Here is a 46,203-nt window from a genome sequence, read left to right as displayed (position 1 = left end):
GTCCTGCCGGGCCCACCACGGACACATCGACTCCCGGTCGGGGAGTAGCGCAGCCTGGTAGCGCATCTGGTTTGGGACCAGAGGGTCGCAGGTTCGAATCCTGTCTCCCCGACCAAGTCGAGTTTGGCTCACGCGCCGTTCACTCGCGACAATCCAATACATTTTGCGGCAAGACCGGCGGCGCCAAGCTGTGCACACCGGCAGCACGTTGAGTCGGCTAAGAGAGGCGCATAGCGATGGGCGATGTCAGCATGGCAATGAACCGCTTTGGCCTGGGGCTTCGCCAGGGCGAAGCCGTACCGGCTGACCCGCGGCGCTGGCTGCTTGATCAGTTTGCCCGATACGATCCGCGCCCTGCCGCCATCGCGGCAGTGCCCGATAGCGCTGCGCAGGTAATCAGGCTGCGCGCTTCGCGCGAAGCTCAGCAGGACTACAAAGCAGAAGCAGAGCGGCTGAAGAATACGCCCGAGGCCAATTCTCTGTCCAAGCCGTTCCGCGGCATCCGCGACGACTATGTCGCCGGTAGCGGAGCCCGCACCAATGCTGCCCTGACAACGTCCACACCTTTTGTCGAGCGGCTGGTTCATTTCTGGTCGAATCACTTTGCCGTTTCGGTCGACAAGCTGGTTACCCTTGGCTTGGCCGCACCGTTTGAGTTCGAAGCGATCAGGCCGCACGTGCTCGGCAGCTTTTCCGACATGCTGGTAGCCGTCACCCGCCATCCAGGGATGTTGCTTTATCTTGATCAGGCGCAATCGATCGGACCCGAATCGACGCTTGGCACCCGCACATCGCGCCGCGGAAACCAGCGCGGACTGAATGAAAACCTGGCGCGCGAGATTCTTGAACTGCACACCCTGGGCGTGCGCACCGGGTATACCCAGGATGATGTGACAGAGCTGGCCCGCGCCCTGACCGGGTGGACCGTTGGCGGTCTTGCCCGACAGCCGCAGCTTCGCGGACCGGGGCCGGGGTTTTTCTTCCTCGATGCGATCCATCAACCGGGAAATCGCACAGTTCTGGGCAAGCGTTATGAGGCATCCGGTGAAGACCAGGCGCGGCGGATCCTGCTTGATCTGGCGGCGCACCCTGCAACCGCCCGGCATCTGGCGACCAAGCTGGCTCGCCACTTTGCCGGCGATGTTCCGCCGCCGACATTGATTGCACGGCTGGAAAAAACATACCTTTCATCGGGCGGAGATCTGGCCGCGGTATACCGCGCACTGGTGGAAGCACCCGAACCGTGGAGCGCACCGGCAAAGTTTCGCAACCCTTGGGACTGGACCATCGCGACCTTGCGCGCGGTTGGCGTGCCTGCTGTCCCTGCAAAAGCGAACGCAGCCGCCTTCAAGCAATTGGGCCAGCCGATCTGGCAGCCCGGATCGCCCGCCGGTTGGGATGACACGTCGCCCAGCTGGGCCGGCCCCGATGCCCTGTTCCGCCGGATCGAAGTGGCCCAGCAAATCGCCGGCCGCAATCCTGAAATGGATGCGCGCGCCATGGCCGAACGGCTATTTCCCGGCGCCTTGTCCGACAGTACCCGCAAGGTGCTGGCTGGCGCTGAAAGCCCTACCCAGGCGCTCGCCCTGCTGCTGGCGGCACCCGAAATGCTGCGGAGGTAAATCCATGCTTGATCGCCGATCCCTGCTGGCCCGCGGTGCGCTGATGTCGGGTGCGCTGTTTGCACCGCATCTGGCCTTTGCCGCCTTACCCGGTGAAAAGCGTCTGGTCTTTATCATCCAGCGCGGCGCGGCCGATGGGCTTGCCACCCTGTCCCCGACCGGTGATCCGGCCTATGCCGGCTTGCGCCGCGAACTTGCCGATATTGACGGCGGGACCAAACTTGACGGCATGTTCACCCTGCACCCTGCCCTGCAGCGCGTGGCCCAAAGCTATCGCAGCAACGAGGCGCTGTTCGTGCATGCGGCCGCATCGCCATACCGTGACCGTTCGCATTTCGATGGGCAAAACGTCCTGGAAACAGGTGGACGCGAACCATACGATCGCGGTGACGGCTGGATGAACCGCTTGATCAGTATGTTGCCCGGCGGCCCGGCCAAGGCGCTGGCGCTTTCACCGGCGATCCCCACCGCGCTGCGCGGGCCAGCCACGGTCTCCAGCTATGCCCCCAGCAGTCTGCCCGAAGCATCCGGCGAATTGCTACGACGGGTGGAGCGGCTCTATGCCGGGGACGCGCAGCTTCATGCCTTGTGGACCGAAGCGGTGCAGACCCGGCAATCGGTTGGCGAGGGCGGCGATGGAGGCCGCGGCGCTGCAGCGATGGGCACCCTTGCTGCGTCACTGCTGACGGGCGCAGAAGGTGCGCGGCTGACCATGATCGAAACAACCGGTTGGGACACCCATGCCAACCAGCGCGGGCGGCTGGGCAACCAGCTGACCGGGCTTGACGCCATGCTGGGCGCGCTGAAGGAAGGCCTGGGGCCGATCTGGGCCGACACGCTGGTCATCATCGCGACCGAGTTCGGCCGCACCGCTGCGGTTAACGGCACGGGCGGGACCGATCATGGCACCGGCGGGCTGGCCGTGTTGATCGGCGGCACAGTTAAGGGTGGCCGCATTGTGGCGGACTGGCCGGGCCTTGCCAATGCACAGCTTTACGAGGGGCGCGACCTGAAACCGACCACCGCGCTTGATGCCGTAATGGCCGGAGCTGTTGCGGGGCACTTCGGCCTTGATCCGGCGATCGCCGCGTCCAGGCTGTTCCCGGGCGGAACGGGCCGCCCGCTTGTGGACCTAATTCGCGCCTGACAGCGATCCGGCCTCGTTCGCCACGATCCTGAGCGCTGCGGTCCAGGCGGCGACATTTTGTTCAAGCTGCTGGGGATCGACCTTGTCGAGCGTATCGTCGGGCGTGTGGTGCAGATCGAAATAGCGTGTGGCATCCTGGATCAGATCAATCACGGGCAGTTTTTGCGCCAGGGCGATTGCGCCGATGTCTGCTCCGCCTTCAACGCCCGCGCCGTAATCGACAATCCCCAGCGGGGCGAGCGCGGCGACCAGCCGGTCACGCAGCGCTGGGTTGGTTTTGGCAAAGCTGGTGCGCAGGCCATAGACCCGGTCGGCGCCGGTATCACTTTCCATCGCCAGGCTGTGCGGCTCGGCCGCGTGGGCCTTTCCATATGCCGCGCCGCCGAACACGCCGATTTCTTCGCTGCCGGCCCACAAGACGCGGATCGTGCGCAAGGGCTTGCCCCCGGCCTGCGCCCGCAGCGCGGCGGCAGTGACAATCGCGCAGCCTGCACCGTCATCGATGGTTCCCGTGCCCAGATCCCAGCTATCAAGATGGCAGGCGACCAGGACCGGCGGCAGTTTGGGGTCGCTCCCGGGCAGTTCGGCGATGACGTTGCCCGACGTCATGTTATCCTGCGGATGGCCGGTCAGGGTGATCGCGAGGCGCATCGGCTTGCCCCGCGATGCGATACGCGCGATCTGTTCCGCATCGGGAAGCGATACCGCTGCGGCCGGGATCGGCGTTGCATCGCCAAACTGGGTGCCGCCGGTATGCGGATTGCGGTGCATGTCGGTCCCGGCCGAGCGGATCACGACCGCCAGCGCCCCTTTCTGCGAAGCTATGCGCGGACCTACGCGGCGCACATTCCCGAACGGGCCGTAACCCGAACCGTCCTGGTTGGCCTTCATTGCGTGATCGATAAAGGCGATCTTGCCCTTGAGCGAGCCATCCGGCGCCGCCTTCAGCGCATCGAGGGTAGGGAAATAAACCAGCTCTGATTCAAGCCCGCCATCCGGCGTGGGGACCGAATAACCCAGCGCGGTCACCGCAACGTTCTGGGGATAGGGCGCGGTGATCCGGGCATGCTCCGCACCGCGGACGAACCCGCGCAAGGTGAACGGTTCAATCCGCGGGTTGCTGAAGCCCAGCGCCGCCAACCGCGCCACAGCCCATTCGCGTGCCGCCGCTTCGCGGTCTGATCCGGCAATACGGGGGCCGATCTCGGTGGTCAGCGCTTCCAGGATGGCCCACGCCGATGGGTCGGGCATGGTTGCAGCCGGGCTCGCCCCCTTCTTGGGTGTGGCTGTGGCTGGAGCGGCAAGGACAAGGGCGGAGGCGGCCAGGGCCAGAGTGACGGTTCGCATTGCGGCGTTGCTATCCCGGCACGCCGCCCCTGCCAAGCGGCATCCATCGGCATTGCACCGTCATTTGCGCAACATGTGACCGCTTGCCCGATTTTACGCAGCCCTGTAGAGCGCGCGGCAACTTTCCCATCCCGCCTGTTTCCCAAGAGGATTATTCGATGGCCGCCCAGTACGCCTTCGTCATGAAGGATATGACCAAGACCTTCCCCGGTGCGCAAAAGCCGGTGCTCAGCAACATCAGCCTGCAATTCTATCAAGGTGCGAAGATCGGCATTGTCGGACCCAACGGCGCTGGCAAATCGACGCTGATGAAGATCATGGGCGGGATCGATAAGGACTACACGGGCGAGGCGTGGCCGGGTGAGAACATCACTGTCGGCTACCTGCCGCAGGAACCGGAACTCGACAAGACCAAGACCGTGCTGGAAAACGTAAAGGACGGCGCCCGCGAAACTGCCGATCTGGTCGACCGTTTCAATGCGATCAGCATGGAAATGGCTGAACCCGACGCGGACTTCGACAAGCTGGGCGAAGAGATGAGTGTCCTGCAGGGCAAGATCGATGCGGTGGACGGCTGGACGCTCGACAACCAGCTTGAAATCGCCATGGAAGCACTGCGCTGCCCGCCTGGCGACTGGTCGGTGGAAAGCCTGTCGGGCGGGGAAAAGCGCCGCATCGCGCTGACCCGGCTACTGATCCAGAAGCCCGACATCCTGCTGCTTGACGAGCCTACCAACCACCTTGATGCCGAATCGGTCGAATGGCTGGAAAACCATTTGAAGGAGTATGCCGGCGCGGTGCTGATGATCACCCACGACCGGTACTTTCTCGACAACGTCGTCGGCTGGATTCTTGAGCTGGATCGCGGAAAATACTTTCCTTACGAAGGCAATTACTCGACCTATCTGGAAAAGAAGGCCAAGCGCCTTGAACAGGAAGAGCGCGAGGAAAGCGGCAAGCAGAAGGCGCTTACCCGTGAGCTGGAATGGATCCGGCAAACTCCGGCCGCGCGGCAGACCAAGTCCAAGGCCCGTATCCGCAAGTTCGAAGAATTGCAGAACGCGCAGGACAACCGTCCTATCGGCAAAGCCCAGATCGTCATCCAGGTGCCCGAGCGACTTGGCGGCAAGGTCATCGACGTGCAGAACTTGTCGAAGGCTTACGGCGACAAGCTGTTGTTCGAAGATCTGTCGTTCATGCTCCCGCCCGGTGGGATCGTCGGGATAATCGGCCCCAACGGTGCGGGTAAATCAACCCTGTTCCGCATCCTCACCGGCAAGGAACAGCCCGATAGCGGCAGCGTGGAGATTGGCAGCACCGTCCACCTGGGCTTCGTCGACCAAAGCCGCGACGACCTCAACCCCAAGAACAACGTATGGGAAGAAGTGTCGGGCGGGCATGACTACATGACCGTGAACAAGCAGGAAATGAGCACGCGGGCCTATGTCGGTGCGTTCAATTTCAAGGGCGCCGACCAGCAGAAGAACGTTGGCAAGCTTTCTGGCGGTGAACGCAACCGCGTGCACATGGCCAAGATGCTGAAGGAAGGCGGCAATGTCCTGCTGCTTGACGAACCAACCAACGACCTTGACGTTGAAACCCTCGCCGCTTTGGAAGACGCCATCGAAAACTTCGCTGGGTGCGCAGTGGTCATCAGCCACGACCGCTTCTTTCTGGACCGGCTGGCAACGCATATTCTTGCATTTGAGGGCAACAGCCACGTCGAATGGTTCGAAGGAAACTTTGCAGCATACGAGGAAGACAAGCGCCGCCGCCTGGGCGACGCAGCAGATCGCCCGACCCGCCTCGCTTACAAGAAACTCACTCGCTAAGCTGAACGAAAGTCTTACCAATTCGTTCACGCTGCTGACAGCGCGACTCAGATAGGCCGGTCTCATGGTCGCCGCCGATGGTGCGGCGCGATGGGATGGAGACACGGCCATGGCCGTCAGCAAGAACTACCTTTCGGGCCGCCGCGCAGCGCTGGCCCTTGCCGTGGCAGCAATTGCGCTGCCAGGAATCGCTTTGGCAGAACCCGACAATGGCGGCTGGGGCAAACGCGGTGATCGGGCCGAGCGCGTCCAGTCGGACAGTGGCCAGGACAACGGACGCCAAAGTCGCGGCGGCTGGGGCGCCCGTGCCGAGCAAAGCCGAAACGAAGGCGGCGGTCAAACGCCGGCCTGGGGCGCGCGTAACGAGCAGTCGCGCGGAAATGGCGAACAGGCCCGCGGCTGGGGCCGCAATGGTGGCAACGCCGACAATGCCGGCCAAGTTCAGACCCGCGGCTGGGCCGGTCGTTCGGACGGAAACCGGCAGCAGTCGGTCCCGGCCGCAGCGCCCCCGCAGCAGGCCGCTCCCCGTTGGGCGTCGCCCTCTACCTGGGGCGGTGCGCGGGATGCAAATCGCCGCGGCGATGAAAGTCGGGGCGGATCATGGGCAGGACGGGACGGCGACCGGAACCGGGACGGCGAGCGCCGCCGTGATGGGCAATGGACCAGCCGCGATGGCAACTCGAGCCGTGACAATGATCGCTGGCGCAGCAACAACCAGAGCCGGTACAATGATCAATGGCGCAATCAGCAGTCGCGCAACACGACCTACACCTATCGCGATAATCGCCAGACCGATTACCGCAATTGGGACCGCCGCTGGCGCAACAACGACCGTTACAACTGGTCGAGCTATCGCCGCTACAACCCATCGATCTATCGCTGGGGCACCTATTATTCACCCTACCGGAACTATTCTTACCGCCGGCTGAGCATTGGGTTCTACCTCGATTCTCTGTTCTACAGTTCGCGCTATTGGATCAACGATCCGTATCAGTATCGCCTGCCCGACGTGTACGGCCCCTATCGCTGGGTTCGCTATTACGACGACGCGCTGCTGGTGAACGTCTACGATGGCGAAGTGGTCGACGTTATTCACGACTTCTTCTGGTAAGCGTCACGCGATCGAGAAAAACCAAGGGCCGCTGCGGAAAACCGCAGCGGCCCTTTCCATTTGAGATACCACGATTGGCTTAGCGGCGCAGCGACATCCGGGCCAATGCCTGAGTGTTCTTGTCAATAATTCGGTGCTTCAGTGCCCCGGCTACGTGAAGCGCCAGCAAGACCAGCATCACCGTTGCAAAGGTGCCATGCGCACCGCCGAATGTCTCGCCCAGATCCTTGTTCTGCGCAAATGGCAGCCCCGGGAAGTCAACGATTCCAAACATGCTGACAGGCTTTCCGCCAGAAAACGCGGAATGGGTAGCCCATCCGCCCAGCGGTATGCCCAGCATAAGTCCGTAGAGCAGAAAGTGAACGATCTTCGACAAGGTTACTTCCCACGGCGCGAGATCGGCTGATGGTGCAGGCACACGGTGGGTCAACCGCCAGCCTATGCGCACCAGTGTCAGCAGCAGGATCGATATGCCGATCGCCTTGTGATTACCCATGATCTGCATCGCCGCATCCCTGGGCTGGTTCTGTGCATACCAGGCGGCGGCAAAGTTCAGGGCGATCAGCGCAGCAATGAGCCAGTGCAAGATGACGGCGCCGCGCGAATATCGCGCGGACGAGGTGGTTTGACTATCCATCCGCGCAGTCTTGCAAATACACGCTGTTTGAACAAGCGCGATTGCAGGTCTTGTGCCGGGGCGCAGCATTGGCAATGGTAGCGGTGTGAACCAGTCAGCCGCCCCAGTGCCGCTCAAACACTATCCTCCTTGCCCCAATCCGGACAAGGCAGCGATGAAAGACGTCGGCGACCGGGTACGGGCGCGGCTCGAAGCAGATCCGATGGTCCAGCGTATCGCCGCGGACCACGCCGAAATCTGGGCCGTTGCCGATTTCGTCACACCCGGAGAATGTGACCGCTTGATGGCAATGATTGACCGCACTGCAGTTCCATCGAAGATCCTCGATCACGGATATAACGAGGTGTGGCGCACGTCCTATTCCGGCGATGTGGACGTAAATGACGGCTTTGTGAAAATGGTTGAACGGCGGATCGACGATCTGATCGGCCTGCCTCACGAATGGGGCGAAACGATACAGGGGCAGCGCTATGCTCCAGGCCAGGAGTTTCGCGAGCACATGGACTGGTTCTGGACGAAGGCGCCGTATTTCAAAGCTGAATCGCGGCGCGGCGGCCAGCGCAGCTACACGGCAATGATATACTTGAACGACGTAGAAGAAGGCGGCGAAACAGCCTTCCTCAACCTCGCGATATCAGTCCCGCCGCAGCGCGGCGTTTTGCTGGCGTGGAACAATGCGACACTTGACGGATCATTGAATCAATTCACCCTTCACGCAGGTTTGCCGGTGGCTAAAGGCACAAAATACATCGTAACGAAATGGTATCGTACGCGCAGATGGGGGAATGCTTGAAGACAGGGGCAATCACAGCGCTGGGGGCAGCGTTGTTTATCACAGCTTGCGGACCGCTTAACGCTCAGTCATCGCCGGTGCCGGCTGTCACTGCGGCACTCGGGACTGACGACGAACGTCTGATGGGCCTGTTCCGCGACGATGCCCGGCGCGAAGACGCGCTTGACCCGATGGCCGTGATCTATCGTGGCGGTACGCCATCTCCCACGGCCTTCCGGCAGATGTTCACCGACGCGCAGCTGCACGCGCAGCGCGGGTCGGTCAATGAAAGTATTGCCGCGCTGCGCCGGATTGATCGCCGCCGGCTGAGCGATGAGCGGCGCATTTCCTACGACGTGTTTCTGCTCGACAAACGGCAGGAACTTGGCGGACTTCAGCCCGACATGGCAGCTTTGACAGCAGTCCGGCCGTTCAATCACTTCGGCGGTCTGCATATCGAGTTCCCCTCGCTTGTTGCCCGCGATGGAGCCCTGAAATACGATGACGCCGTAGCATACCGCGCCAATCTTGAACTGATGCGGGGGTTTGCCGTCGTACTGGACAATGCGGTGGCACGTTTCAGGCAGGGTCTGGGCAGCGGAGTTGTCGAAACGCGGCTGACCACAAACAACATGATCGGACAGATCGATACCTTGCTGGCCCAGCCGGTCGATCAATCGCCCTTCACCTCGCCGGTCCGGGATTTCCCGCCCGGCATCAGCCCCGCCGAAAGGGCTGAATTACGCGCCGCCTATGCCGCAGCGCTGCGCGACGAGGTCTTGCCAGCGTACCGACGTCTTCGCGCATTCCTGCATGACGAATACCTGCCAGCCGCACGCGAACGGATAGGCATTGCCGCCATGAGGGGCGGCACCGATTTCTATCGGCGAGCAATCAGGCAGCACACCACATTATCGCTCGATCCCCAACGCGTCCACCAGCTGGGCCTGGACGAAGTGGCTCGGATCCAAGGGGACATGGACGGTGTCAGACGTGAGCTGGGCTATGACGGCGACCTTAAAACGTTTTTCAACACGATCCGCACCGACCCACGCTTTCACCCCAAAACGCGCGAACAATTGGCAGCAGGCTTTGCTGCGGTCGCGCGAAAGGTTGACGCGGTCGTGCCGCAGTATTTCAACCGCACGCCTCGTACCAAGCTGTTGATCGAGCCATACCCTGCCTACCGCGAAAAGTACGAAGCAGGTGGCAGCTATAACCAGGGTTCGCCCGATGGCAGCCGCCCGGGCGTTTTCTATTACAACGCATATGATCTGCCGAGCCGGTTCCTGAGCGGGATCACCACACTGTACCTGCACGAAGGCGCGCCGGGCCATCACTTCCAGATAAGCCTTGCCCAAGAAGACCGAACCCTTCCCGATTTCCAACGCTTTGGCGGCAACAACGCTTATGTCGAAGGCTGGGCACTTTACGCCGAAACGCTGGGCTATCCGATGGGCTTTTACAAGGATCCGTTGCAGCATTGGGGCACGCTGGACGACGAGATGCTGCGCGCGATGCGGCTGGTTGTCGATACCGGCATCCACGCCAAAGGCTGGTCGCGCGAACGGGCAATTGCCTACATGTTGGCCAACTCTGGCATGGGAGAAAGCGACGCTACTGCTGAGGTTGAACGGTATATCGCCTGGCCGGGTCAGGCGCTGAGCTACAAGATCGGGGCCCTGACTATACAGCGCCTGCGCAAAAAAGCCGAAGCTGCTTTAGGCGCGCGCTTCGACGTGCGCGACTTCCATGATCAGATCCTGGGTTCGGGCGCCCTGCCACTGCCGATTCTTGAGGCGAAAATCGACCGCTGGATTGCCCGAACGCGGGCTGCGTAGTTCCTCGTAATGTGCCGCTGGGCGAGTGCTAACCTGCCTGCTCTAATCGACCTGCATTATGACAGCAGCAGGAGCAGGCGGGGTCACAGGCAGGCGCGGGCAAAGCAGGCTAAGGGTTCGCTTGCCGTGCCGCCTCATCTCCTGCGCGGCCGACCAGGCCGCCTGGTTGATCGACCTGAGCGCATCTGGCGCTCGGGTTTACAGCAAGGCGACGTTCGCTCTGCGGGGCGACGTCGTACTGCAGTGGAGCGGAAAGGAAACGTTCGGCACGATCGTTTGGGCCCGGGTTGGCTATTGCGGGATCCGCTTCTTTGACAGCCTTCCGGAAAGCTGGGTCCTTGAAGCACGCGGGCTATGCTCGGCAAGCCCGGCCCGCGATGAACGCGCCGCAGCCCGAACTTTAGCGAGGGAATGGGTCACGGGTGCCCGAAGGATCTGACCACGCTGGCAAAGACGGGCGCCCGACACTGCACCTGACAACCCTGATCAGGACAATGCCTCGGCTATCAGTTTGCGGGTATTGTCGATACCGTAAAGTGCAATGAAACTTCCCATGCGAGGGCCGGCGCTTGATCCCAGCAGTGTTTCATACAGCGCCTTGAACCAGTCACGCAGCGTGTCGAAACCATAGTGTGGGTCCTTGCCGATCGCATAGATGATGTTCTGCAACTCCTCCGCTGTCGCGCTGTCGCTGGTCGCGGCCAGTTCCTCATCGAGCGCAGCAAGAGCCAGCGCCTCTCCTGCGTCTGGCTTGCGGCGGATCAGTGTCGGCGCAATGAAATCGCGGTTATATGCAAGTGCAGTGGTGACCAGCTTGTCCAGTTGAGGGTGGGCAGCGGGATCGGCATTTTCGACATAGTTGCCAAGATAGGACCAGACCTGCGCGCGAGTAGCCTGGGAACCCAGGACACCAACCAGGTTGAGTAGCAGTCCGTAGGTCACCGGCAGGCTCTCGCCCTCGCCCTTGGCTGGACCGTTGGCGCGCAGCAGGTGCCATACCGGATTGCCGAGTTGTTGTTCGACCGGCTGGTCCGGTAATTTTTCGCGGAACTGCCAATATTCATCGACCGCACGCGGTATTACCCCAACGTGTAGACTTTTCGCACTTTTTGGTTCGCGGTAAATGTAAAAACCCAGGCTTTCCTCGCTGCCATAAGTCAGCCATTCGTCGATGGTCAGACCGTTGCCCTTGGACTTGGATATCTTTTCGCCATTGGCGTCCAGGAATAGCTCGTAGATCAGACCTTCGGGAGGACGCCCCCCCAATGCGCGAGCGATCTTGCCGCTTTCGCGCTCTGAATCTGTCAGATCCTTGCCGCACATTTCGTAATCGACACCCAACGCGACCCAGCGCATCGCCCAGTCAACCTTCCATTGCAGCTTGGACTGCCCGCCCAGGATCGATTGCTCGACCGTCTTGCCCTGATCCTCGAACCGGATGATCCCGGCATCCGCGTCCACGACTTCGATTGGTACCTGAAGGACATGGCCAGTCAAAGCCGACACAGGCAGCACCGGGGAATAGGTTTTCGCCCGCTCAGCCCGCAAAGTAGGCAGCATGATGTCCATGATAGCCTGAAAACTGCGCAGCACGTCTTTCAGCGCATCATCGAATTGACCGCCGTTGTACATGTCGGACGATGAAACAAACTCGTACTCGAACCCGAACCGGTCGAGAAACTGGCGCAGCATCGCGTTATTGTGGTGGGCAAAGCTTTCGTGCGTGCCAAATGGGTCGGGAATGCGGGTCAGCGGCCTATGCAGATTGGCTTCGAGAACGGCCTTGTTTTCGATATTTTCAGGCACTTTGCGCAGCCCGTCCATATCATCGCTGAATGCCACCAGCCGGGTCGGCGCACCGCCGGACAGCACTTCATAAGCACGGCGCACCAGGGTCGTGCGGAGAACTTCCTGAAACGTGCCGATGTGCGGCAAACCCGAAGGACCATAGCCGGTTTCGAACAGAACCGGGGCGCCGCCGGGTTTGCCGCCGGGAAAACGCTTGATCAGCTTGCGGGCTTCCTCAAACGGCCAGGCTTTGGAAACCTGTGCGGCGGCGTGCAGTGCATCGTGGTTCATGATGTAGCGCGCCTTCGACGCTTTGTGCCGTTTGCGCAAGGCCGAAGCAGCTAATCTAAAGCCTGATCGTCCGCATTTGCCAAGTCCTGCATCTTACGAAGGTTGCGCAGCTCAAGCCCGGCTGTAAGCAGGGGTGTCGGAGTTTTTTCAAACTGTCCCGGCGTCATTGTGGTGAAACGGCGGAACTCGCGGATCATCTGCGGCTGATCGTAATAGCGCAGCGCGGCGATTTCCCGCTCGTCCTCCGTGCAAAGCCCGCGGATTGCCGTAGCCATATCAAGAAACCGGCTGCGGCGCAGAACAGCCTTGGGCGACATGCCAAAAGTGGGGAGGCAGCGCCGCTCTAGCTGACGCTCGGACAGGCCAAGCTGCGCCGCAACGTCGCGGACTAGCGCCGTGCTGTTATTGCGCGCCAGTTGCTCGAAACGCTGGATTACCATGTCGGGCTTTTGCCAGCCACGCGTGTCAAGCAGCTCGCTGACAACGGCTTCGAGGGCATTGACAATCTGCCCATCGCCTTGCGTTGAATCGTCAGTGATCGCGCTGACTGTTTCCAGAAGCGCTGTGGCCCTGCGGCCCAACATGTCGGTAAGCGGCACCATACGGTCTGTCGAAGCATTGGCTGCAATGTCGCTAAGCGCGCGCCAGCCGGCCGGGCAAAAGGCGATGCCCACCACGCGGAAGCCGCCTCTGACCCGCACAGGTAGCGGCCGGCTATTGGGGCCGAAAAACACGGCCTGACCAACATTTGACCAGACGCCGTTCACGACCTGCGCCGACCAGTCACCGCGTAGCAGCAGCCGCACAAATGCCGTTTCAGACAACAGATGATCGATCAATTCAAACTCATCTGGCGCAGTGACCGAAAAGACATAGTGCCTTGCAATATAGGGGGCGAGCCGCTCGGAAGGCGGGTAATTGCGCGATTGCAGAAATTGTCCCCCGTCAGCCATATTTACCCTGTTTCCGGTTGCCGCAGAATCAGATCGGCACCAGGCTTGTGATCGCGGATTTCCTCCACAGTCAGACCGCAGATCTCGTGCGGGAAAACCAGCCAGTCCTCTGTTTCATGGACAAAGAAATCTGGCTGCATTGCGGTCCGGTTACGACCAGGCTTGTAGTATACCGTCGCCACCTTGACCGTGCGCGGCATGTTGTGACGGCATCTGGCTTTAAGCTCGCGCAAAAAGGCCTCGATGGATCGGCCGCTGTCGAACACGTCGTCGATCACCAGCAGTCGGTCGTCGGGGTTTAACGTATCGATCAGATAGCCCAGGGCATAGACGCGTACTTCCTTGTCTTGCTTATCGATCCCGGAATAACTGGCAGTCCGGATGGCAATATGATCGCTTTCGATCCCGCGATATTGCAGCAGTTCCTGCACGGCGATACCAACCGGAGCTCCGCCGCGCCAGATTCCAACGATGTGGCTGGGCCGGAAACCGGCGTCGAAAATCCGGTTCGCCAGCCTGTAGCTGTCTTCCAGCAGACGGTCTGCAGTCAGCCAGGTCTTTTCGGTCATGCCGCCGCCTCGCGGACCGCAGCAATGTGCTGGGCCTTGTCAGCATCGCTCAGGAAGGAGCCGGCAAAGCTGTTTTCGGCCAGTGCAACGATTTGCGCAGCGCTCAAGCCCAACGCATGCGCAACGGCGCGGAAGTTGTCATTCACATAACCGCCAAAATAGGCAGGATCATCGGCATTGATTGTCACTTTAATGCCCAGATCGAGCATCATGCGCACCGGACTGGCCGCAATATCATCAATCACGCACAGCCGAACGTTGGACAGTGGACAAACTGTCAGTGTAATTTCCTCATCGACCAGCCGAGTTACCAGCGCGGGGTCTTCCAGAGCGCGGTTGCCATGGTCGATCCGTTCAACCCGCAGCAGATCAAGAGCTTCACGGACATATTCGGGCGGTCCCTCCTCCCCGGCATGGGCGGTCAAATGAAGTCCAAGTTCGCCCGCCTTGGCAAACACGGTTGCAAACTTACTCGGCGGGTGGCCGATTTCCGATGAATCCAGCCCTACGCCGTGGATACGGCCGATGTAGGGGGTCGCCTCAGCCAAAGTGGCCATGGCTCTTTCTTCGCTCAAGTGGCGCAAAAAGCACATGATCAGGCGGTAGGAAATGCGAAGCTGCGCCTCGCCGTCGAGCAGCGCTCGCTCGATTCCGTTCAGCACAGTACCAAAGGCAACGCCGCGGTCGGTGTGACCTTGCGGATCAAAAAAAATCTCGACGTGACGGACATTGTCGGCAGCCGCACGTTCCAGGTAGGCCCAGGTCAGGTCATAGAAATCCTGCTCGGTCAGCAGCACAGCCATGCCCTGGTAATAGATGTCGAGAAAATCCTGAAGGTTGGAAAAATCATAGGCCGCGCGCACGGCGTCCGCCGAAGCGAACGGTATGACCACACGGTTGCGCGCGGCGAAGGCAAAAAGCATTTCGGGCTCAAGCGATCCCTCGATATGCAGATGCAGTTCGGCCTTGGGCAGGCGGGCTATCAGGGCGTCGCGGGCAGGATTCGGCATCGCAGAACGCTGGCGGAGCGACGCCGCGCGGTCAACGCTTGATGCTGAGCCGAACGCAGTTCCGTAACGGCACCACGTCCGGTCCAGCCAATCGTGTCAGTTAGTGGGTTTGGACCAGGTCCCTGTTCCTGATCCCGTCCCACCGCGGCCGGCAAATGTTATCGTGCCGCCCATTCCGGCATATTTTCCGGTCCTTCCGGTCAAGCCGCCAACACAACCGGTGCTTTGCATGTCTTTCGACGTGAACTGGCATCCGAAAACGGCTGAATAAGTGCCTTGGGAATTGGTGCCGTCGCAAATTACATGGCTGTCGAAAATCTTGGCGTTCGTGGGCTGCGACGTGCTTACGCAAGTGTATTTGTCAGTGCTTTTGCTGCCATCAGCCCAAGTGACGTTGCTTGTGCCGCTCCAGTATCCGCCAACCACGGGGACTCCTCGTGCGTCAGGGCCACCTAACATTGTTGGAGAACTGGCCGACGATTCATAAGTGAAATTTTGCGCTTGGGCTGAGCCTGCAGCCAAAGCAATTGAAAGCGTTGTTAAAGTCAGGCTGATGATTTTCATGGTACATCCCCTCGCTGATCCTCAACCCCGCTTATTATCGTTTAAATACAAGCACAGGTAATCCCGCTGCCTGAATTGCACAGGTCGGTTGATTGGATCGTTTCGAATCGCGCCCGTGGTTTGGATCATATTATGATATAGAGCGATTTGCCGAGTCATTTTTCAGCTTATTGTTTGATTAAACTTAGAAAGCTTGGATTATTTTTTGAGATTATTCCACAAGATCAGTCAAATGTTACGGCAAGTTGACATGATCGGGCCCGTTAGCGGGTTTGGCTGTTTCAGGAACTTCTGGCGTGTTCGACCGTTTCAAACGCCAGCAAACGAGTGGAGGCAAGCATGATATCGCAGCATCAGATTCACGGTACTGTTCATGTGATGAGCCGCCAGCGCCCGCAAATGGATCCGTCGATCCGTTTGCGCACCTATGGCAAGATCCGCCCGATGGCCGCAGACCGGACTTGGTGGGAGCGTCTTTTGCGCCGTTAATCGAGGCTTCTTGCTTTAATCCGTTTCCTTTTCGTTCTAGGCGAGCTGGATGGCAGATCACGCCGCCCTTCCCTTGCCCGCACTTCACGCCAGCCACAGCGGGTGCTGGCTCCGCGATGGTGGTGGAGCGACCCGCACGGTAAGCAAAGGCGACGCCATCGTCGCCGCAGCAGATACGCCCTTGCTGCTGATCAACGCCCCGCTGGTGGCAACAAGGTTGGGCTATCCTGACCTTTCCGGGCTCGATCTGCTTGAGCTATTCGCCTTCGTCTATCCGGCGCGGTTTGTCGTTCCCACGCCCAAGGGGCTGGCCCACGCCCTCGGCTTGGCCGATCCGGGCGGGGATGACAGTGTTCCAGCTATCCTGCAGCTGGCTGCGGGGACATTGTTGACCCAGTGCGAAGCGGCGGACTGGCACGAGCGCGAAGGCGCATGGACTGCTTTGCAAAGCCTTACCCGCCAACGCTGGCCTTGGGCTGCCCTGCTAAACCCGCGCATAGCCAAACCGGAAAAAGCGGAGCGCTGGCTTTTCTCGCGCCTGCCTGAGTGGGATGAAGTGCCAGAGCGGCCCCAGCCTGCGCAGGTCTCGCTGGCAGAAAAGGAAGTGATCGCCCGACTGGCAGTTCTGACCGGACAAGGTGCCGAGCCGCGCCCTGCCCAGCAAACCTATGCCGTTGAAGCTGCCAGCACGTTTGCCCCGCGCCGCCGCGAAGGAGTGCCGCATCTGCTGCTGGCTCAGGCCGGGACCGGGATCGGCAAGACGCTGGGCTATCTTGCCCCGGCCTCACTGTGGGCGCAGCAAAGCGGCGGCACGGTCTGGGTATCAACCTATACCAAGGCGCTGCAACGCCAGCTGCGCCGGGAGAGCCGCCGCGCGTGGGGAGAGCGGCGGGCCGATGGCACCCAGCCGGTGGTGGTACGCAAGGGCCGCGAAAACTATCTGTGCCTGCTGAACCTGGAAGACGCCTTGCAAGGCGGCTTTTCGGGCCGCGCAGGCATCCTGGCGCATCTGGTCGCGCGTTGGGCGGCGTTCAGCCAGGACGGCGACATGATCGGCGGCGATCTGCCGGGCTGGCTAGGCACTCTCTTCAGGCAGCGCGGGGTCGCGGCGCTGACAGACCGGCGCGGTGAGTGCGTTTATGCAGGGTGTCCGCACTACCGCAAATGCTTCATCGAGCGCGCTGCTCGTGCCAGCGCCCAGGCCGATCTGGTCATTGCCAACCACGCGCTGGTCATGGTCAACGCCGCACGCGGACGTGATACCGCACAGCGCCCGACACGCATTGTATTCGATGAAGGGCACCATGTTTTCGAAGCTGCCGATTCGACCTTTGCCGCAGCTCTCACCGGAGCCGAAACAATCGAGCTGCGCCGCTGGGTGATCGGCCCCGAACGTGGATCGAAGGGCCGGCGCCGGGGTCTGGCTGCGCGGCTGGCCGACCTGGCCAGCTATGATGAGGCAGGCGGCAAGGCGATTGCCGCTGCACGCCACGCGGCCGAAGCATTGCCCAGCGATGGCTGGCTGCAGCGGCTGGCCGAAGGTGCGCCGTGGGGCGCACTGGAAGAACTGTTCGCCGGAGTGCGCTCCGCCGTCTATGCCCGTGACGAAAGCGGCGGACAGGAAGCGGGCTACGGTCTTGAAACCGAAGCGGCACAGCTTGACGGTGATTTCATCGAGCGGGCAGGAGCCGCCCAGGCCGCACTGGCCGAACTGCGTGGACCGCTGATCCGGCTGGGGGTGCGGCTTGACGCGCTGGTCGCCGAACCTCCCGACTGGCTTGACGGCGCAGGCCGTGCACGAATTGAGGGTGCGCGTCATTCGCTGGCCTGGCGTATTGACCTGCTTGCCGCATGGGAGGCGCTGCTCGAACGGCTGGGCGGACCTGCCGATCCCGAGTTTGTCGATTGGCTTGCTGTCGACCGGGCCGAAGCGCGCGAATACGATGTCGGCATGCATCGCCGCTGGCTTAATCCGATGAAGCCGTTCGCGCGCACCGTGCTCGAACCCGCGCACGGTGTGATGATTACATCGGCTACTCTAAAAGACGGCAGCAGCGGCAGTGAAGACGGATGGAGCGAAGCGATCATCCGCAGCGGCGCGCCCGAACTGGGCCTGGTCCCTGACCTGTCAAGTTTTGCCAGCCCGTTCGACTATGCATCGCAGGCCCAGGTCCTGATCGTAACAGACGTACCGCGCGGCGATGTCGGCGCGCTGGCTGGTGCCTATGGCCGCCTGATCGAAGCGGCCCAAGGCGGCGTCCTGGGCCTGTTTACGGCAATTCGCCGGCTTCGCGCTGTCCATGGCCGGATTGCTGATCGGTTGGCCCGCAATGGCCTGCCGCTCTATGCTCAGCATGTTGATCCTATCGACACCGGAACGCTGGTTGATATTTTTCGGGATGATCCGCGCGCCAGCCTGCTGGGCACCGATGCCCTGCGCGACGGGGTGGACGTGCCGGGCCATTCACTGCGGCTAGTGATTATGGAGCAGGTGCCGTGGCCCAAACCATCGATCCTGCACCGCGCACGGCGGATGGCGGGCGGCGGAAGCGCTTATGATGATGCGATCATCCGCGCACGGCTTGCGCAGGCTTTCGGGCGCCTGATCCGCAGCCGTGACGATCACGGCCATTTCGTCGTCCTGTCCGCCGCCTTTCCCAGCCGTTTGCTGAACGCCTTCCCCCAAGGCACGCCTGTTGTGCGCGTGACACTGGACGAAGCTTTACAACGTGTGTCCACCGGTGCTTTTGGAGCGCCCGCCCCTCGCGAAAGTACCACGTGAAGACCCTCGGCCTGTTCCGCCATGCAAAATCCGACTGGGCCGATCCGCGCGCCCGCGATTTCGATCGCCCGCTGAACACGCGTGGCCGCGCCGGGGCCGCCATCATGGGCCGCCACATCCGCGATCATGGCATCGCCTGGGATCATCTGATTTCCAGCCCGGCGGTGCGGTGCGCTGAAACAGTGGAAATCGCGGCAGAAGCGGCGGGTCGTCCGCTGGCGGTGAACTGGGACAGGAGGATCTATCTGGCCAGCAGCGCTACCCTGGCCGATCTGCTGCGCGAACAGGACGATGCCTTTGCTGCGACGCTGATGGTCGGTCACAATCCAGGACTGGAAGACCTGATCTTCGACCTGGTTCCTGATGACGGATCAAGCCCGCTGCGCGATAGTGTCGAAGTGAAGTTTCCGACCGCAGCCTATGCGGTGCTGGAATTACCGATCAGACGATGGGCGGAGCTGACCGACAAGACGGCGAAATTGGTTCACCTGATCCGCCCCCGCGATCTTGATCCGGCCTTGGGGCCTCAGCTGATCTGAGCGTTCAGGCGGTGTGGATCGCCTTTGTCGCCAGATAGCTTTCGATTCCCTCGATCCCGCCCTCGCTACCAAAGCCCGAATCCTTGACCCCGCCGAACGGCGCGTCGGGCACGCTGATTGCGAAGGTGTTGATCCCGACCATGCCGCTTTCAATCGCATCGCCCAGCAGGTTGGCCTGCCGCATGTTTTCCGTGAAGGCGAAGGCCGCCAGGCCGAAGGGCAGGCGGTTTGCCTTTGCAAGCGCATCCTCAAGCGTGGCGAACGGGGCTGCCACTGCGACAGGGCCAAAAGGTTCGGTGTTCATGATATCGGCGCTGTCCGGCACGTCGGCCAGCAGAGTCGGCTGGAAGAAGAACCCTTCATTGCCGCGGTGACCGCCGGCCAACACCCGGGCCCCCTTGGCGGCGGCATCGTCTACCAGCGCCGAGATTGCATCGGGGCGGCGGATATTGGCAAGCGGACCCATCTTGGTATCAGCGTCCAGCCCGTGGCCGGTCTTTACCTGGGCGGTGCGCGCTGCAAACCCATCGACAAAGCGGTCATAGATCCCTTGCTGGACATAGAACCGCGTGGGGCTGACGCACACCTGGCCGGCATTGCGGAACTTTTGCGGCACCACCATGTCTAGCGTCTTTTCAAGATCGCAGTCCTCGAACACAAGAACCGGCGCGTGGCCGCCCAGTTCCATGGTGATGCGCTTCAGCCCGTCAGCGGCGAGCCGCATCAGATGGCGGCCGACCGGGGTAGATCCAGTGAAGCTGACCTTGCGGATCACCGGGCTGGCGAGCAAGTGGCGGCTGACCGTATCGGGCACGCCGTGGACCATTTGGGCAACGCCTGCAGGCAGCCCCGCGTCGAACAGGCAGCGCATCAGCGCGCCGCAGCTGCCAGGCGTTTCCTCAGGCGGTTTGGCGATTACCGAACAGCCCACCGCCAGCGCTGGGGCCAGCTTTTTGGCCATCAGATAGACCGGAAAGTTCCAGGGGCTGAACGCCGCAACCGGGCCAACCGGTTGTTTGATCACCATTGATCGCTGCCCGGTAGGCCGCACCAGCACGCGCCCATATATACGGGTTGCTTCCTCTGCCGCCCAATCGAACAGTTGGGCGCTGCCAGAAACTTCGCCGCGTGCTTCGGCCAGTGGTTTGCCTTGTTCCTGCGTCAGCAGCCGGGCGATGGTTTCGCTGCGTTCGCGCATCAGGGCCGCTGCCTTGTGCATCACGGCGGCGCGTTGATCGGCGGGTGTGGCGCGCCACAGGACAAAACCCTTGTCTGCTGCGTCAAGGGCTTCATCCAGATCGGCCGGGGTTGCCAGCGGCACTTCGCCAATCGTCTCGCCGCGGGCAGGATCCACCACGGGGAACAGATCGCGTCCCTCACCCAGTTTCCAGCTGCCATTGATCAGCAGCGCCAGGTCTGCGTCGTAACCGTGCGTCATGAAATGTTTCGCTCCTGCAATGGAACGACCCTAGCGCGCCCAACCCGCTTTGACGAGAGGCTGGTCGCCTCAGCTATCGTGGAGCGCGTTGACCAGGGTTGAACGCAGCGCGATCAGGCGCGCCCGCAGGGCAAATTGCGCCGGCGTGGAAGCTGCCGGCAAAGCCTGTGCTTCTCCCGGCGACGGAAGGGAAGCGGATCGGGCCGCGGTCGGCGAAGTCTGCCCGCTCAGCGCCATGCGCGCGCCTTTGAGCGTGTATCCTTCACGGTGGACCAGCCGGTCGATCGTTTCGACCAGCGTCACATCCTCAGCCCGGTAGTAGCGCCTGCCACCGCCGCGTTTGAGCGGGCGGAGCATCGGAAACTGTTCTTCCCAATAGCGCAGGACGTGCTGGCGAATACCCAGCGCCTTTGCGACTTCGCCAATAGTGCGAAGCGCGCCGGCATCCTTGCCATCGTCGAACAGCGCGGCGTCGCTCATCCCTTGGTGATCCGGTCCTTGAGCATCTGGCTGGCGCGGAACGTCATGACCCGGCGCGGCGTAATCGGAACTTCGACCCCGGTCTTGGGGTTGCGGCCCACACGCTCACCTTTGTCGCGCAGCAGGAACGTGCCGAAGCCTGAAATCTTGACGTTTTCGCCTTGTGACAATGCTTCGCACATGTGCCGCAAGATGGATTCAACCATGGTGAGAGAGTCCGAACGCGAAAGTCCAAGCTTGCGGTTCAGGGCTTCGGCCAGATCGGCCCGGGTCAACGTAGACATGGAGCGCAGCAAGCCCCTTCCTTTTTGAGCAGCGCGACCTGCGAATCAAAGCATACCGATTGCGTCCGCAAATGCAACGTAACTGCGCAAAACCTGTGGGTTAGCGCAGTCTCCTCAAACGCGGATCAAACTTGCGCCCCAAGTGAAGCCGCCGCCCATCGCCTCGAGCACGACAAGGTCGCCAGGCTTTACGCGCCCGTCGCGCACCGCCGCATCAAGCGCGAGCGGCACTGATGCGGCAGAGGTATTGGCATGGCGATCTACTGTCACAACGACCTTTTCTGGCGGCAGTCCAAGCTTTTTGGCGGTGGCATCCAGGATCCGCTGATTGGCCTGATGGGGCACGACCCAGTCGATATCGGCCGGAGAAAGTCCCACGTCGGCAAGCACTTCGCCCAGAACTTCGGCCAGATTGACCACGGCATGGCGGAACACTTCGCGGCCTTTCATGCGCAGATGACCGACGGTTCCTGTCGTCCCCGCACCACCATCGACATAGAGAAGTTCGTTGTGTGCGCCGTCAGCATGCAAGCGGCAGGCCAGCACGCCAGGGCCGTCTGCGGCAACGTCCTGCGCTTCAAGAATGACGGCGCCTGCCCCGTCGCCAAACAGAACGCAGGTGGTGCGGTCCTCCCAGTCAAGAATCCGGCTGAAGGTTTCCGCACCAATTACCAGCGCGCGCTGCGCCATGCCGGTTTGCAGCATTGAATCGGCCACGCTCAGTGCATAGAGAAAGCCAGAACACACCGCCGCCACGTCAAAAGCGATCCCGCCATTGCAGCCCAATGCGTCCTGGACGATCGTGGCGGTAGCCGGAAAAGTCTGGTTTGGCGTTGCCGTGGCCAGCACTATCAGGCCAATGCTCTGCGCTTCGATCCCGGCCGCATCAATCGCCGCTCGCGCTGCCTCAATGGCCAGGGTCGCGGTATTTTCATCGTCGCCGCAGATATGGCGGTTGCGAATGCCGGTGCGCTCGACAATCCACTCGTCGCTGGTATCGACCGTCTGCGTGAGCTCAGCGTTGCTGACGGCGCGGCGCGGCAGGGCTGAACCCGTGCCGATCAGAACAGAGCGCCGCGTCACTCGGCGGCCTTGGCCGTCCGGCCCAGATGGCTTCCGCCAAGGCGTTCTAGATCGGCGGCAATCCGCTCGGTCAGGTTATGTTCGAGCAATCGCGCGGTGACCGCCACCGCATTGGCAACGCCGACCGCGCTGGCCGAGCCGTGGCTTTTCACCACCACCCCGTTAAGCCCCAGGAAAACAGCGCCATTGTGGTTGTTTGGATCAAGGTGGTGCTTGAGCAGTTCGGTCGCCGGGCGCGACACCAGAAAGCCAAACTTGGAACGCAGCGACGAGGCAAAGCTGCGGCGCAGCAAATCGGCAACAAAACGTGCGGTGCCTTCAACCGCTTTAAGCGCAATATTGCCGGAAAACCCATCGGTCACAACGACGTCAACTTCGCCGCGGTTGATCTTGTCCGCCTCGACAAATCCGTCGAACGACATGGCGAGGCCGTTAGCCGCATCCTTCAGCTGTCCAGCCGCGATCTGGAGATCGCCGGTGCCCTTGGTCTCTTCGGTTCCGATATTGAGCAGACGCACGCGTGGCTGCTCGCGCCCGGTGACGATGCGCGAATAGGCCGCGCCCATGATGGCAAACTGGACCAGATTGCGGGCATCGCATTCGGTATTCGCGCCCAGATCCAGCATGACCATATCGGTTTCGCCCAGCGTGGGCAGCAGCGCGGACAGCGCGGGTCGGTCAATCCCTGGCATGGTGCGCAGGGCCAGCTTGCTCATCGCCATCAGCGCACCGGTGTTGCCGCCGCTGACCGCAGCACCGGCAGCGCCGGTCTTTACCGCGTTGATTGCCATGCCCATCGAGGTGGTCTTAGCCCGGCGCAGCGCCTGTGTCGGCTTTTCGTCACCCGCAACGACATCGATGGAATGGAGGATTTCTGATGCGGCGCGCAGGTTGGGATGATTTTCAAGCGCGGTCTTGATCCGCTCTTCATCGCCGACCAGCAGAAACTTGAACCGATCGTGGCGGCGCCGTGCCAAGGCCGCACCTTCGATCATAACGCGCACACCTTCATCCCCGCCCATCGCGTCGACAGCGATACGCGGCAAAGTCATGTGCGCATGTCTCCGGTTAAGGGGGCTTAGAGCCCGACCGAAACGATCTCGCGACCGTTGTAATGGCCGCAGGCCTGGCACAGGTTGTGCGGGCGCTTCAGCTCACCACAATTAGGGCATTCGTGAAAGGCCTCAACCTTCAGTGCGTCATGGCTGCGGCGCATGCCCCGGCGTGAAGGCGAAGTTTTTCTCTTGGGGACAGCCATTGCGGCACCTGTTCCTGAATTGTCTTAAGTCGATTACCAAGGCCGCGCTGGACCAAGGGGCCGGCGGCTGCGAAGGCGCGCCTATAACGAATTTGGCGCGGGTTGCAAGCACCGCCTGAACCCTGATCGGGTCTGAAGCATCAACGGGGGAGAATACACGTGTCCATAATCCTGCCTACCACGCTTTCGCTGGCCGCTGCGGCGGCATTGATCAATTTCTGGCTGGCCATGCGCTGCGGGAATGTTCGCCGCAGTCAGGGCATCGGCGTCGGCACCGGCGGCAATGACCTGATGGAACGGCGGATGCGCGCCCAGCTTAATTTCGCAGAAAACACTCCTTGGGTGCTATTTCTGATTGCCGGGATCGAACTGGCCGGCAAAGGCGGCCAATGGCTTGCCATCGTCGGCGGGCTGTTCATGCTTGGGCGCATTGCGCATGGTTTGGGCATGGACGGTTCGGGACCGTTCGCCAAAGGCCGGATGGTTGGCACGCTGATCACCATGCTGACCCAGATCGGTCTGCCGATCGTTGCGGTGCTGATCGTGCTGGGTAAACTCTAACTCAGCGCATAATCGCTGACGTAGGCGTTGACCTGTCGTTCCCGGCCGAATGTGCTGGTTGGCCCATGGCCGGGAATGAAGGTCACGTCATCGCCCAGCGGCCACAACTTTTGCGTGATCGACGCGATCAGGTCGGCATGGTTGCCGCGTGGAAAATCGGTGCGCCCGATCGAACCTGAAAACAGCACATCGCCCACCATCGCCAGATGCCCCTCAGGGGTATAGAAAACCACATGGCCCGGCGTGTGACCGGGGCAATGGATCACCTGCAACGTCGATTCGCCCACGGTCACTGTGTCGCCATCCTTGAGCCAGCGGTCAGGTTCAAAGCTTTCGGCATGCATGCCCCACCGCTTGCCGTCATCGTCCAGCTGCGCGATCCAGAAGCGGTCATCCTCGTGCGGGCCTTCAATCGGCACGCCCAGTTCCTTGGCCAGCATGCCCGCTTGCCCGCAATGATCCAGGTGTCCGTGGGTCAGCAGGATCTTTTCGATCGTCACGCCGACTTTGGCCACGGCGGCCTTGAGCTTGTCCAGATCGCCGCCCGGATCGACCAGCGCACCACGCATCGTGCGGGTACACCAGATCAGAGAGCAATTCTGTTCCAGCGGAGTGACAGGAATGATCCCGACGCGCAGCGGGGGTTCGGTTTGTTCGGTCATGACATCAGATGTGGCGACCCTTGTGCGCGAGGGCAAGTCCGGTTTTGACCGCTGACTCATCGCTACTGGCGCGGTCCGTTTGCACAGGCCCGGCCGTTACGCCTGCTATTCTTGCGAAACAGCTTCGCTTTTGCCAGCCAATATAGAAACTTAAAAGATCGGCAGTTCTTCGCTGGATCAACGTGTGGGCCATGGCGACTGACGATCGGAACGCCGCCGCGGCCGCATCATTACTGCCCCGACAAACGGCGAAGCTGGGATCATCCCCCCCGGGTGATGCGCTTTCACGATCGCGGTTGTTGCGCATCGATTGCAGCCCGGCGGACGTTTCTGTTGACTGACGCGGCATTCGGTGCGCTGTACAAGAAGAACGTTTCGATTTCGGGAGCGGAAGAGGGGTGCGAGGGCAAAGTGGGGTGACACGCTCAATGGCAGCGGCTTGTTTCGATGCCGCGCTGGGCGCCACCAATGTGCAAGCTGAAATCACCGCCGAGATCGGGATGGCGCACAATTTGGGGCTGGCCTGTGATCCGGAAGGCGGACTGCTGCAACGTCGTTGTATTGAGCGTAATGGAAAGGGTGCGATCAAGGCCGTCGATACCTCTCGCCTCGCCACGATGGGTAATGGATCGCACGCGGTCAGCCTTGACAAGGTGATCGAGACCAAGCGCCAGACCGGGTTTGATATGCGTGCCAAGTACAAGAAAACATCGCTTGGCGGACTGGCCGTCAATGTCGCCGAATGCTGATGATCAGGAGAGCCACAAGATGAAGACCCGCGCCGCCGTTGCCTTTGCCGCCAAGCAACCACTCGAGATTGTCGAACTGGACCTGGAAGGACCCAAGGCAGGCGAAGTGTTGGTCGAGATTATGGCGACCGGGATTTGCCACACCGATGCTTACACGCTGGACGGACTGGACAGCGAAGGGATCTTTCCCAGCGTGCTGGGCCACGAGGGCGCCGGGATTGTCCGCGATGTGGGCGCCAGCGTAACCAGCGTGAAGCCGGGCGATCATGTGATCCCGCTATACACCCCCGAATGCCGTCAGTGTAAGTCCTGCCTTAGCGGCAAGACCAACCTGTGCACCGCGATTCGCGCGACTCAGGGCAAAGGACTGATGCCCGACGGCACATCGCGTTTCAGCTACAAGGGTCAGACAATTTATCACTACATGGGCTGTTCGACCTTTTCGAACTTCACCGTGCTACCTGAAATTGCCGTGGCCAAGATCCGCGAGGACGCCCCTTTCCAGTCCAGCTGCTACATCGGTTGCGGAGTGACCACCGGAGTTGGCGCGGTGATCAACACCGCAAAGGTTCAGGTCGGCGACAACGTCGTGGTGTTCGGGCTTGGCGGGATCGGCCTCAACGTGATCCAGGGCGCGCGGCTGGCGGGCGCAGGCAAGATCATAGGCGTCGACATCAATCCCGACCGCGAGGAATGGGGCCGCAAGTTCGGCATGACCGACTTTCTCAATTCTAAGGGGATGAGCCGCGAAGACATCGTGGCGGCGATCGTTGCGCAGACCGATGGCGGCGCTGACTATACCTTCGACGCGACCGGCAATACGGAAGTGATGCGCACCGCACTGGAAGCCTGTCACCGCGGCTGGGGAACCAGCATTATCATCGGCGTGGCCGAAGCCGGCAAGGAGATTGCCACCCGCCCGTTCCAGCTGGTGACCGGCCGCAATTGGCGCGGCACCGCCTTTGGCGGGGCCAAGGGTCGCACCGATGTCCCCAAGATCGTCGACATGTACATGACCGGCAAGATCGAGATTGATCCGATGATCACCCATGTCATGGGGCTGGACGAGATCAACACCGCGTTTGACTTGATGCATGCCGGCAAGTCGATCCGTAGTGTTGTGGTATTCTGAGCGACGTGGACACGGTTTTCACCAATCGCAGCCACGGCGGCACGCAGGGGGTTTATACCCACCAGAGCAGCGCCACCGGCACGGCCATGACGTTCTCGGTTTTTGTGCCCGATCATGCCGAGGGGGCGCAACTTCCAGTATTATGGTTCCTGTCGGGACTGACCTGCACCTATGCCAATGTCACGGAAAAGGGCGAATATCGGGCGGCCTGCGCCAAAGCCGGAATCATCTTTATTGCGCCTGATACCAGCCCGCGCGGCGATGCGGTTCCGGACGATGACGGCTATGACTTCGGCAAGGGTGCCGGGTTTTACGTCGACGCAACGCAGGCGCCGTGGGCGGCAAACTTCCGGATGCGCACCTATATCGAAGAGGAATTGCCCGCGCTGATTGCGGCGCAGTTTCCGGTCGCCGACATGGCACGCCAGGGGATCACGGGGCACAGCATGGGCGGGCACGGGGCGCTGACCATCGGCTTGCGCAATCCCGGTCGGTACAGATCAGTCAGCGCGTTTTCGCCGATCGTCAGTCCGCTGAACTGCCCTTGGGGCGAAAAGGCGCTAGGCGGTTACCTCGGCCCGGACAAAGCCGCCTGGCGCGAATATGACGCCTGTTCTTTGATCGAACACGGCGCGAGGCTTTCCGATCTGCTTGTCGATCAGGGCGAAGCCGACAATTTTCTTCACGAGCAGCTGAAGACTGGCCTGCTGGTAATGGCCTGCCGCAAGGCCGGCATCCCAGCGGCGATCCGAATGCAACCGGGCTATGATCATTCGTACTATTTCATATCGACGTTCATGGCTGATCACGTTGCCTGGCATGCTGAGCGATTGATAGCATGAGCGATACTGGCCGCCTTGATGACATAATCGCTGCCCACGCGGGGCGCGATGGTCCGCTTCTGCCAATCCTTATCGATGTGCAGCACGCTTTTGGTTGCGTCGATGCGGGGTCGGAAGCGCGCATCGCCCACGCCCTCAATCTAAGCCGGGCCGAAGTGCACGGCGTGGTCAGCTTTTATCATGATTTTACTGCCCAATCCGATCCAAGGCCGGTAGTTGAATTGTGCCGTGCCGAGGCTTGCCAATCGCGGGGGGTTGAGGCGCTGGTTGAAGCAGCTGAAGCGGCCGCCGGCAGCCGGGTGAAGATCAAGACTGTCTATTGCCTTGGCCTGTGCAGCGCAGGTCCGGCCGCAAGGGTTGGCGATAACGTCCATGCGCGGCTTGATCAGGCCGCGCTGGTCGATCTGGTGCAATCGGCATGATCGTGGCGCGGATTTCGGATGATGCGTTGGCCAAGGCTTGCGGAGCAGACGCGGTGGCCGCAGCCTTTGCTGCTGCCGGCTGTTCGGTTGAACGCGTCTCCAGCTGGGGAATGCATTGGCTTGAACCACTGGTCGAAATCAGCGGGGTCGGCTTTGGCCCCGCCGTTCCCGCCGATGTCGCTGCCATCCTTTCCGGATCAAGTGACAAGTGTATCGGCGCCATTGCTGATCATCCCTTCATCTCCAGCCAGCAACGCCTGACCTTTGCCCGCGCCGGCAAGACGCGCCCGCTCAGCCTGGAAGACTATGCCGCAACCGGCGGGTGGGCCGGGCTGAACCGCGCTCGATCAATGACGCCTGCAGCGCTGGTTGAGGAAGTCACGCGTTCTGGGCTGCGCGGACGCGGCGGCGCGGGGTTTCCTGCGGGCATAAAATGGCAAACCGTGCGCAATGCTGTGGGCACCCGCAAATACGTGGTCTGCAACGCCGACGAAGGTGACAGCGGCACCTTTGCCGACCGCATGGTGATGGAAGGCGATCCGTTTCAGCTGGTCGAAGGCATGGCCATCGCTGCCCATGCCGTTGGCGCTGAACGCGGCTATATTTATGTACGCAGCGAATACCCGCACGCCATCGCCAAGCTTGACGCCGCAATCGCGCTGGCGGCGCAAATCATTTCGCCCTTCCTGGTCGAAGTTCGGGTCGGCGCCGGCGCCTACGTCTGCGGCGAAGAAACTTCGCTTCTGAACAGCATAGAAGGCAAGCGCGGCGAAGTCCGTGCCAAGCCGCCGCTACCTGCGCTGGAAGGGCTGTTTGGTTGCCCGACCGCAGTCAATAACGTCCTCACTCTGGCCGCGATCCCCCATATCCTGAGTGAAGGCGGCGCGTCGCTGTACGACAGTCTTGGCATCGACCGTTCCAAAGGGACCATGCCGATTCAGCTGGCAGGCAACATCAAGCACGGCGGGCTTTATGAAACCGCGTTCGGCATCACTCTACGCGAACTGATTGACGACATTGGCGGCGGCACGGCTTCGGGCCGTCCGGTCAAGGCGGTCCAGGTAGGAGGGCCGCTGGGGGCCTATATCCACCCGGATCAGTTCGGCCTTCCCTTTGACTACGAGGCCTATGCCGCAGCCGATGCCTTGATCGGGCACGGCGGGATCGTCGTTTTCGATGACACCGCCGATATGGGCAATATGGCCCGGTTCGCCATGCAGTTCTGCGCCGCGGAAAGTTGCGGCAAGTGCACGCCGTGCCGGATCGGTTCGATCCGCGGGGTCGAGCTGATCGACCGGATTCGCAGTGCAAGCCCGGCCGCGACTGACGGCGTCACCGCCCTGCCCCAGATGCACAATGCCCCCAAACAGCCGCGCAGCCGTGAAGCGGACCTGCAGCTGCTGGAAGACTTGTGCGAAACGATGAAGTTTGGCTCGCTCTGCGCCTTGGGCGGGTTCACGCCCTACCCGGTGATGAGCGCATTGAAACACTGGCCAGAGGATTTCGCATGAAAGGCGACTTCAATGGCGCTGGCGTGGCGTCGTCGCCGCTGTGCGACAAATCTGTTATGATGAACAAGCCTGCCACCGTTCGGGCACAGGAGCACTGCGATGGGCTATGAGCGCCAAAGCGATTTCGGCACCCCCGAAGTCCTTGCCGAAACCAGCGTCACGCTGACCATCGACGGGCGCCCAGTTACTGTGCCCAGCGGTACCAGCTTGATGCGTGCAGCGGCTGAATGCGGCGGTGCAATCCCCAAGCTGTGCGCAACGGACAACGTAAAGGCGTTTGGTTCGTGCCGCCTGTGCCTGATCGAAGTCGACGGAATGCGCGGAACACCCGCCAGTTGCACCACTCCGGCCGCTGAAGGGATGGTAGTTCATACCCAAACCCCGCGTCTGCAGAAACTGCGCAAGGGGGTGATGGAGCTCTACATCTCTGACCATCCGCTCGATTGCCTGACCTGCAGCGCGAACAACGATTGCGAGTTGCAAGACCAGGCAGCCGCCGTGGGCCTGCGCGACGTCCGCTATGGCTATGGCGGGGATAATCACCTCGGCCTGGCAACCGATACGTCAAACCCCTATTTCGATTTTGACCCGAGCAAGTGCATCGCCTGTTCGCGCTGCGTGCGAGCCTGCGACGAGGTGCAAGGCACTCTGGCCCTGACCATTGACGGACGCGGCTTTGCCAGCAAGGTCAGCGCCGGACAGGCCGGTGACGATTTCCTTTCGTCCGAATGCGTCAGCTGCGGTGCCTGCGTCCAGGCTTGCCCCACCGCGACGCTGCAGGAAAAGGCGGTCAAGGATATCGGCAAACCCGAACGCGCGGTTATTACCACCTGCGCCTATTGCGGGGTGGGCTGCACCTTTCGCGCCGAAATGCGCGGCGAACAGCTGGTCCGGATGGTGCCGTGGAAGGACGGCAAGGCCAACCACGGCCATTCCTGCGTCAAGGGGCGCTTCGCGTGGGGCTATGCCAACCACCAGGATCGGATCACCAGCCCGATGATCCGCGACACGATCGACCAGCCGTGGCGCAAAGTTTCGTGGGACGATGCGCTGCGCTTTACAGCCGCGCGGCTTGGCACGATCAAGGCGCAATACGGCGCGCGCGCGCTGGGCGGTATCACTTCCAGCCGCTGCACCAATGAAGAGACCTTCCTGGTCCAGAAACTGGTGCGCGCCGGGTTTGGATCGAACAATGTCGATACCTGCGCTCGGGTGTGCCATTCGCCGACCGGGTACGGGCTGAAAACTACCTTCGGGACCAGCGCGGGAACGCAGGACTTCGATTCTGTCGAACAGAGCGATGTTATTCTGGTGATCGGCGCCAATCCGACTGACGCCCATCCGGTCTTCGCCAGCCGGATGAAGCAGCGGCTGAGGCAAGGCGCCAAGCTGATCGTAATCGACCCGCGCCGGATTGATCTGGTTCGGATGCCGCATGTCGAAGCGGCGCATCACCTGCCACTGCAACCGGGCACCAATGTCGCCGTGCTGACCGCGATGGCGCATGTCATCGTAACCGAAGGCCTGGCCGACGAACAATTCATCCGCGAACGCTGCGACTGGGACGAATACCAGGATTGGGCCCGCTTCGTGTCCAATCCGCGGCACAGTCCCGAAACACTCGAAGCAGTTACCCGCGTTCTGGCAGGCGATCTGCGCGCAGCAGCACGGTTGTTCGCCACCGGACCAAACGGCGCGATCTATTACGGGCTAGGCGTAACCGAGCACAGCCAAGGCAGTTCAACCGTGATGGCTATTGCCAACCTGGCAATGGTCACCGGCAACATCGGCCGGCGCGGCGTCGGGGTGAACCCGCTGCGCGGCCAGAACAATGTCCAGGGCGCCTGCGACATGGGGTCTTTCCCGCACGAACTGTCGGGATACCGGCATATCTCTGACGGCGATGCGCGGGCACTGTTCGAAAACGACTGGCAGGTTGCGCTTGATCCCGAACCGGGTCTGCGCATCCCCAACATGCTCGACGCGGCGCTGGATGGCAGCTTTCGCGCTCTTTACGTACAGGGCGAGGATATTCTCCAGTCCGATCCCAACACTCACCATGTTGCGGCCGCCCTGAAGGCGATGGAATGCGTAATCGTCCACGACCTGTTCCTCAATGAAACCGCCGATTACGCGCATGTTTTCCTGCCCGGTTCGACCTTCCTCGAAAAGACCGGGACCTTCACCAACGCCGAACGCCGCATCCAGATGGTGCGCAAGGTGATGGAACCGGCCAATGGCATGGAAGACTGGCAGGTCACCCAGGCTTTGGCCAATGCCATGGGACTTGGCTGGGACTATGCCAATTCGGGCGAAATCATGGACGAGATTTCGCGCCTGACACCCAGCTTCGCCGGGGTCAGCCACGCCCGGCTGGACAGCGAAGGATCGCTGCAGTGGCCGGTCAATGACGCGGCGCCCAATGGCAGCCCGATCATGCATATCGATGGCTTTGTCCGCGGTAAGGGCAAGTTCGTGGTGACCGACTATGTGCCGACCGACGAAAAGACCGGGCCGCGCTTTCCGCTACTGCTGACCACCGGGCGGATTCTCAGCCAATACAACGTCGGCGCACAGACCCGCCGCACGCAGAACACCGTCTGGCACCCCGAGGATCTGCTCGAAATGCATCCGACCGATGCTGAAAATCGCGGACTGAACGATGGAGACTGGGCCCGCCTGGCCAGCCGCACCGGTGAGACTACGCTGCGCGTCATGGTCACCGATCGGGTTGCCCCGGGGGTAGTTTATACGACCTTCCACCACCCCGCGACGCAGGCCAATGTAGTGACCACCGAATATTCCGATTGGGCCACCAATTGTCCCGAATACAAAGTGACCGCGGTTCAGGTCATGCCGTCCAACGGCCCGACCGACTGGCAGGAGGACTATGTCGCCTGGTCGGCACGCAGCCGCAGGATCGTTGCCGCGGTCGAGTCTGCGGAGTAATCCGATGGATTCCAGCCATCTGGTCTACATGGCAAACCAGATTGCGCGCAATCTGGCTGCCGGCGGCGATGCGGCAGCCGTGGCCGCTACAGCGCAGCACATCACCGATTTCTGGGATCCACGGATGAAGGCCGCAATACTGGCCGGCGATCACGAAGCGCTCGACCCGATTGCCCGTGCCGCAGTAGAACGGCTGGCGTCAGTCCAGCGCAAGATTTAAAGACCTGTCTCTTGCACGGCTCAAACGCCATCGCTCCATTGAACCGGCATTGTTCCTTGTTGAACTGAGACGGGGATCAGGCACCGCTTAATTGCCCGCCCGACTGCGTCGTGCCCGGTTGCGACCTTAGCAGCGCCGTTATCTTCAGCCCGCCCGTGGATCGACATGCTGCCCAATTTGGTCGCTGATGCGCTGGTCCTTACGCTCGCCTCGCGCGACCGGAAGATCCCTGGCCGCGTCCATCCGGTGACGCTGTGGCGGATGATAACGGCGCGCAACGGGTGGCATGCGATCGCGCCGCGGCTTTTTGGCTGCGCCTAAAGCCGCCCGCTTTTCCACACCACTCTGCCGATCACCTGGACATCTTCGGGGGCAAGCTCAATCGGGCGGTAAGCTGGATTATCGCTGACCAGGACGATCCTGCCCGGTTGCGCGGTATCGATCCGCTTGACCAGCAGGGCATCACCGGCCCGAACTACGTGGATTCCGTCGCGCAGCCCGCGCGGCGTGCGGTCGACCAGGATCTCGTCCCCGTCGCGCAGGGTTCCCTCCATCGAATCGCCTTCGACACGAATGGCGGACAGCTGCGCCGGGTCGAGACCCTGTTCGCGCAGCCAGCGCCCGGCAAAGCGGAAGGCCCCGATTGCCGCTTCCTCGCCAGCAACCGCGCCCGGCCCGGCAGACGCGCCCAGCGCCAGACGTGGCACGTCGATCCAGTCAGCCCGTCGAGGATTTCCTGCGGATAAGGCGGCTTTTTCCTCTGGCGCGCCCAGTTCCGATTCGGCAACGCCAAAGAACCGGGCCAGCGTGCGGCGATCGGTTTCCTCTAGCTTGCGCGGGCTACCCTTTCGAATAAACTGCTGCAAATACGTGGAATTACGACCAATCAGGTCGGACAGGCTGGATAGGCTGACCCCTCTCTGAGCAGCAAGGCTAAGCAAACGGGCGCGCGGATCTTCGGTAACCATGATTTCGTTCTACATGATGTATTTTTCCTAGACAAGTAGGATTTCACGCAGAACAAAGGACGCAGTCGCCGTTGATTCGCCAATAAAAAGGGGCCGCCAGATGTTGATAACCCGGATCGAGCGCTTCCTGCGTGAAACCGGAATGCCGTGGACGAAGTTCGGCCGACTGGCCGCGCATGATCCGCGCTTTGTCCAAGACTTGCGCAATGGCCGAAGCCCCCGCGCCGCCACTGAAAAACGTGTAGAACATTTCATGAACATTTACCGGAAGGACACCCATGCAGCTTGATCCCCGCGCCGACCAGGCCATGCTGGAACGGGCCAGCCGCCCCGCCAGACCACGCGCCTGGATGCCGCTGCTTTCCGCGCTGCTGCGTCTGGGCGAAGGCGGCGCCGAGCTGGTGAGCCACGCCGAACGCGCCTGGGCCAGCGTAACCTTTTCCGGATCGCGCCACACCGTTCGATTCACCTTCACCGGTTTGGAAGCGATTGAAGCGGGCGAGCGTTTCATCGATGCCCTGCCCGAACACGAGTTTGCGATACCGCGCCAGTTGGTTGCCGATGCAGCGATCGTGTCAGTCATCCACACCGCCCTGCCTCAGCCGATGCTGGAAGTGGAGGTTGAACTGCTGCTGCTTGACGAGAGTTAGTAGCCCCTCGTCAGGTCAAACTGGGGCTCCAGCGGCTCGCCGGTGCGATAGCGCCGCAGGTTCACCAGGAACCGGTCTGCCGCGCGCTGGAACATCTTGTCCTGCGCGCGGCCCGACAGGTGCATGGTTACATGCGCATTGGGCAAGTCCCACAGCGGGTGATCGGCCGGCAGCGGTTCGGGCGTGGTCACATCCAGAAAGGCGGCGTAAATGGCCCCTGCACGCAGTGTGTTTACCAGCGCATCCTGATCGATCACCGTGCCACGCGCGATGTTGATCAGCACCGCATCGGGCTTCATCGCCGCCAGTTCGCCTGCGCCGATCATGCCGTCGGTTTCAGGCGTGGCAGGAACTGCCACGATGATCCAGTCAAACTTACCCAGCTGCGCGCGCCACTGGTCTGGCGCCAGCGCATCGGGCGCCGGACTGCGGCGAACCTTGGTTACTTCGACCCCGAACGGGGCGAGCCGTTCGGCTATCAGCGATCCGATCGCGCCCATGCCCAGCAGAAGTGCTGTGGACCCGAACAGTTCGCGCTTGCCGGGCGAATCCAGCAGCCATTCGTGCCGGTCCTGCGCGCGAATGACCTCGCGGTATCCCTTCGCCACGTTCAGCATGCCCATAACCACATATTCAGCGATGGTAATCGCGTTGATACCGGCCCCGTTGGTCACCACCACGCCGCGCTGCTGCAACACATCCAGCGGCATGTGATCGAGCCCGGCGTATACCGAATTGAACCACTTCATCTTCACCGCGCGGCGTGCAGCTTCGGCCATGTCGTCCTTGCTGTAGAGGTCGAACCAGCCGATCTCGGCCTCGCCCACCATTCCCAGCAGCTCCTCGCTCGTGGCGAACCATCGCGGCTCGATCCAGTCTGGAAGCCGCGGTTCGAGCAAGGGCCGGGCAATAGCGGATAGGACGGCGATGGTCATGGCATACTCCGGAAACGGTCCAGCATCGGCGGGCGGTGCAGGCATTCGGCAAAGTCGAACGGGCGGGTGACGAGTGGCGACGCTTTGGCCGCGTCGGGGTGGCGCGGGTTAAGGTAGATTACGTCCGCTTCGGGCAGCACGCGCGAACGGATGGCAGCAAGAAGCGTGCGGCGGCTGTCCAACCAATCGCCGATCTTGCTGCGAACCACATCTTCATCGGCATGGTCGATCCGCTCGGCTGCCGCATCAACTTCGGTCCAGCCAAACACCAGATCGGCCGGCGCGGCAGCCAGATCGGGCAAGTGGTAACGCAGCGCCACCAGCACGGCGAGGCCCGCCTCGCTGGCCAGACTGACCACCGGAAGCCCCGTCGGCGCATAGCGTGCGCCGTGCAGTTCGGCGCCTTTCCCGTCCAGCGCCACGAAAGGCGCACGGGTCAGGCGCCAGAGCTTCATTCGCCCAGCTTCCAGTCCCAGCCAAGCGGATCGCCGTCCATCACTTCAACCCCCTTGGCCGCGAGTTCGTCGCGATTGCGGTCGAGTGCAGCGTAGTTCTGTTGAGACCTAAGCTCTTTCCGAAGCGCGATCGCAGCGGCAATATGCTCTTCAGTCATTTCAACCGCTTTCGGGCGCACCCGCAGTTCGGCTCGATCAAGATGGAGAAGACCGAGCCCGAGCACTGCATCCATAGTAACAATGGCGGCCAGTTTTTCACCCGCGTCGACTTTCTTCGTTGTGGCAACCTCTTCCAGCACGGTCAGTGCGACTGCGGTGTTGAGATCGTCGGCTACGGCAGCATCGAAGCGCTTCAAGTGATCGGCAAATCGCGGCCCCGGCGTCTTGGCCGGATCGGCTTGGGCCCTCAGGTTTGTCACCGCCATCACCAGCCGCTTCAGCCGGGTCAGAGCCGCGCCCAGTCCTTCCCAGGAAAACTCCAGCTCGCTGCGGTAATGCGCCTGGAGGCACAGCATCCGGTAGGCGAGCGGGTGATAGCCCTTGTCGATCAGCAGCTGCAGCCGCAGGAACTCGCCCGACGACTTCGACATTTTGCCGCTGCGTTCGACCAGGAAGTTGTTGTGCATCCATATGTTGGCGCCGCTGTTGGCTGCCACGTCCAACCCGTTGGTGCAGCAATGCGCCTGGTTCTGCGCGATCTCGTTTGGGTGGTGGATTTCGCGGTGGTCGATCCCGCCGGTGTGGATATCGAAAGGAAAGCCGAGCACTGCGCCGCTCATCACGCTGCATTCCAGGTGCCAGCCAGGGGCGCCCCTGCCCCACGGACTGTCCCATTCCATTTGCCGCGTCTCGCCCGGCGGGGTTTTGCGCCATATTGCAAAGTCGGCCGCGTTGCGCTTGCCCGCAACCTCGTCGATCCGCCCTTCGCCATCGTCCGTAACCGCGCGGGCCAGGCGGCCATAATCGGCTACGGTCGAAACGTCGAAATAGAGACCGCTGGCCAGCTCATAGCAGTGCTTGTCCGCGATATCGCTGGCGAACTGGATCATCTGGTCGATGTAGTCGGTGGCGATGGTCCATTGTGCCGGCTGTCGGATATTCAGCGCCTTGATGTCGGCCCAGTAGGCTTCGGTATAGTGGCGCGCGATGTCCCAGATCGACTGCGCCTTTTCCGCCGCCATCTTTTCCATCTTGTCTTCGCCGGCATCGGCATCGTCGGTCAGGTGCCCGACATCGGTAATGTTGATGACGTGGGTAAGCCTGTAACCCTTGAAGCACAGCGTCCGGCCGAGCACGTCGGCAAACACGTAGGCGCGCATGTTGCCGATGTGCGGATAGTTATAAACCGTTGGCCCGCAGGTGTAGACCCGTGCCTCGCCCGGATGGACGGGCTGGAACGTTTCAAGCTGGCGGGTCAGGCTGTTGAACAGGCGCAGTTCGGTCATGGCCCGGGCCATATGATGCACCGCCGGTCAGGACAAGGTCAGAACCCTTCAAATCGCACATGCTGGTCCAGCGGCACGCGGTCGCGCAAAAAGGTGTTCACCGGGTCGCTGTTGTCACGCCAACCGATCGCCAGACCGCAGAACAGCATGATGTCCTCGCCAAGGCCAAGCTGGTCCTTGATGGTCCGCCCGTACATGCCCATGACCTCCTGCGGGCAGCTGTCCAGCCCTTCTTCGCGCAGCAGCAGCATGATGGTCTGCAGCCACATGCCCACGTCGCTCCACTGTGGTTCTTTCATTAACTTGGGAAAATGGCACAAAAGCAAAACCGGCGCATCAAACGAGATCAGGTTGCGGCGGCTGAAATCGTCGCGGGCGGCCTTGTCTTCGCGCGCAATGCCCTTTGCCGTGTACATTGCCGCGCCGACATCGATCAGCCGCTGGCGGTAATGCGGCAAACTGCCGGGAGCAGAAAAGTCATATTCCTGCGGATTGTCGGGCGGCGTGGCCAGCAAACGCGTCTGCAGCGCCTTGAGCGGTTCGCCGGTCAGCACGGTGGCCTCCCACGGCTGAAAATTGCAGCCCGACGGTGCCATCCGCGCCTTGTCCAGCACACTGCGCAGCGTCTGAAGCGGGACGGCCTGATCCGTGAAAGCGCGGATCGAGCGGCGGGAGGCGACGGCCTCGGAAACGGATAACGTGGTCATGGGCGTTTAATCGTGCGATTAAACGCTGCGGTCAAGTGCGCTCGTCTTCGAACAGGCTGGCCAGCTGTTCAATCATCGTGCCGCCCAGCTGTTCGACATCCATGATCGTCACCGCGCGGCGATAATACCGCGTCACATCATGCCCTATGCCGATCGCTACAAGTTGCACCGGGCTCTGCTTTTCGATCCAGTCAATCACCTTGCGCAAGTGTTGTTCAAGATAGCCTGCGTTGTTGACGCTAAGAGTACTGTCATCGACCGGGGCGCCGTCGCTGATTACCATCAGGATGCGCCGGTCTTCGGGCCGGGCGAGCATCCGGGTATGGGCCCACAGCAGTGCTTCGCCGTCGATGTTTTCCTTCAGCAAGCCTTCGCGCATCATCAGGCCCAGGTTCTTGCGGGCATGGCGATACGGCTCGTCCGCCTTTTTGTAGACGATGTGGCGCAGATCGTTGAGGCGGCCGGGCAAAGCCGGCTTGCCGCCGGCCAGCCAGGCCTCGCGGCTTTGGCCGCCTTTCCAGGCGCGGGTGGTAAAGCCCAGGATCTCGGTCTTGACCCCGCAGCGTTCCAGAGTGCGGGCCATCACATCGGCGCTGATCGCAGCGATGGAAATTGGCCGCCCACGCATCGACCCTGAATTGTCGATCAGCAGAGTGACGATGGTGTCCTTGAACTCGATATCGCGCTCAACCTTGTAGGACAGCGACTGGCCGGGAGAGATTACTACGCGCGCCAGCCGCGCCGCATCGAGCAGCCCTTCGTCCTGATCGAAATCCCAACTGCGGTTCTGCTGGGCCATCAGGCGCCGCTGCAGCCGGTTGGCCAGCTTGGTCACAACGCCCTGGAGGCCTTTCAACTGTGCGTCCAGATAGGCGCGCAAGCGGGTCAGTTCTTCTTCGTCGCACAACTCGGGCGCGGCGATAACCTCGTCAAAGCTTTGGGTGAAAGCCTTGTAGTCAAAGTTGGCGGGAATATCGGTCCACGGACGGTTTGGCCGAACCGGCAACATGCCGTCTTCGCCCTCTTCGCCTTCTTCGGCCTCGGCGCTGTCATCCTCGGTCTGGCGTTCGCTTTCGCTGTCGCCGTCCTCATCGCCTTCACTGGGTTCGGCGGCGGCATCGGCGGGGTTGTCTTCCTGCGATCCTTCGCTGTCGTCTGGCTGGTCCTCGCCATCGTCTTCGGCGTCATCATTATCGCCTTCGTCGGTGTCGGGCTCAAGCTGGTCGGGGCGGGTCAGTTCCAGGTGCTGGAGCATGTCGAGCGACAGCTTCTGGAACGCCTGCTGATCATCGAGATTTTGCGACAAAGCATCGAAATCGGCCTTGGCCTTGCCCTCGATCCACTGGCGCACCAGTGCCACGCCGGGTGCTGCCGCGTCAGGCACGGCCTGACCCGTCAGATGTTCGCGCAGCATCAGGGCAAGCGCGGCGGGTAGCGGCACTTCGTCCGACCGGCTGGCCCGGGCGATCGGATCGCCCTGGGTACGGACAAGCTGCGCGGCGTCCAGGTTGCTGCGCATTCCCGGATAAGCGCGCGCGCCCAGCGCTTCGTACCGCACCAGTTCGACTGCATCGAAGGCGGCACGGGCCATCGGCTCACCCGGCGCATTGCGGCCATGCAGGCTTTCATCGTGATGGCGCAGTTTCAGCGCGAAGCTATCGGCAAAGCCGCGCGCTTCCATGGCCTGTTCGCGCGGCAGATTGCGCCCCGGCATGGGAACACGCAGGTTCTTGCCGTTGGCAACTGGGTTGTCGGCGGTCCACGCAATCTCCACCTCAGGCTCGTGCGCGATTGCCCGCGCGGTGCCGGCCAGCACTGACTTAAAACGGTCAAGTGGGGATTCGTCGGACATTTCGGCAAGCGGCTCTAGATCGTCTGCCCGGTCTTGGCCCAATCAGCCAGGAAACCTTCGATGCCCTTGTCGGTCAATACGTGCTTGACCAGACCCTTGATCACGGCAGGCGGCGCGGTCATCACATCGGCGCCAATCTTGGCCGCTTGCAACACGTGAATGCCGTGACGGACTGAAGCGACCAGGATTTCGGTATCGAAGGCGTAGTTGTCATAGATCAGGCGGATGTCACTGATCAGTTCCATTCCGTCAAAACCGTTATCATCGTGACGGCCGACGAAGGGCGATACAAACGTTGCCCCGGCCTTGGCTGCCAGCAGGGCCTGGTTGGCGGAAAAACACAGCGTGACGTTGACCATGCTGCCATCGCTGGTCAGCGCTTTACACGTTTTGAGTCCGTCCAGCGTCAGTGGCACTTTGATGCAGACGTTGTCGGCGATCTTGCGCAGCTTTTCAGCCTCTTTCATCATGCCTTCGTGATCCAGCGCGACCACTTCCGCGCTGACCGGCCCATCGACGATCCCGCAGATTTCCTTGGTAACTTCGATGAAATCACGTCCCGATTTCATGATCAGGCTGGGGTTGGTGGTGACGCCGTCAAGCAGGCCGGTAGCGGCCAGTTCCTTGATGTCGGCAATTTCGGCGGTGTCGGCAAAGAATTTCACGGCGGTGCGCTCCTGAAGGCGAGTCACTGGCCGCTATAGACAGCAAACGAGCGCGGGACAAAGCCCCGTGCCCGCCGATTTACCGCAGTCCTGGAACTACAGGATCTTGAGCGCGCCAATCAGCAGCGGATCGTTGGTGCTGGCCGGGTTGGCGCGGATGGCGCTTTCTTCTGCCCCGATCTGGTACCAGATCGAATTGTCCGCGCGGGTCGCCACCGACTGTGCGACCGATCCGATATCAACGCCCGACAACGCCGAAATGGCCTTGCCCAGGATCGGATCGCCGCTGACCCGGATCGCATCGGACAGGCCAGGTACCATCGCATTGATCAAAGCGGATCCCATCTGCCCGCGCAGCCATGACGAAGCCGCCGTGGGCCCGCCGCGGATCACGCCCAGCGCATCGGGAATCGAAATGTTGCGCACGGCGCTGAGCACGACCGGCGCAGCCTTTTCCGCGCCCTTTTCAGCAACAATGTTGAGCTGACGCTGCAACTGGTTGCGGAACAGGCCAGAGGTCAGGAGTGAGCCAAGCAGTCCGCCCGCGCCGCTGAACAGGTCCGGTGTGGCAAAGCGCGCCACTTCGCTGTCCCAGAACCCGCCGGGGGCCGTCAGCTTGGCAAAGGCGTTCTGCGACGACAGGGTAAGGAGCCGCTTCAGCGCCTCGGTCATCGAAAATCCGCCAAGACTGGCGCACCCGCTTACGGCTAACGCCCCGGTTGCGCCGATACCCAGGATAAAGCCGCGACGGGCAACGGCCGCATTTGATGGTGTTTCCATTTTCCCCTGATCCTTTTCTTCCGAAAGTTTCTCTGTCCGGGGGTGACGATGGAGCCTGCAACGCTGCATAGAGGCTTGACCCATGACCCGCGTCCGACTCCTTATCTTCAATCCCGTACTCAATGTGCTTGACTATCGCCTTCCGGATGGAATGGCGACGGATATCGGTTCGGTCGTCTTGGCGCCGCTGGGACCGCGCCAGGTTCTTGGAATCGTCTGGGAAACAGAACGGTTGCCGGGGGCGGATGTTCCCGATGCCAGGCTGCGGCCGATCCTGGAAGTACTGCCGGTTCCGCCCTTTCCTGCCCCCTTGCGGAGGCTGATCGAATGGACCGCGGATTATTACTGCGCGCCCATGAACGCGGTGGCCCGGATGGCACTGGGGTCCATGGCGGCGCTGCGCGGCGGCGGGACCACGACCGAATACCGCCTGTCGGGGCTGGAGCCCAAGCGTCTGACTCCGCAGCGCGCCGCCGCCATGGATGCGCTGCACGGCGAACAGGCCAGTATCCGCGAACTGGCGGAACTGGCCAGCGTATCCGAAGGCGTGCTGCGCGGGATGGTCGGGGCCGGGCTGCTGGACCCTGTGACAGTCGATTTGGACCGCCCCTACCCCCGCGCCAACCCGCTTCACGCCGCGCCCGATCTGTCGGCTGATCAACAGGCTGTTGCCGACCGGTTTGTCAGCGCGATTACGGCCGAGGGGTTCACGCCGTTCCTGCTCGATGGGGTAACCGGATCGGGCAAGACCGAATGCTATTTCGAAGCGGTCGCCGAAGCGATCCGGTTGGGGCGACAGGTGCTGGTGCTGCTGCCCGAAATCGCGCTGACCGAAAACTTTTTGCGCCGCTTTGAAGCGCGCTTCGGGGTGCCGCCTGTTCTGTGGCATTCCAGCCTCAAGCAAAGCGAACGGCGGCGCGCCTGGCGGGCAATCGTTTCGGGCCATGCTCAGGTCGTGGTCGGCGCGCGTTCGGCCCTGTTCATGCCCTTTGCCTGGCTGGGTCTGATCGTGGTGGATGAAGCGCACGAGGTATCGTTCAAGCAGGACGACGGGGTGCGCTATAACGCCCGCGACGTCGCTGTGATCCGCGCCAGGTTTGAACGCATCCCGGTAATTCTGGCCAGCGCGACGCCGGCGCTGGAATCGCTCCAGCTCGCCGAGGCCGGGGTCTATGAGAAAATTGACTTACCCGCCCGTTTCGGCGGGGCAGAACTGCCCGCGATTGAGATACTCGACCTTCGCGAACAGCCACCGCAACGCGGCCAATGGCTCGCGCCCAGGCTAATTGACGAAATGCAGGACAGGCTGGCGCGCGGCGAACAGTCGCTGTTGTTTCTCAACCGCCGCGGTTATGCCCCGCTGACGCTTTGCCGTCACTGCGGCTACCGTTTCCAGTGCCCCAATTGCAGCGCCTGGCTGGTCGAGCACCGTCTGTCGCGGCGGCTGGCCTGTCACCACTGCGGGCACGAAACCCCGGTTCCGGGCGAATGCCCTGAATGCCACACCCCCGAATGCCTGGTCGCCTGCGGTCCCGGGGTTGAGCGGATCGCTGACGAGGTGGCACAGGTGCTGCCTGATGCTCGGATCGCACTGGTCACTTCCGATACGCTGAACAGTCCGGAAAAGATCGGCACCTTCGTCGCAGCGGCTGAAGGCAAAGCGATCGACGTGATCATTGGCACCCAGCTGGTGACCAAAGGCTATCACTTTCCCGAACTGACGCTGGTCGGCGTGGTCGATGCCGACATGGGGTTGGAAGGCGGCGACCTGCGCGCGGGCGAGCGGACCTATCAACAGATTGCCCAGGTTGCCGGTCGCGCCGGGCGCGGGGAAAAGCCCGGCACCGTCCTTATCCAGACCCGCCATCCCGAAGCAGCCGTGATCGCCGCGCTGGCTGCTGGTGACCGCGATGCCTTTTATGCCGCCGAAGCAGAGGCGCGCCGCGATGCCGGCGCACCGCCGTTCGGGCGCTGGGCCGCGATCATCGTATCGAGCGAGGACGAGGCCGAAGCGCGCGAAGCGGCCCGCGCGATCGGCGGCGCGCGGCCCAACCTGCCCGACGTCATGGTGCTTGGCCCGGCCCCAGCCCCCATGGCACAACTGCGGGGGCGCTACCGCTACCGCCTGCTCATCAACGCGCGGCGCAGTGCCCAGGTCCAGTATGTGATCCGGGACTGGCTGGGCGGGCTGAACTTCCCGCCCGGCGTGCGCGTCGCAGTCGACATCGACCCTTACAGTTTCGTCTGATAGGGCTGACCATTCGATCAAGGAGACACTCCGATGCTGACCGTCCACCACCTGCGCATTTCCCAATCCGAACGGATCGTCTGGCTGTGCGAGGAGCTTGGGCTGACTTACGCACTGACGCTCTATAACCGCCGCGAGGATAATCGGATGGCGCCCGATGAATACAAGGCCCTCCACCCAATGGGGATCGCTCCGGTGATCGAGGATGACGGCATGGTACTGGGCGAGAGCGGGGCGATTTGCGAGTATATTGACCGCAAATACGGCGGCTCGCGCCTGTCACCCGGGCCGGACGATGCGGACTTTGCCGGGCATTTGTTCTGGTTCCACTTCTCCAACGCAACGTTCATGACCAACGGCATGATGGCATTGGCCGCGCAGGCCGCAGGGGCTGCGGAAATGCCGCCGTTCGTCGCCGATCGCGGCGCCAAGGGCTGGCAGCTGGCCGAGGCGCGGCTGGGTGAGGCGCACTATTTCGGCGGGCGCAACCTGACACTTGCTGACATAATGATGGGCTTTAGCCTGACCACATCGCGCGCGTTCAACGGGATGAGCCTGGAACCCTTCCCCAACATTGCAGCCTACTTGCAACGGATCGGTCAGCGTCCGGCCTACCAGGCCGCCATGGCCAAGGCTGAACCCGGCATGGCTCCGATGCTAAGCTAGGCGGACCGGCGTTTCTGTCGGCGGCACAACGCGCTTAATCCACATCGGCGGGCGCGTGCCGCCGCGCTTGACCACCCGGACCAGCATGACGACGCCGGCCAGCGTCGCGACAACCATTGCCACCGCGCTGGCTTCCAGCCCGAAATCGCCGCCGGTAAGCCAGTCCGGCCCGATCCGGCGGGTTATCAGCAGGCCCAGCGGTGCGTCCCCGCCGGACACGGGCACGGAAAAGACCCAACCTTGCGTGAAGTTCCAGGCGGCGTGGATGCCGATCGCCAGCCACAGCCGCCGGGTCAGCATATAGGCCGCACCCAGCAGGATGCCTGCTTCGACCGCAATGGCAAAGGCGGCGAACCACGTTGCATCAGGGTTAAAAATGTGCCCGGCTCCGAACAAGGCAGAAGTCAGCGCCAGCGCCGACCACGAACCCAGCATGGTTTCCAGGTGGCGGAACAGGATCCCGCGAAATAGCGTCTCCTCGATTGTGCCGCTGATTACCGCGAGCGCCAGCATTGACCAGATTTGTCCTGCGCCCCGCAAACCCAGCACTTCGAACCCACCTAATAGTGCGACTACCCCCGTCATGAACGAAAACAATAGCGCGCCGATGGCCAGCCCGGCACCCAGTTCCGGAAGAAGTCCCTTTAGCGGCAATTCGGTATCCGGACCCCGTTCAACCCAGCGCTTGAACGCCTTGTACCCTATTACCACGCAAACGGCGACGAACACCGCCCCCAGCGCTTTCAGGGGGGTGTTGGTACCCGGCAGGATACGCTGGATAATCAGGCTGGTTCCGCTGGCGATCAGCACAATCCACGCGAAAGACAGCATCATCAGTGTCAGCGGAAAGGCAATGATTTGCCGCAACCCCGTTTGGATTGAACGCGCGGGAACCGTGGTGTCTGGCTCTTGCTGTATTACTTCATTCATACACCGCTTATTCCCGAAACACGTCTTGCTGGCAAGCGCAAAACTCAAGCACTGTCATAGGGCGGCTTTCCGCCGTTCAGCACGCCTCTTGCCGCATCACCCAGCCAAGCCATTGCCGCAGCCCACGGGCGGTGGCCGTGGCTGATCCGTGCCGCGCCCAATCCGGCCAGCTGCGTACGGTCGCGAAACGCGGGATTCCAGATGATGTTGACCGGCAACGATGACTTTTCGCAAATGGTGCTCAGAGCCGCGAGATCGGTGGTGAAAGGCACGAACAGTCCGTTCGCGCCGGCATCGGCATAGGCCCGTGCCCGGTCCAGCACCTGCGGGATCAGCGAGAAGTGGTTTTCCGGTGGCTGACCCCGGAACAGGTCGCAGCGCGCGTTGACGAAGATGCCCGATTCCGCTGCAGCGGACAGCCGTTCGGCCTGTTCGGCAATGGCGAGCAAGTCTGTCATGCCTGGCAGGCGGTCCTCCATGTTGATGCCAGCCACGCCTGCATCAAATGCCTTTGCGACCGAGCGCCCGACTTCTTCCGGAGTATCACCATAGCCAGATTCCATGTCGAAAGTGACCGGGAGGTCAGTCGCCCGCAATACCCCAGCCACCACTTCCAGCGCGCGATCTAGCGGGAACTCTTCCCCGTCCTTGAAGCCTTGCGCTTCGGCGACCGCATAGCTGCCAGTGGCGATCGCTTTGGCTCCGGCTTCGGCAACCACCGTGGCACTTCCAGCATCCCAGATGTTGAACAGCACCAGCGGATCGCCTGGAACATGAAGTGCGCGGAAAGCGGCTACCATGTCGTTCATTTCATTTCCTTTTTCAGCAACTTGCGCTTAATTTCAAGACCATAGGCATACCCTCCCAATCCGCCGCCAGTGTTGATCACCCGGTGGCAGGGGATCAGCACGGCCACGTTGTTGGCGCCGTTGGCGGTACCCGCTGCGCGCACGGCCTTGGGGCGCCCCACGGCGGCAGCAAGCTGCGCATAGGTGCGCGTCTCACCTGCAGGGATGC

Annotated in this window: 48 protein-coding genes and 1 tRNA gene (1 of these 49 running past the window's edge); 24 read left to right on the top strand and 25 right to left on the bottom strand. The window is 61.9% G+C overall.

Translation table 11 applies throughout. From position 1 onward, the window contains the following. Positions 1-38: 38 nt before the first annotated feature. From Q0L62_RS06025 to Q0L62_RS06015, 3 genes are all read left to right on the top strand, one after another. A tRNA-Pro gene (locus tag Q0L62_RS06025) sits at positions 39-115 on the top strand. A 121-nt stretch (positions 116-236) separates the two neighbouring features. Continuing rightward, on the top strand, positions 237-1,622 hold the full coding sequence (locus Q0L62_RS06020; RefSeq protein WP_296677828.1) for a DUF1800 domain-containing protein: 1,386 nt from the start codon (positions 237-239) through the stop codon (positions 1,620-1,622). Positions 1,623-1,626: 4 nt separating this feature from the next. After that, on the top strand, positions 1,627-2,769 hold the full coding sequence (locus Q0L62_RS06015; RefSeq protein ID WP_296677826.1) for a DUF1501 domain-containing protein: 1,143 nt from the start codon (positions 1,627-1,629) through the stop codon (positions 2,767-2,769). Here the strand turns inward: Q0L62_RS06015 and Q0L62_RS06010 are convergent. Next, positions 2,755-4,116 (bottom strand): M28 family peptidase, encoded by a 1,362-nt coding sequence (locus Q0L62_RS06010; protein WP_296677823.1) that lies wholly within the window; start codon positions 4,114-4,116, stop codon positions 2,755-2,757. The two genes, Q0L62_RS06015 and Q0L62_RS06010, sit on opposite strands and share 15 nt — an antisense overlap. Positions 4,117-4,274: 158 nt before the next feature. Between Q0L62_RS06010 and ettA the strand changes: the two genes are divergently transcribed. Both ettA and Q0L62_RS06000 read left to right on the top strand, forming a co-directional pair. Continuing rightward, the gene (gene ettA / locus Q0L62_RS06005; RefSeq protein ID WP_296677821.1) at positions 4,275-5,948 is read left to right on the top strand and encodes an energy-dependent translational throttle protein EttA; all 1,674 of its coding nucleotides are present in this window, start codon (positions 4,275-4,277) and stop codon (positions 5,946-5,948) included. Positions 5,949-6,057: 109 nt separating this feature from the next. Continuing rightward, the gene (locus Q0L62_RS06000; protein WP_296677819.1) at positions 6,058-7,059 is read left to right on the top strand and encodes an RcnB family protein; all 1,002 of its coding nucleotides are present in this window, start codon (positions 6,058-6,060) and stop codon (positions 7,057-7,059) included. A 79-nt stretch (positions 7,060-7,138) separates the two neighbouring features. On the opposite strand, the gene Q0L62_RS05995 is transcribed toward Q0L62_RS06000, so the two are convergent. Then, on the bottom strand, positions 7,139-7,696 hold the full coding sequence (locus Q0L62_RS05995) for a cytochrome b (protein WP_296677817.1): 558 nt from the start codon (positions 7,694-7,696) through the stop codon (positions 7,139-7,141). An 85-nt stretch (positions 7,697-7,781) separates the two neighbouring features. Between Q0L62_RS05995 and Q0L62_RS05990 the strand changes: the two genes are divergently transcribed. From Q0L62_RS05990 to Q0L62_RS14430, 3 genes are read left to right on the top strand one after another with little or no spacing between them, the layout of a single operon-like run. Then, a complete protein-coding gene (locus tag Q0L62_RS05990; RefSeq protein ID WP_296677814.1) occupies positions 7,782-8,489 on the top strand; it encodes a 2OG-Fe(II) oxygenase in 708 nt (235 codons plus the stop codon). Then, positions 8,456-10,309 (top strand): DUF885 family protein, encoded by a 1,854-nt coding sequence (locus Q0L62_RS05985; protein ID WP_296677812.1) that lies wholly within the window; start codon positions 8,456-8,458, stop codon positions 10,307-10,309. Before Q0L62_RS05990 ends, Q0L62_RS05985 begins: the two co-directional genes overlap by 34 nt. Before the next feature lie 58 nt (positions 10,310-10,367). After that, positions 10,368-10,748 carry a PilZ domain-containing protein gene (locus Q0L62_RS14430; RefSeq protein ID WP_367183261.1) on the top strand — a complete coding sequence of 127 codons (381 nt, stop codon included), beginning with the start codon at positions 10,368-10,370 and terminating at the stop codon, positions 10,746-10,748. 47 nt (positions 10,749-10,795) lie between these two features. On the opposite strand, the gene Q0L62_RS05980 is transcribed toward Q0L62_RS14430, so the two are convergent. The 5 genes from Q0L62_RS05980 to Q0L62_RS05960 all read right to left on the bottom strand — a co-directional run bounded on the left by Q0L62_RS05980 (position 10,796) and on the right by Q0L62_RS05960 (position 15,484). Further along, positions 10,796-12,388 (bottom strand): lysine--tRNA ligase, encoded by a 1,593-nt coding sequence (locus Q0L62_RS05980; protein WP_296677810.1) that lies wholly within the window; start codon positions 12,386-12,388, stop codon positions 10,796-10,798. Positions 12,389-12,438: 50 nt separating this feature from the next. After that, complete coding sequence (locus Q0L62_RS05975) at positions 12,439-13,341, bottom strand: helix-turn-helix domain-containing protein (RefSeq protein ID WP_296677808.1); 903 nt, start codon at positions 13,339-13,341, stop codon at positions 12,439-12,441. A 2-nt stretch (positions 13,342-13,343) separates the two neighbouring features. After that, positions 13,344-13,910 carry a phosphoribosyltransferase gene (locus tag Q0L62_RS05970; protein ID WP_296677806.1) on the bottom strand — a complete coding sequence of 189 codons (567 nt, stop codon included), beginning with the start codon at positions 13,908-13,910 and terminating at the stop codon, positions 13,344-13,346. Beyond that, complete coding sequence (locus Q0L62_RS05965) at positions 13,907-14,920, bottom strand: adenosine deaminase (RefSeq protein ID WP_296677804.1); 1,014 nt, start codon at positions 14,918-14,920, stop codon at positions 13,907-13,909. The genes Q0L62_RS05970 and Q0L62_RS05965 overlap by 4 nt, the downstream gene beginning before the upstream one ends. Positions 14,921-15,016: 96 nt before the next feature. After that, a complete protein-coding gene (locus Q0L62_RS05960) occupies positions 15,017-15,484 on the bottom strand; it encodes a hypothetical protein (protein ID WP_296677802.1) in 468 nt (155 codons plus the stop codon). 339 nt (positions 15,485-15,823) lie between these two features. Between Q0L62_RS05960 and Q0L62_RS05955 the strand changes: the two genes are divergently transcribed. The 3 genes from Q0L62_RS05955 to Q0L62_RS05945 are packed head-to-tail and all read left to right on the top strand — an operon-like array spanning position 15,824 to position 19,294. Further along, positions 15,824-15,973 (top strand): hypothetical protein, encoded by a 150-nt coding sequence (locus tag Q0L62_RS05955; RefSeq protein ID WP_296677800.1) that lies wholly within the window; start codon positions 15,824-15,826, stop codon positions 15,971-15,973. Positions 15,974-16,022: 49 nt separating this feature from the next. Continuing rightward, the gene (locus tag Q0L62_RS05950; protein WP_296677798.1) at positions 16,023-18,755 is read left to right on the top strand and encodes an ATP-dependent DNA helicase; all 2,733 of its coding nucleotides are present in this window, start codon (positions 16,023-16,025) and stop codon (positions 18,753-18,755) included. Further along, positions 18,752-19,294, top strand: a complete 543-nt coding sequence (locus Q0L62_RS05945) for a histidine phosphatase family protein (protein WP_296677796.1) — start codon at positions 18,752-18,754, stop codon at positions 19,292-19,294. The genes Q0L62_RS05950 and Q0L62_RS05945 overlap by 4 nt, the downstream gene beginning before the upstream one ends. A gap of 4 nt (positions 19,295-19,298) precedes the next feature. Here Q0L62_RS05945 and Q0L62_RS05940 read toward each other — a convergent pair whose 3' ends face one another. From Q0L62_RS05940 to rpmF, 6 genes are all read right to left on the bottom strand, one after another. After that, entirely contained in the window at positions 19,299-20,732 is a 1,434-nt protein-coding gene (locus Q0L62_RS05940; protein WP_296677793.1) for an NAD-dependent succinate-semialdehyde dehydrogenase, read from the bottom strand. Positions 20,733-20,801: 69 nt separating this feature from the next. After that, positions 20,802-21,212, bottom strand: coding sequence for a MerR family transcriptional regulator (locus Q0L62_RS05935; protein WP_296677790.1), 411 nt, complete (start codon positions 21,210-21,212; stop codon positions 20,802-20,804). Then, positions 21,209-21,496, bottom strand: a complete 288-nt coding sequence (locus tag Q0L62_RS05930; protein WP_296677788.1) for an integration host factor subunit alpha — start codon at positions 21,494-21,496, stop codon at positions 21,209-21,211. The genes Q0L62_RS05935 and Q0L62_RS05930 overlap by 4 nt, the downstream gene beginning before the upstream one ends. A 114-nt stretch (positions 21,497-21,610) precedes the next feature. Beyond that, on the bottom strand, positions 21,611-22,579 hold the full coding sequence (locus tag Q0L62_RS05925; RefSeq protein ID WP_296677785.1) for a beta-ketoacyl-ACP synthase III: 969 nt from the start codon (positions 22,577-22,579) through the stop codon (positions 21,611-21,613). Next, positions 22,576-23,631: a phosphate acyltransferase PlsX gene (gene plsX / locus Q0L62_RS05920; RefSeq protein WP_296677783.1), complete on the bottom strand. Its 1,056-nt coding sequence runs from the start codon at positions 23,629-23,631 to the stop codon at positions 22,576-22,578. Before plsX ends, Q0L62_RS05925 begins: the two co-directional genes overlap by 4 nt. Before the next feature lie 26 nt (positions 23,632-23,657). Further along, the gene (gene rpmF / locus Q0L62_RS05915) at positions 23,658-23,837 is read right to left on the bottom strand and encodes a 50S ribosomal protein L32 (RefSeq protein ID WP_100865555.1); all 180 of its coding nucleotides are present in this window, start codon (positions 23,835-23,837) and stop codon (positions 23,658-23,660) included. A gap of 159 nt (positions 23,838-23,996) precedes the next feature. On the opposite strand from rpmF, the gene Q0L62_RS05910 reads away from it, so the two are divergent. Then, positions 23,997-24,398 (top strand): MAPEG family protein, encoded by a 402-nt coding sequence (locus Q0L62_RS05910; RefSeq protein ID WP_367183259.1) that lies wholly within the window; start codon positions 23,997-23,999, stop codon positions 24,396-24,398. Here the strand turns inward: Q0L62_RS05910 and Q0L62_RS05905 are convergent. Beyond that, the gene (locus tag Q0L62_RS05905; protein ID WP_296677772.1) at positions 24,395-25,060 is read right to left on the bottom strand and encodes an MBL fold metallo-hydrolase; all 666 of its coding nucleotides are present in this window, start codon (positions 25,058-25,060) and stop codon (positions 24,395-24,397) included. The genes Q0L62_RS05910 and Q0L62_RS05905 overlap by 4 nt on opposite strands. Positions 25,061-25,458: 398 nt before the next feature. On the opposite strand from Q0L62_RS05905, the gene Q0L62_RS05900 reads away from it, so the two are divergent. From Q0L62_RS05900 to Q0L62_RS05865, 8 genes are all read left to right on the top strand, one after another. Continuing rightward, positions 25,459-25,809: an L-serine ammonia-lyase, iron-sulfur-dependent, subunit alpha gene (locus Q0L62_RS05900; protein WP_296677770.1), complete on the top strand. Its 351-nt coding sequence runs from the start codon at positions 25,459-25,461 to the stop codon at positions 25,807-25,809. 19 nt (positions 25,810-25,828) lie between these two features. Beyond that, complete coding sequence (locus Q0L62_RS05895; protein WP_296677767.1) at positions 25,829-26,941, top strand: S-(hydroxymethyl)glutathione dehydrogenase/class III alcohol dehydrogenase; 1,113 nt, start codon at positions 25,829-25,831, stop codon at positions 26,939-26,941. A 5-nt stretch (positions 26,942-26,946) separates the two neighbouring features. Then, entirely contained in the window at positions 26,947-27,783 is an 837-nt protein-coding gene (gene fghA, locus Q0L62_RS05890) for an S-formylglutathione hydrolase (protein WP_296677765.1), read from the top strand. Continuing rightward, entirely contained in the window at positions 27,780-28,205 is a 426-nt protein-coding gene (locus Q0L62_RS05885; protein ID WP_296677762.1) for an NAD(P)H-dependent oxidoreductase subunit E, read from the top strand. Before fghA ends, Q0L62_RS05885 begins: the two co-directional genes overlap by 4 nt. After that, entirely contained in the window at positions 28,202-29,716 is a 1,515-nt protein-coding gene (locus Q0L62_RS05880; protein WP_296677760.1) for an NADH-ubiquinone oxidoreductase-F iron-sulfur binding region domain-containing protein, read from the top strand. The genes Q0L62_RS05885 and Q0L62_RS05880 overlap by 4 nt, the downstream gene beginning before the upstream one ends. 99 nt (positions 29,717-29,815) lie before the next feature. Beyond that, positions 29,816-32,665, top strand: coding sequence for a formate dehydrogenase subunit alpha (gene fdhF / locus Q0L62_RS05875; protein ID WP_296677757.1), 2,850 nt, complete (start codon positions 29,816-29,818; stop codon positions 32,663-32,665). A gap of 4 nt (positions 32,666-32,669) precedes the next feature. Beyond that, positions 32,670-32,885 (top strand): formate dehydrogenase subunit delta, encoded by a 216-nt coding sequence (locus tag Q0L62_RS05870; RefSeq protein WP_296677754.1) that lies wholly within the window; start codon positions 32,670-32,672, stop codon positions 32,883-32,885. Positions 32,886-33,050: 165 nt separating this feature from the next. Then, the gene (locus tag Q0L62_RS05865; protein ID WP_296677752.1) at positions 33,051-33,206 is read left to right on the top strand and encodes a hypothetical protein; all 156 of its coding nucleotides are present in this window, start codon (positions 33,051-33,053) and stop codon (positions 33,204-33,206) included. Here the strand turns inward: Q0L62_RS05865 and Q0L62_RS05860 are convergent. Next, positions 33,203-33,853 (bottom strand): S24 family peptidase, encoded by a 651-nt coding sequence (locus tag Q0L62_RS05860; RefSeq protein ID WP_296677749.1) that lies wholly within the window; start codon positions 33,851-33,853, stop codon positions 33,203-33,205. The genes Q0L62_RS05865 and Q0L62_RS05860 overlap by 4 nt on opposite strands. A gap of 100 nt (positions 33,854-33,953) precedes the next feature. Between Q0L62_RS05860 and Q0L62_RS05855 the strand changes: the two genes are divergently transcribed. Together Q0L62_RS05855 and Q0L62_RS05850 are read left to right on the top strand one after the other, a co-directional pair. Then, positions 33,954-34,142: a hypothetical protein gene (locus tag Q0L62_RS05855; protein WP_296677746.1), complete on the top strand. Its 189-nt coding sequence runs from the start codon at positions 33,954-33,956 to the stop codon at positions 34,140-34,142. Further along, a complete protein-coding gene (locus Q0L62_RS05850; protein ID WP_296677744.1) occupies positions 34,132-34,503 on the top strand; it encodes a hypothetical protein in 372 nt (123 codons plus the stop codon). The genes Q0L62_RS05855 and Q0L62_RS05850 overlap by 11 nt, the downstream gene beginning before the upstream one ends. On the opposite strand, the gene Q0L62_RS05845 is transcribed toward Q0L62_RS05850, so the two are convergent. The 7 genes from Q0L62_RS05845 to Q0L62_RS05815 form a co-directional block, all read right to left on the bottom strand. Continuing rightward, a complete protein-coding gene (locus Q0L62_RS05845) occupies positions 34,500-35,438 on the bottom strand; it encodes a D-2-hydroxyacid dehydrogenase (protein WP_296677741.1) in 939 nt (312 codons plus the stop codon). The two genes, Q0L62_RS05850 and Q0L62_RS05845, sit on opposite strands and share 4 nt — an antisense overlap. Continuing rightward, positions 35,435-35,893, bottom strand: coding sequence for an RES family NAD+ phosphorylase (locus Q0L62_RS05840; RefSeq protein ID WP_296677736.1), 459 nt, complete (start codon positions 35,891-35,893; stop codon positions 35,435-35,437). Before Q0L62_RS05840 ends, Q0L62_RS05845 begins: the two co-directional genes overlap by 4 nt. Further along, positions 35,890-37,338 (bottom strand): cysteine--tRNA ligase, encoded by a 1,449-nt coding sequence (gene cysS, locus Q0L62_RS05835; protein ID WP_296677733.1) that lies wholly within the window; start codon positions 37,336-37,338, stop codon positions 35,890-35,892. Before cysS ends, Q0L62_RS05840 begins: the two co-directional genes overlap by 4 nt. A 38-nt stretch (positions 37,339-37,376) precedes the next feature. Continuing rightward, the gene (locus Q0L62_RS05830) at positions 37,377-38,045 is read right to left on the bottom strand and encodes a nitroreductase (RefSeq protein WP_296677730.1); all 669 of its coding nucleotides are present in this window, start codon (positions 38,043-38,045) and stop codon (positions 37,377-37,379) included. Positions 38,046-38,076: 31 nt separating this feature from the next. Beyond that, positions 38,077-39,897, bottom strand: a complete 1,821-nt coding sequence (gene cobT / locus Q0L62_RS05825; protein ID WP_296677727.1) for a cobaltochelatase subunit CobT — start codon at positions 39,895-39,897, stop codon at positions 38,077-38,079. 14 nt (positions 39,898-39,911) lie between these two features. After that, positions 39,912-40,562 (bottom strand): fructose-6-phosphate aldolase, encoded by a 651-nt coding sequence (gene fsa / locus Q0L62_RS05820; protein ID WP_296677724.1) that lies wholly within the window; start codon positions 40,560-40,562, stop codon positions 39,912-39,914. Positions 40,563-40,658: 96 nt separating this feature from the next. Continuing rightward, positions 40,659-41,342, bottom strand: coding sequence for a DUF4197 domain-containing protein (locus Q0L62_RS05815; protein WP_296677721.1), 684 nt, complete (start codon positions 41,340-41,342; stop codon positions 40,659-40,661). A gap of 82 nt (positions 41,343-41,424) precedes the next feature. On the opposite strand from Q0L62_RS05815, the gene Q0L62_RS05810 reads away from it, so the two are divergent. Next, complete coding sequence (locus Q0L62_RS05810) at positions 41,425-43,590, top strand: primosomal protein N' (protein ID WP_296677719.1); 2,166 nt, start codon at positions 41,425-41,427, stop codon at positions 43,588-43,590. Positions 43,591-43,623: 33 nt separating this feature from the next. Further along, a complete protein-coding gene (locus Q0L62_RS05805; protein WP_296677716.1) occupies positions 43,624-44,256 on the top strand; it encodes a glutathione S-transferase family protein in 633 nt (210 codons plus the stop codon). Here Q0L62_RS05805 and Q0L62_RS05800 read toward each other — a convergent pair. From Q0L62_RS05800 to Q0L62_RS05790, 3 genes are all read right to left on the bottom strand, one after another. Further along, positions 44,248-45,090: a type II CAAX endopeptidase family protein gene (locus Q0L62_RS05800; RefSeq protein ID WP_296677713.1), complete on the bottom strand. Its 843-nt coding sequence runs from the start codon at positions 45,088-45,090 to the stop codon at positions 44,248-44,250. The genes Q0L62_RS05805 and Q0L62_RS05800 overlap by 9 nt on opposite strands. Before the next feature lie 140 nt (positions 45,091-45,230). Continuing rightward, the gene (locus Q0L62_RS05795) at positions 45,231-45,995 is read right to left on the bottom strand and encodes an isocitrate lyase/phosphoenolpyruvate mutase family protein (protein ID WP_296677711.1); all 765 of its coding nucleotides are present in this window, start codon (positions 45,993-45,995) and stop codon (positions 45,231-45,233) included. Then, positions 45,992-46,203, bottom strand: the end of a protein-coding gene (locus Q0L62_RS05790; RefSeq protein WP_296677707.1) for a bifunctional transcriptional activator/DNA repair enzyme AdaA. It continues 811 nt past the right edge of the window; only the last 212 of its 1,023 coding nucleotides appear in the window; the start codon falls outside the window, past its right edge; the stop codon is at positions 45,992-45,994. Before Q0L62_RS05790 ends, Q0L62_RS05795 begins: the two co-directional genes overlap by 4 nt.

It is taken from the genome of Novosphingobium sp., assembly GCF_024642085.1.
Taxonomy (GTDB): Bacteria; Pseudomonadota; Alphaproteobacteria; order Sphingomonadales; family Sphingomonadaceae; genus Novosphingobium.
This window is presented reverse-complemented; position numbering and strand designations above follow the sequence as displayed.

Excerpts from the sequence above, each read along its gene's own strand:
- Q0L62_RS06020 (WP_296677828.1), top strand. The coding sequence starts at position 237 with ATGGGCGATGTCAGCATGGCAATGAACCGCTTTGGCCTGGGGCTTCGC.
- Q0L62_RS06015 (WP_296677826.1), top strand. The coding sequence starts at position 1,627 with ATGCTTGATCGCCGATCCCTGCTGGCCCGCGGTGCGCTGATGTCGGGT.
- Q0L62_RS06010 (WP_296677823.1), bottom strand. The coding sequence starts at position 4,116 with ATGCGAACCGTCACTCTGGCCCTGGCCGCCTCCGCCCTTGTCCTTGCC.
- ettA (WP_296677821.1), top strand. The coding sequence starts at position 4,275 with ATGGCCGCCCAGTACGCCTTCGTCATGAAGGATATGACCAAGACCTTC.
- Q0L62_RS06000 (WP_296677819.1), top strand. The coding sequence starts at position 6,058 with ATGGCCGTCAGCAAGAACTACCTTTCGGGCCGCCGCGCAGCGCTGGCC.
- Q0L62_RS05995 (WP_296677817.1), bottom strand. The coding sequence starts at position 7,696 with ATGGATAGTCAAACCACCTCGTCCGCGCGATATTCGCGCGGCGCCGTC.
- Q0L62_RS05985 (WP_296677812.1), top strand. The coding sequence starts at position 8,456 with ATGGTATCGTACGCGCAGATGGGGGAATGCTTGAAGACAGGGGCAATC.
- Q0L62_RS14430 (WP_367183261.1), top strand. The coding sequence starts at position 10,368 with ATGACAGCAGCAGGAGCAGGCGGGGTCACAGGCAGGCGCGGGCAAAGC.
- Q0L62_RS05980 (WP_296677810.1), bottom strand. The coding sequence starts at position 12,388 with ATGAACCACGATGCACTGCACGCCGCCGCACAGGTTTCCAAAGCCTGG.
- Q0L62_RS05975 (WP_296677808.1), bottom strand. The coding sequence starts at position 13,341 with ATGGCTGACGGGGGACAATTTCTGCAATCGCGCAATTACCCGCCTTCC.
- Q0L62_RS05970 (WP_296677806.1), bottom strand. The coding sequence starts at position 13,910 with ATGACCGAAAAGACCTGGCTGACTGCAGACCGTCTGCTGGAAGACAGC.
- Q0L62_RS05965 (WP_296677804.1), bottom strand. The coding sequence starts at position 14,920 with ATGCCGAATCCTGCCCGCGACGCCCTGATAGCCCGCCTGCCCAAGGCC.
- Q0L62_RS05960 (WP_296677802.1), bottom strand. The coding sequence starts at position 15,484 with ATGAAAATCATCAGCCTGACTTTAACAACGCTTTCAATTGCTTTGGCT.
- Q0L62_RS05955 (WP_296677800.1), top strand. The coding sequence starts at position 15,824 with ATGATATCGCAGCATCAGATTCACGGTACTGTTCATGTGATGAGCCGC.
- Q0L62_RS05950 (WP_296677798.1), top strand. The coding sequence starts at position 16,023 with ATGGCAGATCACGCCGCCCTTCCCTTGCCCGCACTTCACGCCAGCCAC.
- Q0L62_RS05940 (WP_296677793.1), bottom strand. The coding sequence starts at position 20,732 with ATGACGCACGGTTACGACGCAGACCTGGCGCTGCTGATCAATGGCAGC.
- Q0L62_RS05935 (WP_296677790.1), bottom strand. The coding sequence starts at position 21,212 with ATGAGCGACGCCGCGCTGTTCGACGATGGCAAGGATGCCGGCGCGCTT.
- Q0L62_RS05930 (WP_296677788.1), bottom strand. The coding sequence starts at position 21,496 with ATGTCTACGTTGACCCGGGCCGATCTGGCCGAAGCCCTGAACCGCAAG.
- plsX (WP_296677783.1), bottom strand. The coding sequence starts at position 23,631 with ATGACTTTGCCGCGTATCGCTGTCGACGCGATGGGCGGGGATGAAGGT.
- rpmF (WP_100865555.1), bottom strand. The coding sequence starts at position 23,837 with ATGGCTGTCCCCAAGAGAAAAACTTCGCCTTCACGCCGGGGCATGCGC.
- Q0L62_RS05905 (WP_296677772.1), bottom strand. The coding sequence starts at position 25,060 with ATGACCGAACAAACCGAACCCCCGCTGCGCGTCGGGATCATTCCTGTC.
- Q0L62_RS05895 (WP_296677767.1), top strand. The coding sequence starts at position 25,829 with ATGAAGACCCGCGCCGCCGTTGCCTTTGCCGCCAAGCAACCACTCGAG.
- Q0L62_RS05885 (WP_296677762.1), top strand. The coding sequence starts at position 27,780 with ATGAGCGATACTGGCCGCCTTGATGACATAATCGCTGCCCACGCGGGG.
- Q0L62_RS05880 (WP_296677760.1), top strand. The coding sequence starts at position 28,202 with ATGATCGTGGCGCGGATTTCGGATGATGCGTTGGCCAAGGCTTGCGGA.
- fdhF (WP_296677757.1), top strand. The coding sequence starts at position 29,816 with ATGGGCTATGAGCGCCAAAGCGATTTCGGCACCCCCGAAGTCCTTGCC.
- Q0L62_RS05870 (WP_296677754.1), top strand. The coding sequence starts at position 32,670 with ATGGATTCCAGCCATCTGGTCTACATGGCAAACCAGATTGCGCGCAAT.
- Q0L62_RS05865 (WP_296677752.1), top strand. The coding sequence starts at position 33,051 with ATGCTGCCCAATTTGGTCGCTGATGCGCTGGTCCTTACGCTCGCCTCG.
- Q0L62_RS05860 (WP_296677749.1), bottom strand. The coding sequence starts at position 33,853 with ATGGTTACCGAAGATCCGCGCGCCCGTTTGCTTAGCCTTGCTGCTCAG.
- Q0L62_RS05855 (WP_296677746.1), top strand. The coding sequence starts at position 33,954 with ATGTTGATAACCCGGATCGAGCGCTTCCTGCGTGAAACCGGAATGCCG.
- Q0L62_RS05850 (WP_296677744.1), top strand. The coding sequence starts at position 34,132 with ATGCAGCTTGATCCCCGCGCCGACCAGGCCATGCTGGAACGGGCCAGC.
- Q0L62_RS05845 (WP_296677741.1), bottom strand. The coding sequence starts at position 35,438 with ATGACCATCGCCGTCCTATCCGCTATTGCCCGGCCCTTGCTCGAACCG.
- Q0L62_RS05840 (WP_296677736.1), bottom strand. The coding sequence starts at position 35,893 with ATGAAGCTCTGGCGCCTGACCCGTGCGCCTTTCGTGGCGCTGGACGGG.
- cysS (WP_296677733.1), bottom strand. The coding sequence starts at position 37,338 with ATGACCGAACTGCGCCTGTTCAACAGCCTGACCCGCCAGCTTGAAACG.
- Q0L62_RS05830 (WP_296677730.1), bottom strand. The coding sequence starts at position 38,045 with ATGACCACGTTATCCGTTTCCGAGGCCGTCGCCTCCCGCCGCTCGATC.
- cobT (WP_296677727.1), bottom strand. The coding sequence starts at position 39,897 with ATGTCCGACGAATCCCCACTTGACCGTTTTAAGTCAGTGCTGGCCGGC.
- Q0L62_RS05815 (WP_296677721.1), bottom strand. The coding sequence starts at position 41,342 with ATGGAAACACCATCAAATGCGGCCGTTGCCCGTCGCGGCTTTATCCTG.
- Q0L62_RS05810 (WP_296677719.1), top strand. The coding sequence starts at position 41,425 with ATGACCCGCGTCCGACTCCTTATCTTCAATCCCGTACTCAATGTGCTT.
- Q0L62_RS05805 (WP_296677716.1), top strand. The coding sequence starts at position 43,624 with ATGCTGACCGTCCACCACCTGCGCATTTCCCAATCCGAACGGATCGTC.
- Q0L62_RS05800 (WP_296677713.1), bottom strand. The coding sequence starts at position 45,090 with ATGATGCTGTCTTTCGCGTGGATTGTGCTGATCGCCAGCGGAACCAGC.
- Q0L62_RS05795 (WP_296677711.1), bottom strand. The coding sequence starts at position 45,995 with ATGAACGACATGGTAGCCGCTTTCCGCGCACTTCATGTTCCAGGCGAT.